General features: G+C 65.2%; 55 protein-coding genes and 1 tRNA gene (2 of these 56 running past the window's edge). 41 read left to right on the forward strand and 15 right to left on the reverse strand.

Annotation, left to right across the window (positions count from 1 at the left end; all coding sequences use genetic code 11):
- A protein-coding gene (locus tag G6N59_RS25915) for an acyl-CoA dehydrogenase family protein (RefSeq protein ID WP_138229782.1) crosses the window boundary here: on the forward strand, positions 1-557 show its 3' portion. Its footprint begins 1,645 nt before the window's first position; 557 of the gene's 2,202 nt are visible here — the last part of the coding sequence; its start codon lies off the left edge, out of view; it ends in the stop codon at positions 555-557.
- Here G6N59_RS25915 and G6N59_RS25920 read toward each other — a convergent pair.
- A complete protein-coding gene (locus G6N59_RS25920) occupies positions 554-733 on the reverse strand; it encodes a hypothetical protein (protein WP_138229783.1) in 180 nt (59 codons plus the stop codon). The genes G6N59_RS25915 and G6N59_RS25920 overlap by 4 nt on opposite strands.
- 192 nt (positions 734-925) lie before the next feature.
- Between G6N59_RS25920 and G6N59_RS25925 the strand changes: the two genes are divergently transcribed.
- From G6N59_RS25925 to G6N59_RS25975, 11 genes are all read left to right on the forward strand, one after another.
- Positions 926-2,446, forward strand: a complete 1,521-nt coding sequence (locus G6N59_RS25925) for a succinic semialdehyde dehydrogenase (protein ID WP_138229784.1) — start codon at positions 926-928, stop codon at positions 2,444-2,446.
- 667 nt (positions 2,447-3,113) lie between these two features.
- The gene (locus G6N59_RS25930) at positions 3,114-4,319 is read left to right on the forward strand and encodes a lipid-transfer protein (RefSeq protein WP_138229826.1); all 1,206 of its coding nucleotides are present in this window, start codon (positions 3,114-3,116) and stop codon (positions 4,317-4,319) included.
- 35 nt (positions 4,320-4,354) lie between these two features.
- On the forward strand, positions 4,355-4,792 hold the full coding sequence (locus G6N59_RS25935; RefSeq protein ID WP_138229785.1) for a type II toxin-antitoxin system Rv0910 family toxin: 438 nt from the start codon (positions 4,355-4,357) through the stop codon (positions 4,790-4,792).
- A 1-nt stretch (position 4,793) separates the two neighbouring features.
- On the forward strand, positions 4,794-5,669 hold the full coding sequence (locus G6N59_RS25940; RefSeq protein ID WP_138229786.1) for a MaoC/PaaZ C-terminal domain-containing protein: 876 nt from the start codon (positions 4,794-4,796) through the stop codon (positions 5,667-5,669).
- 18 nt (positions 5,670-5,687) lie between these two features.
- Positions 5,688-6,560 carry an SDR family oxidoreductase gene (locus G6N59_RS25945; RefSeq protein ID WP_163911764.1) on the forward strand — a complete coding sequence of 291 codons (873 nt, stop codon included), beginning with the start codon at positions 5,688-5,690 and terminating at the stop codon, positions 6,558-6,560.
- On the forward strand, positions 6,557-7,852 hold the full coding sequence (locus G6N59_RS25950; RefSeq protein WP_138229787.1) for an acyl-CoA dehydrogenase family protein: 1,296 nt from the start codon (positions 6,557-6,559) through the stop codon (positions 7,850-7,852). Before G6N59_RS25945 ends, G6N59_RS25950 begins: the two co-directional genes overlap by 4 nt.
- Positions 7,853-7,893: 41 nt before the next feature.
- Positions 7,894-8,709, forward strand: coding sequence for an alpha/beta fold hydrolase (locus G6N59_RS25955; RefSeq protein ID WP_235678756.1), 816 nt, complete (start codon positions 7,894-7,896; stop codon positions 8,707-8,709).
- Positions 8,703-10,259, forward strand: a complete 1,557-nt coding sequence (locus G6N59_RS25960; protein WP_138229789.1) for an acyl-CoA synthetase — start codon at positions 8,703-8,705, stop codon at positions 10,257-10,259. Before G6N59_RS25955 ends, G6N59_RS25960 begins: the two co-directional genes overlap by 7 nt.
- A gap of 6 nt (positions 10,260-10,265) precedes the next feature.
- A complete protein-coding gene (locus G6N59_RS25965) occupies positions 10,266-11,354 on the forward strand; it encodes a CaiB/BaiF CoA transferase family protein (RefSeq protein WP_138229790.1) in 1,089 nt (362 codons plus the stop codon).
- Positions 11,355-11,397: 43 nt separating this feature from the next.
- Positions 11,398-12,450 carry an AraC family transcriptional regulator gene (locus G6N59_RS25970; protein WP_138229791.1) on the forward strand — a complete coding sequence of 351 codons (1,053 nt, stop codon included), beginning with the start codon at positions 11,398-11,400 and terminating at the stop codon, positions 12,448-12,450.
- 110 nt (positions 12,451-12,560) lie between these two features.
- Positions 12,561-13,445, forward strand: a complete 885-nt coding sequence (locus G6N59_RS25975) for a metal-dependent hydrolase (RefSeq protein ID WP_138229828.1) — start codon at positions 12,561-12,563, stop codon at positions 13,443-13,445.
- Between the two features lie 1,126 nt (positions 13,446-14,571).
- Here the strand turns inward: G6N59_RS25975 and G6N59_RS25980 are convergent.
- Together G6N59_RS25980 and G6N59_RS25985 are read right to left on the reverse strand one after the other, a co-directional pair.
- Entirely contained in the window at positions 14,572-15,432 is an 861-nt protein-coding gene (locus tag G6N59_RS25980) for an SDR family oxidoreductase (RefSeq protein WP_138229792.1), read from the reverse strand.
- Between the two features lie 200 nt (positions 15,433-15,632).
- Positions 15,633-16,451, reverse strand: a complete 819-nt coding sequence (locus tag G6N59_RS25985; RefSeq protein ID WP_138229793.1) for an SDR family NAD(P)-dependent oxidoreductase — start codon at positions 16,449-16,451, stop codon at positions 15,633-15,635.
- Positions 16,452-17,127: 676 nt separating this feature from the next.
- Here G6N59_RS25985 and G6N59_RS25990 point away from each other — a divergent pair.
- The 3 genes from G6N59_RS25990 (at position 17,128) to G6N59_RS26000 (ending at position 19,667) form a co-directional block, all read left to right on the forward strand.
- Complete coding sequence (locus G6N59_RS25990; RefSeq protein ID WP_138229794.1) at positions 17,128-17,370, forward strand: hypothetical protein; 243 nt, start codon at positions 17,128-17,130, stop codon at positions 17,368-17,370.
- A complete protein-coding gene (locus G6N59_RS25995) occupies positions 17,367-18,914 on the forward strand; it encodes a flavin-containing monooxygenase (RefSeq protein ID WP_138229795.1) in 1,548 nt (515 codons plus the stop codon). Before G6N59_RS25990 ends, G6N59_RS25995 begins: the two co-directional genes overlap by 4 nt.
- A gap of 111 nt (positions 18,915-19,025) precedes the next feature.
- A complete protein-coding gene (locus G6N59_RS26000) occupies positions 19,026-19,667 on the forward strand; it encodes a TetR/AcrR family transcriptional regulator (RefSeq protein ID WP_138229796.1) in 642 nt (213 codons plus the stop codon).
- Positions 19,668-19,850: 183 nt separating this feature from the next.
- On the opposite strand, the gene G6N59_RS26005 is transcribed toward G6N59_RS26000, so the two are convergent.
- Both G6N59_RS26005 and G6N59_RS26010 read right to left on the reverse strand, forming a co-directional pair.
- Entirely contained in the window at positions 19,851-20,408 is a 558-nt protein-coding gene (locus G6N59_RS26005) for a type IV toxin-antitoxin system AbiEi family antitoxin domain-containing protein (protein WP_138229797.1), read from the reverse strand.
- A gap of 357 nt (positions 20,409-20,765) precedes the next feature.
- A tRNA-Leu gene (locus G6N59_RS26010) sits at positions 20,766-20,851 on the reverse strand.
- 75 nt (positions 20,852-20,926) lie between these two features.
- On the opposite strand from G6N59_RS26010, the gene G6N59_RS26015 reads away from it, so the two are divergent.
- The 3 genes from G6N59_RS26015 to G6N59_RS26025 all read left to right on the forward strand — a co-directional run bounded on the left by G6N59_RS26015 (position 20,927) and on the right by G6N59_RS26025 (position 24,293).
- The gene (locus G6N59_RS26015; protein WP_138229798.1) at positions 20,927-22,258 is read left to right on the forward strand and encodes a M20/M25/M40 family metallo-hydrolase; all 1,332 of its coding nucleotides are present in this window, start codon (positions 20,927-20,929) and stop codon (positions 22,256-22,258) included.
- A 28-nt stretch (positions 22,259-22,286) separates the two neighbouring features.
- The gene (locus G6N59_RS26020) at positions 22,287-22,811 is read left to right on the forward strand and encodes a YbhB/YbcL family Raf kinase inhibitor-like protein (RefSeq protein WP_138229799.1); all 525 of its coding nucleotides are present in this window, start codon (positions 22,287-22,289) and stop codon (positions 22,809-22,811) included.
- A gap of 108 nt (positions 22,812-22,919) precedes the next feature.
- Entirely contained in the window at positions 22,920-24,293 is a 1,374-nt protein-coding gene (locus tag G6N59_RS26025) for a hypothetical protein (RefSeq protein ID WP_138229800.1), read from the forward strand.
- Between the two features lie 6 nt (positions 24,294-24,299).
- On the opposite strand, the gene G6N59_RS26030 is transcribed toward G6N59_RS26025, so the two are convergent.
- From G6N59_RS26030 to G6N59_RS26040, 3 genes are read right to left on the reverse strand one after another with little or no spacing between them, the layout of a single operon-like run.
- Positions 24,300-25,358 (reverse strand): quinone-dependent dihydroorotate dehydrogenase, encoded by a 1,059-nt coding sequence (locus tag G6N59_RS26030; protein WP_179970238.1) that lies wholly within the window; start codon positions 25,356-25,358, stop codon positions 24,300-24,302.
- A 10-nt stretch (positions 25,359-25,368) separates the two neighbouring features.
- On the reverse strand, positions 25,369-25,641 hold the full coding sequence (locus G6N59_RS26035) for a DUF5703 family protein (RefSeq protein WP_138229802.1): 273 nt from the start codon (positions 25,639-25,641) through the stop codon (positions 25,369-25,371).
- Positions 25,641-26,630, reverse strand: coding sequence for a YncE family protein (locus G6N59_RS26040; protein ID WP_163911771.1), 990 nt, complete (start codon positions 26,628-26,630; stop codon positions 25,641-25,643). Before G6N59_RS26040 ends, G6N59_RS26035 begins: the two co-directional genes overlap by 1 nt.
- Positions 26,631-26,821: 191 nt before the next feature.
- Here G6N59_RS26040 and G6N59_RS26045 point away from each other — a divergent pair, with 191 nt between their 5' ends.
- The 6 genes from G6N59_RS26045 to G6N59_RS26070 all read left to right on the forward strand — a co-directional run bounded on the left by G6N59_RS26045 (position 26,822) and on the right by G6N59_RS26070 (position 30,941).
- Positions 26,822-27,133: a hypothetical protein gene (locus G6N59_RS26045; RefSeq protein WP_179970239.1), complete on the forward strand. Its 312-nt coding sequence runs from the start codon at positions 26,822-26,824 to the stop codon at positions 27,131-27,133.
- Between the two features lie 35 nt (positions 27,134-27,168).
- A complete protein-coding gene (locus tag G6N59_RS26050) occupies positions 27,169-28,047 on the forward strand; it encodes an undecaprenyl-diphosphate phosphatase (protein WP_179970240.1) in 879 nt (292 codons plus the stop codon).
- A complete protein-coding gene (locus G6N59_RS26055; protein ID WP_138229804.1) occupies positions 28,044-28,748 on the forward strand; it encodes a histidine phosphatase family protein in 705 nt (234 codons plus the stop codon). The genes G6N59_RS26050 and G6N59_RS26055 overlap by 4 nt, the downstream gene beginning before the upstream one ends.
- Before the next feature lie 29 nt (positions 28,749-28,777).
- A complete protein-coding gene (locus G6N59_RS26060; RefSeq protein ID WP_138229805.1) occupies positions 28,778-29,362 on the forward strand; it encodes an Rv2134c family protein in 585 nt (194 codons plus the stop codon).
- Positions 29,346-30,206, forward strand: coding sequence for an Rv2133c family protein (locus G6N59_RS26065; RefSeq protein WP_138229806.1), 861 nt, complete (start codon positions 29,346-29,348; stop codon positions 30,204-30,206). Before G6N59_RS26060 ends, G6N59_RS26065 begins: the two co-directional genes overlap by 17 nt.
- Positions 30,207-30,275: 69 nt before the next feature.
- On the forward strand, positions 30,276-30,941 hold the full coding sequence (locus tag G6N59_RS26070) for a GNAT family N-acetyltransferase (RefSeq protein ID WP_138229807.1): 666 nt from the start codon (positions 30,276-30,278) through the stop codon (positions 30,939-30,941).
- A gap of 64 nt (positions 30,942-31,005) precedes the next feature.
- On the opposite strand, the gene G6N59_RS26075 is transcribed toward G6N59_RS26070, so the two are convergent.
- Entirely contained in the window at positions 31,006-31,302 is a 297-nt protein-coding gene (locus G6N59_RS26075; protein WP_138229808.1) for a hypothetical protein, read from the reverse strand.
- Positions 31,303-31,443: 141 nt separating this feature from the next.
- Here G6N59_RS26075 and G6N59_RS26080 point away from each other — a divergent pair, with 141 nt between their 5' ends.
- A complete protein-coding gene (locus tag G6N59_RS26080) occupies positions 31,444-32,214 on the forward strand; it encodes a 3'(2'),5'-bisphosphate nucleotidase CysQ (RefSeq protein ID WP_138229809.1) in 771 nt (256 codons plus the stop codon).
- Here G6N59_RS26080 and G6N59_RS26085 read toward each other — a convergent pair.
- Genes G6N59_RS26085 through uraD (G6N59_RS26095) form a run of 3 tightly spaced genes read right to left on the reverse strand, consistent with a single transcriptional unit; the run spans position 32,144 to position 33,803 of the window.
- Positions 32,144-33,007: a MurR/RpiR family transcriptional regulator gene (locus G6N59_RS26085; RefSeq protein WP_138229810.1), complete on the reverse strand. Its 864-nt coding sequence runs from the start codon at positions 33,005-33,007 to the stop codon at positions 32,144-32,146. The two genes, G6N59_RS26080 and G6N59_RS26085, sit on opposite strands and share 71 nt — an antisense overlap.
- Positions 33,007-33,318 (reverse strand): hydroxyisourate hydrolase, encoded by a 312-nt coding sequence (uraH, locus tag G6N59_RS26090; protein WP_138229811.1) that lies wholly within the window; start codon positions 33,316-33,318, stop codon positions 33,007-33,009. Before uraH ends, G6N59_RS26085 begins: the two co-directional genes overlap by 1 nt.
- Positions 33,315-33,803 (reverse strand): 2-oxo-4-hydroxy-4-carboxy-5-ureidoimidazoline decarboxylase, encoded by a 489-nt coding sequence (uraD, locus tag G6N59_RS26095; RefSeq protein WP_138229812.1) that lies wholly within the window; start codon positions 33,801-33,803, stop codon positions 33,315-33,317. Before uraD (G6N59_RS26095) ends, uraH begins: the two co-directional genes overlap by 4 nt.
- Positions 33,804-34,005: 202 nt before the next feature.
- On the opposite strand from uraD (G6N59_RS26095), the gene pucL reads away from it, so the two are divergent.
- Genes pucL through G6N59_RS26125 form a run of 6 tightly spaced genes read left to right on the forward strand, consistent with a single transcriptional unit; the run spans position 34,006 to position 42,050 of the window.
- The gene (gene pucL, locus G6N59_RS26100) at positions 34,006-34,902 is read left to right on the forward strand and encodes a factor-independent urate hydroxylase (RefSeq protein WP_138229831.1); all 897 of its coding nucleotides are present in this window, start codon (positions 34,006-34,008) and stop codon (positions 34,900-34,902) included.
- A 39-nt stretch (positions 34,903-34,941) separates the two neighbouring features.
- Entirely contained in the window at positions 34,942-35,769 is an 828-nt protein-coding gene (locus G6N59_RS26105; protein WP_138229813.1) for an FAD binding domain-containing protein, read from the forward strand.
- Positions 35,759-37,684: a 2-oxo-4-hydroxy-4-carboxy-5-ureidoimidazoline decarboxylase gene (gene uraD, locus G6N59_RS26110; protein WP_138229814.1), complete on the forward strand. Its 1,926-nt coding sequence runs from the start codon at positions 35,759-35,761 to the stop codon at positions 37,682-37,684. The genes G6N59_RS26105 and uraD (G6N59_RS26110) overlap by 11 nt, the downstream gene beginning before the upstream one ends.
- Positions 37,685-37,720: 36 nt before the next feature.
- Positions 37,721-40,459: a molybdopterin-dependent oxidoreductase gene (locus G6N59_RS26115; RefSeq protein WP_138229815.1), complete on the forward strand. Its 2,739-nt coding sequence runs from the start codon at positions 37,721-37,723 to the stop codon at positions 40,457-40,459.
- A complete protein-coding gene (locus G6N59_RS26120) occupies positions 40,456-40,938 on the forward strand; it encodes a nucleoside deaminase (protein WP_138229816.1) in 483 nt (160 codons plus the stop codon). Before G6N59_RS26115 ends, G6N59_RS26120 begins: the two co-directional genes overlap by 4 nt.
- 2 nt (positions 40,939-40,940) lie before the next feature.
- Positions 40,941-42,050: an XdhC family protein gene (locus G6N59_RS26125; RefSeq protein ID WP_306789647.1), complete on the forward strand. Its 1,110-nt coding sequence runs from the start codon at positions 40,941-40,943 to the stop codon at positions 42,048-42,050.
- Here G6N59_RS26125 and G6N59_RS26130 read toward each other — a convergent pair.
- Positions 42,029-42,610, reverse strand: a complete 582-nt coding sequence (locus tag G6N59_RS26130) for a nucleotidyltransferase family protein (protein WP_163911774.1) — start codon at positions 42,608-42,610, stop codon at positions 42,029-42,031. The two genes, G6N59_RS26125 and G6N59_RS26130, sit on opposite strands and share 22 nt — an antisense overlap.
- Before the next feature lie 67 nt (positions 42,611-42,677).
- Between G6N59_RS26130 and G6N59_RS26135 the strand changes: the two genes are divergently transcribed.
- Genes G6N59_RS26135 through G6N59_RS26150 form a run of 4 tightly spaced genes read left to right on the forward strand, consistent with a single transcriptional unit; the run spans position 42,678 to position 46,905 of the window.
- Positions 42,678-43,256, forward strand: a complete 579-nt coding sequence (locus tag G6N59_RS26135) for a tRNA-specific adenosine deaminase (RefSeq protein ID WP_138229817.1) — start codon at positions 42,678-42,680, stop codon at positions 43,254-43,256.
- Between the two features lie 58 nt (positions 43,257-43,314).
- Positions 43,315-44,574, forward strand: coding sequence for a cysteine--1-D-myo-inosityl 2-amino-2-deoxy-alpha-D-glucopyranoside ligase (gene mshC / locus G6N59_RS26140; protein ID WP_138229818.1), 1,260 nt, complete (start codon positions 43,315-43,317; stop codon positions 44,572-44,574).
- A gap of 31 nt (positions 44,575-44,605) precedes the next feature.
- Entirely contained in the window at positions 44,606-45,481 is an 876-nt protein-coding gene (locus tag G6N59_RS26145) for an SDR family oxidoreductase (RefSeq protein WP_138229819.1), read from the forward strand.
- 2 nt (positions 45,482-45,483) lie between these two features.
- Entirely contained in the window at positions 45,484-46,905 is a 1,422-nt protein-coding gene (locus tag G6N59_RS26150; protein ID WP_138229820.1) for a DUF1254 domain-containing protein, read from the forward strand.
- Between the two features lie 147 nt (positions 46,906-47,052).
- Here the strand turns inward: G6N59_RS26150 and G6N59_RS26155 are convergent, their stop codons facing one another.
- Entirely contained in the window at positions 47,053-47,931 is an 879-nt protein-coding gene (locus G6N59_RS26155) for a PAC2 family protein (RefSeq protein ID WP_138229821.1), read from the reverse strand.
- A 245-nt stretch (positions 47,932-48,176) separates the two neighbouring features.
- Here G6N59_RS26155 and metH point away from each other — a divergent pair, with 245 nt between their 5' ends.
- From metH to G6N59_RS26170, 3 genes are all read left to right on the forward strand, one after another.
- A complete protein-coding gene (gene metH, locus G6N59_RS26160; RefSeq protein WP_138229822.1) occupies positions 48,177-51,986 on the forward strand; it encodes a methionine synthase in 3,810 nt (1,269 codons plus the stop codon).
- Positions 51,986-52,651, forward strand: coding sequence for an HAD family hydrolase (locus G6N59_RS26165; RefSeq protein ID WP_138229823.1), 666 nt, complete (start codon positions 51,986-51,988; stop codon positions 52,649-52,651). The genes metH and G6N59_RS26165 overlap by 1 nt, the downstream gene beginning before the upstream one ends.
- Positions 52,652-52,727: 76 nt before the next feature.
- Positions 52,728-54,182 (forward strand): sugar porter family MFS transporter, encoded by a 1,455-nt coding sequence (locus G6N59_RS26170; RefSeq protein WP_138229824.1) that lies wholly within the window; start codon positions 52,728-52,730, stop codon positions 54,180-54,182.
- 122 nt (positions 54,183-54,304) lie between these two features.
- On the opposite strand, the gene G6N59_RS26175 is transcribed toward G6N59_RS26170, so the two are convergent.
- Entirely contained in the window at positions 54,305-55,708 is a 1,404-nt protein-coding gene (locus G6N59_RS26175; protein WP_163911777.1) for an HNH endonuclease signature motif containing protein, read from the reverse strand.
- Positions 55,709-55,881: 173 nt separating this feature from the next.
- Between G6N59_RS26175 and G6N59_RS26180 the strand changes: the two genes are divergently transcribed.
- From G6N59_RS26180 to G6N59_RS26190, 3 genes are all read left to right on the forward strand, one after another.
- A complete protein-coding gene (locus G6N59_RS26180; RefSeq protein WP_029118502.1) occupies positions 55,882-56,163 on the forward strand; it encodes a phosphoribosyl-ATP diphosphatase in 282 nt (93 codons plus the stop codon).
- Between the two features lie 20 nt (positions 56,164-56,183).
- Complete coding sequence (gene hisG / locus G6N59_RS26185; RefSeq protein ID WP_138230059.1) at positions 56,184-57,029, forward strand: ATP phosphoribosyltransferase; 846 nt, start codon at positions 56,184-56,186, stop codon at positions 57,027-57,029.
- 61 nt (positions 57,030-57,090) lie between these two features.
- On the forward strand, positions 57,091-57,302 hold the start of the coding sequence (locus G6N59_RS26190; protein WP_138229834.1) for a DUF4126 family protein. It continues 289 nt past the right edge of the window; the window shows 212 of its 501 coding nt (coding positions 1-212); its start codon is at positions 57,091-57,093; the stop codon falls past the right edge of the window.

The raw sequence follows: 57,302 nt of genomic DNA on the forward strand, positions 1-57,302 counted from the left end.
GCCAGCTCAAGGAGATGAACGGCGGGTCGATGTTCTGCGAGGTATTTTTCGACAACGTCTTCATCCCCGATTCCGGTGTCGTCGGTGCCGTTAACGCTGGTTGGTCCGTCGCCCGCGACACTCTGTCCTACGAGCGGGTGGCACTGGGCAAGGGTAATCCGATCTACCCAGCGGTTGATGATCTTCTCGAGTTTGTACGGGCCAGGGAGGCCGACCCGCCGCCGCTGGCTCGGGTCGGCGAACTGGTTGCCGAGAACCAAACGCTGCAATTGCTGATGGGGCGCGCGGTGCTCAAACAACTCAGTGGAGTCGATGCCGGCGTCACCTCGGCAGTCGCAAAGTTCCTGAACATGCGGTTCGGACAACAGGTAGCCGACTTCTGCCATGCTGAACTCGGCGCGTCCGGGCTGGTAGATCCGGGTGCCGGTCCGGCCGGCATCTGGATCGACCACACGTTGACGACGCGCGCGATGACGATCTACGGCGGCACCACCGAGGTGCAACTCAACGTCATCGGCGAACGGATGCTCGGCCTACCGCGTGACGCGGCTGTCTAGTCCGAGCGCGAATTGGCAGCGGCGGGCGGCAGGCCGTCTGCCGCACTCAACTGGGAAGCCACTGGTGTCTGTGTGCGGGTTGACCAGGTGCGGTGCTGGATGCGCTTACCCAGCGCCCGCGCAAAGCCAGGGTGATGGATGTCCGAAATTGTCAATGAGTTGTCCAGTTCGATCATTATCTCCAGGAGACCTGGCCCCTACTGTTTGACCGAATCGGTGCGGCTGCGCCGTGACCAAAATGTGCGAGCCGGAAATTGATATACCTTGCACAGCAACGGAATAGGCCTGATGCAGCGAATGATCTGCGACGACGCGGCGACCGCATCAGTGGGCACGCAGATTCGGCCTGAACCTGAGGAGCTGATCCTGTGACACTGCACGACGACTTGCTGGCGACCCTGCCCGTCGGCGAGGACTCGGTCTCGATCTGTGAGCCGTTTACTGGTGACGAGTTGGCCAGGATTCCGCAGATGTCGAAGCATGAGATCGACCAGGCCTTTAGCCGTGCACGACAGGCACAGCCCGAGTGGGCCGCGCGGTCGGTAGCGGATCGTGCCCGCACGATCGGTCGACTGCTCGATCTCCTGTATCGAAGTCGCGAGCAGTTCTATGACGTTCTCCAGCGGGAAGGGGGCAAGGCTCGCATCGACGCGGTCTACGATCTGGCTGAAGCGCTACTGGCGTGTCGTCACCACGTCAACACCGCCACCAAGTTGCTTGCGCCACAACAACATTCTGGTCCGGTACCGTGCCTCTCTCAGGCGCGGCTGGTATATCAGCCGCACGGTGTCGTCGTCGTGATCGTGCCGTGGAATTTCCCCGTCGCTTTGGGTGCCGACGACGCGTTGCCCGCGCTCATTGCCGGCAACGCGGTAATCCTGAAGGCCGATAACCAGACGGCATTGTCTCTGCTGTTGATGCGCCGATTCGCACTCCAAGTGGGCATCCCGGCCGAAGTATTTCAGGTCGTGCTGGGGAACCGGGAATCGATCGGAGCCGCGCTCATCGACAATGCCGACTACATCGCGTTCACCGGATCAACCTCGGCGGGGCGTGAGATCGGCCGTCGTGCTGGTGAACGGCTGATCGGATGCTCGCTGGAACTGGGCGGCAAGAACCCGATGGTGATACTGCCCGACGCCGACCTCGTGCGTGCCGCGGCGGCTCTGCCACGGGTCAGCTTCGCCAACGCCGGCCAGTTGTGCATGACAACTGAGCGGGTGTTTGTGCATACCTCGGTGATCGACGAGTTCACTGACCTCGCCGTGAAGCACGCACGGAAGGTGCGGCTTGGTAGCGGTTACACATTCGACTACGACATGGGATCGATCACCACTCGCGCAAACTTCGACCGGCTCTGCGGCTACATTGAGCAAGCCAAGGCATCGGGGGCGACGGTGCTGACCGGCGGCCGGCCTCGTCCCGACATCGGGCCACAGTGCTATGAGCCCACTATCCTGGTCGGCGCGACACCGTCAGCGCGGCTGCACACCGAGGAGGTGTTCGGTCCGATTGCCGCGATCTACCCCTTCGGCACCGTTGACGAGGCGATCGCGCTGGCAAACGACACCGCCTATGGGCTATCCGCCAGTATCTGGACTCGAGACATCAAAGAGGGGATGAGACTCGGGCAGCGGATCCGGGCCGGCGGTGTCAATGTCAATGACGGCTACACCGCGGCGTTCGGCGCGCATTCAGCACCGGCCGGCGGGATGAAGGCTTCGGGTATCGGGCGGCGGCACGGCGCACCGGGGCTGCTGCGCTTCACCGAAGCACAGACCATCGGGGTGCAGAGACTGATCGCGATGGATTCGCGTTTCGGTATGCCGCGGCGCATCCACGGCGAACTTGTGAGCCGTTCGGTCCGAATCCTGCAGTTCTTGCGTTGATGGACCATGGCCAGGCGATGCAGTACTCGGTCCATCTCTGACGCGGGCGATGAAAAATGCACTCCCATAACATGATTCGACTACTATTCGCATAGAGACTCGCAACGCAAGTGCGGGACATCAGAGTTATCAGTCTGAGCCGCAATGCTATTGGCCGAATGCGGTAGCACGTCCGTCCGTGGGAGGCCAGGGGAGCGCCGAATCGTTGTCCTGTCTTGGGTCCCGACTACGTGTGTCGAACTGGTATCGCCATCATCGATCGGCAGACACTGCTGCATTGTCGACTAGATTTCTACATACTATTCGGTATGTAAAATAGAGCCGGTCAACGTCTTCGCAACGCGACAATGACGATCCTTCAGCAGCGCTGCGGATACGGTCTTCGCCAGACGTCTAGGCGACTAAATTGAACGCAACCGCCACTTCGGCAGCTTCCGAGTCAATACCGTGTCGTACAACATGTTCCGCTGGATCAAGTACCTCCGCGGCGTGGGCTGAACGGGCGCCCTGTCCACGCTTGGGGTTCGTGGTGGGTCGAGCTGCATTTGCAATGCTCGTCGCCAGGTATCGCGATTTTTCGGCAGTGCTCTTCCAGGGGCGGTTGTGTTATATACATTCGGGTGTGTATGTTTTATCCAGCAGATGGCAACCCGATGAAGGGAACGTGATGTCGAACAGGGTCTACGTTATCGGCGTAGGGATGACGAAGTTTGAGAAGCCGGGCCGGCGTCTCAATGAGGACGGTTCGGTGTGGGACTACCCGGACATGGCGCGGGAGTCGGGCACGAAGGCGTTGGCCGATGCGGGAATCGACTACCGCGAAGTAGGGCAGGGTTACGTCGGGTACGTGTTCGGGGAGTCCACCTCGGGTCAGCGCGCGCTGTATGGGCTTGGCATGAGCGGGATTCCGGTCATCAACGTGAACAACAACTGCTCGACCGGGTCCACTGCGCTTTTCCTTGCCGCACAGGCGATTCGGGGCGGCGCGGCGGACTGTACGATCGCGCTGGGTTTCGAGAAGATGCAACCGGGTTCGCTGGGAGCCTCATATGACGACCGCGCCCAGCCGATGGACAAGCACATCATGGCCCTGGCTGAGATCTCGGAGGTGCTGTTCCCGCCCGCGCCGTGGATGTTCGGCGCGGCCGGCCGCGAGCACATGAAGGAATATGGTTCTACCGCAGAACATTTCGCCAAGATCGGCTACAAGAATCACAAGCATTCGGTGAACAACCCGTATGCGCAGTTCCAGGACGAATACACCCTGGATGACATCCTGGCGGCCAAGATGATCTACGACCCGTTGACCAAGCTGCAGTGCTCGCCGACCTCGGATGGGTCCGGCGCGGCGATCCTGGCATCGGAGGCGTTCGTGGATTCCCATGGTTTGGCGTCGCAGGCGGTCGAGATTGTCGGGCAGGCTATGACCACCGACTTCGAGAACACCTTCGACGGCACCTGCAAGGCGTTGATTGGACATCACATGAACGCTGCTGCCGCCCAGCGGGTTTACGAGCAGTCCGGGTTGGGTCCAGAAGACATCGGGGTAATCGAGCTGCATGACTGCTTCTCGGCCAACGAGCTGCTCTTGTATGAGTCGCTAGGGCTCTGCGGTGAGGGTGAGGCGCACAAGCTGCTCGACAACGGCGACACCACTTATGGCGGACGTTGGGTGGTCAACCCCTCTGGTGGTCTGATCTCCAAAGGGCATCCGCTGGGTGCTACCGGGTTAGCGCAGTGCGCCGAGCTGACCTGGCAATTGCGTGGCACTGCCGACAAGCGTCAGGTGGACGGGGTCACCGCGGCCCTGCAACACAACATCGGACTGGGCGGTGCCGCCGTCGTGACCGCCTACCAGCGCGCCGAGCGCTGAAATCCCAACCAACACCATCAAATCAAGGAGAAATCATGGGACACATCGAAGCAACCAAGGAACTGTCGACCAGCCCGGAGGCCCTGTGGAACACAATCTCGGATTTGTCCAGCTGGGACCAGTGGTTCACCATCCACGAGAAGTGGCTGCAGGAACCGCCGGCCGTGCTGACCGAAGGCACTACGCTCACCGCCAAGATCGTAATGCTTGGGATGGCCAATAAGATCGAGTGGAAGATCGACAAACTCGACGCCCCGAACAGCTTGTCGCTGTCCGGCACGGGCATGGCGGGAGTGAAGTGCCACTTCGAGTTTTCGGTCACGCCATCAGATGGCGGCTCGAAGTTCAGCGTGGCAGGCGACTTTGAGGGAGCACTTGTCAAGGGTGCGCTCGCCAAGGCGGTCGAGAAGGATGGCGCCAAGCAGTTGGACAAGACCTTGGCTCAGCTCGGGTCAGTGGCGGCGGCGAGCTGAGATGGCCGAGCAGATTACCGAATTCGACAATTCGGGTCTGAATTCCTGGGCTGATCCAGAGGGCTTCGAGGTCACCAGAGAGCGGATCGCTGAGTATGCCGCGGCAACCAATGATCCGATCGAGGCGCACCGTGCCGGCGACGTCGCACCGCCGGTATTTGCGATCGTACCTGCCTTCGACGCGATGATGGCACCGGTGCTCGATGTGGTGCCGATCGAGATCTTTGGTCGAATTGTCCACGGGGAACAGGATTTCCACTTTCACCGTCCGATCCGGCCGGGCGACAAGCTAGCCTCGCGTGGGCGAGTGATCGGCTACGACACAGTGGACTCGGGCACTCGGGTTTCGATTCATCTCGAGACCCGAGCCGCGGATGACGAACTGGTCAATGAGCAGTACCTGATCGGGTTCTATCGCGGTGTCAACGCAGGTAAGGCGGTGGGGGATCGGGTGCCCCACCACAAGTTCGATGTCGGACTGCGTGACCGGGCGCCGATGGCCAAGCTGGTGCAGCATGTCGATGCTGATCAGACCTTCCGGTACGGGCCGGCCGCAGGTGATCCGATGCCGATTCACCTGGACGAGGAGGCCGCCAGGGATGCCGGTCTGCCGGGCATCATCGCTCACGGGCTGTGCACCATGGCGTTCACTTCGTGGGCGGTGCTCACGGAGGTCGGCGGATCGGACGTCAACCGACTCAAGCGGTTCGCGGTCCGGTTCTCCAAGATGGTGCTGCCGAGTGACGATCTGGAGACCCGGATCTGGCAGACCGGACGCACCGGCGGGGCAACGACATTCGCGTTCGAGACTGCCCGTAACGGGGACGCCGGCGAGGAATTCGCCATCACTGACGGCTTGGCCGTCATCGCCGACTAAGACAAGGGAGCAATACCAATGAGAGCTTTGGAAGGCCGCGTGGCGGTGATCACCGGCGCGGGTCGTGGTATCGGCCGCGAGCATGCGCTGCTTTTCGCCGCCGAAGGCGCCAGCGTCGTCGTCAACGACTTGGGTGGCAGCAACGCGGGCGAAGGCACGGATGCAGGTCCGGCGCACGAGGTGGTCGCCGAGATCCGCGCTGCGGGCGGCACTGCCGTTGCCCACACCGAGAACATCGCCACCTGGGACGGCGCGGAATCTTTGGTAAACCTGGCGATCGGCGAGTTCGGTCGACTCGATGTGGTCGTCAACAACGCCGGTATCCTGCGGGACGGTTTCATACCCACGCTGAGCGAGGCGGACTGGGATGCCGTGGTGGCGGTTCATCTCAAAGGCCACTTCTCGGTGCTGCGGCACGCGGCCGACTACTGGAAGTCCCAATCCAAGGCCGGTAATCAGCCAAATGCAGCGGTGATCAACACCGCGTCGGGTTCGGGAACCACCGTCCCCAACGCGGGCCAGGCCAACTATGGGGCGGTCAAGGCCGCCATCGCGGCCTTGACCTTGGTCGCCGCCGATGAGTTGGAGCGCTACGGCGTGCGAGTCAACGCCATCGCGCCGATCGCACGGACTCGGCTCACCTTGGCCACCCCGGGCATGGGCGCGATGATGGGCGAGCCCACCGATGAGGGCGAGGTCGATCTGTTCAGCCCTGCCAACATCTCTCCGCTGGTCGCCTACCTGGCAACAGAGAAGTGTCCCGTCACCGGTCAGGTGTATGCCGTTCAGGGCGGGGCGATCTCGCAACTGGGCGGCTGGCACGATGTCGACACAATCGAGACCGACGGCCTGTGGCGCATCGACGACATCGCCGGAAGGCTGCCGTCATGATCGAGTGGTCCGATACCGACGAGATCATGCGGGATACGATGCGGGAGTTCATCGACAAAGAGATCCGCCCGCACCTGGATCGACTGGAAAGCGGCGAACTGTCGCCGTACCGATTCGCGCGAAAACTGTTCAGCGAGTTCGGCTTGGACGAGATGGCGGCCGAGGCGGTTAAGAACATGCTGGACAAGCAACGCGCCAAGGCGGAGGCAACTGCCACGGGTGAAGCCCCGGTGAAGAAGGGGGAATCTGGAGGCGGACTTGGCGAAATCGGCGCGCAGGCGTCGATGGCGGCGGTCATGGTCTCCGAACTGGCCGGGGTCAGCATCGGCCTGTTGAGCAGCATCGGCGTCAGCCTCGGTCTGGGTGCGGCGACCATCATGAGCCGGGGCACCCTAGCGCAGAAGGAGCGCTGGCTGCCGGAGTTGGTGACGCTGGAGAAGATTGCGGCCTGGGCGATCACCGAGCCGGATGCCGGGTCGGATGCCTTCGGCGGCATGAAGACCTACGTCAAACGCGATGGCGAGAATTATATTCTCAACGGCCAGAAGACTTTTATCACCAACGGGCCGGATGCCGATCTGCTGGTGGTCTACGCAAAACTGGACGACAGGGATTCCTCAACAGGGTCCTCGCGCGAGCTCGTGTCTGAAGTCGAGAAGCGCAACCGCCCCGTGCTGTCTTTTGTGCTCGATGCTGGCATGCCAGGGCTCACCCAAGGCAAGCCGTTCAAGAAGATGGGCATGATGTCCTCGCCGACCGGCGAACTGTTCTTCGACAACGTCCGACTCACCCCGGATCGGCTGCTGGGCGAGACTGAGCAACATTCCGCTGGCGACGGCCGCGAAAGCGCGCGGGCGAATTTCACCGCCGAACGTGTGGGCGTTGCGTTGATGTCACTCGGCATCATCAATGAGTGCCATCGGCTATGCGTCGAATACGCCAAGACTCGCACCCTGTGGGGCAAGGAGATCGGGCAGTTCCAGTTGATCCAGCTCAAGCTGGCCAATATGGAGGTCGCCCGGATCAATGTGCAGAACATGGTGTTCGGCTCACTCGAGCGAATCAAAGCCGGCGAGTTGCCGTCATTGTCCGAGGCGTCGGCGATCAAGCTGTACTCCTCGGAGGCGGCCACCGAGGTGGCTATGGACGCGGTGCAACTCTTCGGCGGCAACGGATATATGGCCGAGTACCGAGTGGAGCAGCTTGCCCGCGATGCCAAGTCGCTGATGATCTACGCCGGAAGCAACGAGGTGCAGGTGACCCACATCGCGAAGGGTCTGCTCAGAGCGTGATCGGCGAGACCCGCGCCAGGTTCGATGGGGTGGGTACCCGGATGCTGTCCGTGTCGGGTATCGGCACCCCCGTGGTACTGCTACACGGGTATGCCGACAGCGCCGATACCTGGCGTCGGGTGCTGATGCACATGGATGCCTTGGGGCGTAACGCAATTGCAGTCGATCTGCCTGGATTCGGGCAGGCCGAACCGCGCCGGTCCGGGCCAATGGTGCCTCAGTTCGATGCGTTCGTCGACGCCGTTCTGGCCGAGATCGGGCCGGCGATCCTGGTCGGCAATTCGCTGGGTGCGGCCACCGCTGTGCGGGCGGCTGCGCGGCGCGGCGCGCCAGTGCAATCGGTGGTGGCCCTGGATTATCCATTGGCCGCGCAACATTGGCCGGCGCGGCTCGCCCGATCGTTGGATATCCCCGCCTGGTTTTGGTCAGGGCTCGGGCACGTGCCGATTCCGTCGCCGGTGGTGCGCAGCGCCACTCGGTGGCTGGCACCGCACTTGCTTTATGGCCCTGGGATGCGACCCGATCCGGAGGTGATGAAGCACTGGAGTCGGACGGTATCGCGGATATCGGATGTCGCCAATCTGGCCCGTTATGGATTCCAGTATGCGTACGAATCTGCGGAGGGGCATCGCGGGATGCGGATCGCTTGCCCGCTGGTGATCGTGCATGGAGCCAAGGACCGAATCATCCCTGTGCATTCCAGTTGCATTCTGCACCAAGAGATCCCCGGCAGCGATCTGCTGATTCTGCCGTGCTCGGGGCACTGCCCACAGCTGGATAACCCGGCCGAGGTGGTTCGGATCATCGTGCAATTGCTGGAACAGATCGAGAACCTGAGAGGACGGGCTAGATGTTGACTGACCAGCTACGCGCGGTACGGGTGTTGAGTCGACGTGGCATGGTCGAGCCGCTACGACCGCACCGCGCTGTTCACGCAGCGCTCGCTGTCCGTCGCTACGGACCATTTGGCGGGCTGATCGCGCATGCCGCCCGCCGCTACGGCAACGCCCCGGCGCTCGCCGACGACCGGGGCACCATGACTTTCGCTGACCTGGAGCACGCTTCGAATGCGTTGGCCAGAGGCCTACAGGCGCACGGCGTTTGCGCAGACTCGGTGATTGCCGTGCTGTATCGCAACCAATGCGGTGTTCTGCTGGCGCTGAGCGCGGCGAACCGTATCGGTGCGCGAGTGGTCTTGATGAACACCGGATTCGCCGCACCGCAGCTGGCGGACGTCTGCACCCGTGAGCGGGTTGGTGTGCTGCTGACCGATGATGAATTTGATGAGATGCTGGGCGCGCTGCCGGCTACCGTCGAGCGCCTCGACCTTCATGAGCTGATATACGGGATGACGACGAGCCGGGTACCAGTGCCGCCGCGTCCCGGCGGTATGGTGCTGCTGACCAGCGGAACCACCGGCACCCCAAAAGGCGCTCCGCGCAACGACATTGATCCTCTGCAGTCCGCTCAGCTGCTGGACCGGATCCCTTGGCCCAACCGCAACGTCTACTGCGTGAGCGCACCGCTATTCCACGCGACTGGACTAGCCACCTGTGCACTGGGACTGGCTCTTGGCAACCGAATGGTGCTCGCACGCCGCTTCGACCCGGAGTCCACGCTGGCCTCGATCGCCGAACACCGTGCCGGGGCCCTGATCGTGGTACCCACAATGCTGCAGCGCATCCTCGACCTCGGGCAGGATGTGTTGTCACGCTACGACACGTCCTCGCTGCGCGTGGTGTTCGCTGCAGGTTCGGCGCTCTCACCGGACCTGTGTCGGCGGACTGCAGACGCGTTTGGTGACGTGCTGTACAACCTGTACGGCTCCACCGAGGTGGCCGTTGCCGCTATCGCCACACCAGCTGAACTGCGCCAGGCACCCGGAACCGTTGGGAGACCGCCGCTGGGCTGCCGGTTGGCGTGCTACGACGAGGATCGGAATCGGATCACCGAAACAGGACGCGTCGGCACGTTGTTCGTCCGCAGCGGGCTGTCATTCAGCGGGTACACCGACGGCGGGCACAAGGAGGTGGTTGACGGGATGCTGTCGAGCGGGGACGTCGGGCATTTCGATGCCAACGGTCTGTGGTTCGTCGACGGCCGCGATGACGACATGATCGTCTCCGGAGGGGAGAACGTATTCCCGCTTGAGGTCGAGCATTTGCTCACCGATCATCCCGATATCGTCGAAGCCGCTGTGGTCGGCGTGGATGACGATGAGTTCGGAAAGCGATTGCGCGCCTTCGTCATTGTCAACACGGACGGCGAGCCCACGGTTGATGAGATCAAGGCCTACGTGAAGGCGAACCTCGCTCGGCACAAGGTTCCACGAGACATCATCTTTGTCGATGAACTGCCGAAGAACGCCACAGGCAAATTGCTGCGAAACCAGTTGACGGGGAAGTAGACAACTATGGGACCACTGCACGGAGTACGGGTGATCGAGCTCGCCGGGCTCGCGCCAGTGCCGTTCGCCGGCATGATGCTCGCCGACCTTGGCGCTGACCTGGTGCGCATTGACAGCAGTTCCCGGTATGCCCCGCCCGCGGGACCCCTGGACCGCGGAAAGTCCTGCATCGAGATCGATCTCAAAGATGCTGCCGGGCGTGAGCTCGTGCGCGAACTTGTATCCAAGGCCGACGTGTTCATGGAGGGTTTCCGGCCGGGTGTCGCCGAACGGCTCGGGGTGGGACCGTTGGATCTGTGCGCGCTCAATTCGAGGTTGATATACGGACGGCTCACGGGCTGGGGGCAGGAAGGCCCGTTGGCTCTGCGAGTGGGCCATGACATCAATTACATCGCGCTGACCGGCGTGCTCGACATCATCGGCCGTCATGGTGAACGCCCGGTGCCACCGGCCAATCTGATCGCTGATTTCGCCGGCGGTGGCATGCTGTTGGCCGCCGGAGTCATGGGTGCACTGTTCGAACGGGAACGCTCTGGCTTCGGCCAGGTGGTAGACGCGGCGATGATCGACGGGGCCAGTTTGTTGATGACATTTATCCACGGGCTGTACGACACACAAATGTGGAACGCCGAGCGTGGGTCCAACATGCTCGACGGCGCCGCCGCGTACTACGACACGTATCAGACCGCCGACGGCAAACATGTGGCACTCGGCGCCGTAGAACCAGAGTTTTTCGCCACGCTGACCGCCGTTCTCGATCTTGACGACGAGGATCTCGGTTTTCAGCTCGATCCGACTTCGTGGCCACGGTGGCGAGCAGTTCTTGCCGAGAAGTTCCGAACGAAGACCCGCGACGAGTGGGCGGACATCTTCGGCGACGTCGACGCCTGTATAACCCCGGTGCTGTCACCTTGGGAGGCGCCCGACCATCCACATCATGTGGCCCGCGGATCCTTCATCGAGGTTGACGGCGTCCGCCAGCCGGCGCCCGCACCGAGGTTCGGTCGTACTCCGTCCCAAACGCCGCAAGCCCTGAAGGTGCTATCCGTGGCGGCGGCGCGCGCCAGGTGGAGCGGTTGTGACCCGCCGGAATGACTGGAATGACCAATGCGACAACATATTTGATATATTCAGACACATGGCGGTCGCCGATAATGCTCAGCTCATCGGTGCGGATTGGGACGTTCCGAGGCCGGTAACTACGAGTCGGCACATGATTGAGGCGGCACGGTCGTGTGGCGTCGCTGCTTCTGACTGCCTGGCCGGCACCGGTTTGACATTGGCTGACATCGAGAACACCGCAACCGAGGTACAGGCCAGTCAAGAACTAGCGGTCCTCCGCAACATCCTTGCCCGCGTGCCCGATCCGCACGAATACGCCCGAGACGTTGGGCTCCAGTACAACATCGCCAACATGGGCATCTTTGGCTACGCCCTGCTGGCAAGCTCCAACTTGAGCGACGCGGTCAATGTTGGCTGCCGCTTCGCGGTGTTGTCATCGAGCTATCTTCGGGTCACCCGGCACAACACCGCCACCGGCGCCATCATCGAGTTCGACAACAGCCACATGCCCTCCGATGTCCGGGAATTCATGGTCGAACGCGATCTCCACGCGCTGTTCAACCTCGGACCGTTGTTACTCGGGCAACTCGAATCAGATAAGGCAATCAGAGTCGAGCTGCCCGGCATCGAACCACCGTGGGATCGATTCGATTTTGCCGGGCTGAACATCGAGATCGACACCTCGTCGACCCGCAGCGCCATCATCATCCCGAATGAGGTGTTGCACCAAGCTATGCCGGCCGCGGATGCCGCCACCGCAGCCATGTGCGTGCAGCAGTGCGAGGACCTGTTGCAGGCTCGCCGCCAACGCCGTGGAACGGCCGCACTGGTCCGCACCCGACTGGTGCGCGATCCCGGCCGGCAGCCATCGATGGCGGCCATTGCCGGCGAACTCTGCATCAGCGAACGCACCTTGAATCGGCGCCTGGCAGCTGAGAACACCAGCTACCGATTACTGATCGACGAAGTCCGCGCCACGTTGGCTGCAGCCCTGCTCGAATCCGGGCTCACCGTGGAGCAAACCGCGCGCCAACTTGGTTATTCAGAGACTGCCGCTTTCACACGAGCATTCATTCGATGGACCGGCACCCGGCCAAGCCGACACCGTGGAACGGCGTCGCCACTCTAACCGGTGCAGCTGGGCAACGCGTCCTACTGGACGAGGAATGTCCGAAATCATCAATTTCGTGTCCGCTTTGCTCATTCCGCGTCCACGACGCCGCGCCTAATGTCACTGGCATGGCAAATGTAACAGCGCATCCGACGGTGCGGCGCATGAACTTTGGGTTCGGAGTCCAAGCGCCGGCGAATAAGTATTTCGCCGATGGAAGCATGGTATTCAGTCACATGGTCGCTGTCCTGTCAGCGATCTTCCCGCCGGGCGAAGAACTTTTCGTCCGCTCGGTTCGTCGTTACAAAGATCAGCTCATCGACCCCGACCTGAAGCAACGGGTGGCGGCCTTCATCGGACAGGAGAAGACGCACGGCCTACAGCATCGTGAGCTTAACGAGCAGCTCGCGGCGATGGGCTATCCCACCGCGTGGTTCGAGTATCTGTTGGAGTGCACTGAGCGGATGGAGAAGTTCACCGACAAGCAGTACCCCGATCCAGACCAGCTGCCCCGGCTGCGGCGCTTCTTCCTTGGGTTCACCGTGGCCGCCGAACACTTCACGGCGGTGTGGGCGGAGAACATCCTCAAAAGCCCCGAGATCCAGACGATGATGTATGCCCCCGAGATCCGCAACCTGCTGAACTGGCATGCGCTAGAAGAATTGGAGCACAAGTCGGTGGCGTTCGACGTGTATCGGGCCGTCGGCGTCCCGGAGTCCACCCGGCTGCGCTGGATGACGTTCGCATCGCACTTCGGTATCCCGATCCTGGTGCTGTTCACTTGGATCTCGATCGCCACGACCGACCACGAGGGCCGCAGGCAGCCGGTGCGGATCATCAAAGAGACAGTTCAGATGCTTCGCAATCCGATGTGGAAGGGTTTCTACAAGTCGATGAAGCCGTTCAAGAACCCCAGTTTTCACCCTGACCAGATCGACAACACCGAGCTGCTCACTACGTGGCAAGAGGCCCTGTTCGGCGAGCGGGGAGAGCTTGCTGGCCACCTGAGGTGACAGCTGGACCGATATTCGGGATACCCGAGATTGCTTGAGCGGCAGGCTGCTTGAGTAGTCTCGGGTATTGGGTTTGTGGATCTTTTCCGAGATTGCCCCGGCGAAACCCAACACATCAGCATCGTCACTCAGACCGTCGATATTTTTCGGTATACCTCGGCGGTGGCGAATCCGGTGTCGCAGCGATGCCGGTAAAAAGTAAACATATTCTTCGTGGGACCTTCAGCTGAGATAATTCCCATCTGCATGGATTGATCCCGCATGCCGATGCCGCCGCGGCCATCGGCAGCTTGCGCTGAGCCAGGCTGATGGTGGTGTGTCCGGGGTTGGCTCGCCGCCATGCATCTACGGCCATCTTCTGCTCGTCGCGGTCAAGCAGAAAGCAGTCGGACAACGCCCCCGCCCGTGTGCAACATGGCGAACCCTCCCTATCCAAGTTCGACGGTTCGCACGCCTTGGCCTGTGCGAGGAAATCCGTTGCAGTTCAACCAAATCCACCGGGTGCGGCCCGCCCGGCCAGCCATTTGCTCAAGGATGGAGTGCTGATTCATTTGGCGTAGTGCCACCTGCAGCATAAGAACTCGGAGATGACGATGCGCGATGGTCACGTGGTTGGCGATCAGATTCTGCAGTTGCACAGTTCCATGCGGTGGCGTGTCACCAAGGGGAGGAAAGAGCACCGGCTGGTCAGGGAAAGTCCAGAGGTGAAAGCAAGATCGGGCGGCAGTATCAGGCAGTATCAGACGCAGCGTGGTGAAACGGCGCATCGTCGGATCATGGGCAAGGTCACGCACCATTGCTCGGAGTCGCCAGCGCCAGTGTCCAGTTTGCGAGCTGATCGATCATTTCCTGGTCGGCGTGATCCTGTAGAAAGTGACGCAACTGCGCCAGAAACACTTCCGACATTCCCGGTTCGGGGCTGACGGATATTCCGCGGTCGATACGTGGCCGCCGACTATGTCGCTGGCGGGCGTATGGATCGTGTCGAGGAAACGACGGCCCGGCTAGCCTAGCGCAATTCGATGGGTCGTTACCGAATTCTCAACAGCTGCAGGGCTTTCCGTAGCCAGACCGATGCATGCTCAGCATGCGGTGGGCGGCACGAGTGAGTGCACTGTTGAGTGACCTACAGATCATCCCGCTGCTCGCCAGCGCTGACGCTCGCGCGGGCTTCGTAGACGGCGCGCCGCGCGTCGCCCGCACCGTCGAGGATCTGGTGGTCCGCCCCGACCAGACGCATCATGCGTGTCCCGAGAGCGTGGGGGAGCGCACTGTAAAAGGCGTTCAGCGGCGCCAGATGTTTGGGCACATAGATGCGGTGGCGGGGGCGATCCACAGCGGCCAGTATCGCCTGGGAGATGTCCTCAGGCTGGCAGGTCTTCAGCAGCCAGTGGTCGTTCAGGCCGGCAGCGAGTTCAGTATTGGTCAGCCCCGGCATGACACAACTGAACTCGATCCCGGTGTCCCTATACTCGAGTGCCACTGCCTCGGTGAGGCCGACAACCGCGAACTTGGTGGCGCTATAGGTGGCGACACCGGGAAACCCGATCTTGCCTGCGGCCGAAGCGATGTTGACGATATGCCCGTGTCCGCGTGGTCGCATACGGCGTATTCCTTCCTGGGTGCCGTAGATGACTCCAGCGACGTTGATGGCGAGCTGACGTTGCACAGAGGCCACCGGTTCCTCGGCGAATGCCACCACCGGCATGATGCCGGCGTTGTTGATCAGCACCTCGATCGGTCCGACCTGACCCTCCACGTGGTCCAGGAATTCGCTGACTCCGACGGGATCAGTGACATCGAGGGCCAGGCCGTGCGCGGTAGGCCCCAACTTCTCAGCGGTGCTCCGAGCCTGTTCGGCGTCGATATCGCCGATCACCACCGTGGCGCCCGCATTGACGAAGGCGGCCGCGGTGGCAGCGCCGATGCCGCGAGCGCCGCCGGTGATGGCGACGATGCGGTCGGAGGCGTTCTGGTGCTGTGCCATGAGAGCTCCTGTCCAAGGGGAGAAAGTGACGAGCTGATGATTGCGGCGATTGGTGGCGGTGCGATGTGGTCTTCGAGGTAGTCCGTCAGCCGCTATCCGACGGTTACTGCCATGCGGCGCGGTTGCTGTCGATCCCCCCCGACGGTCCCCGCTGATGCAGGACATGTGCCAAGGGTTCGCGTGGGTCGTCCGTGACTCGGCTAGATGCCGACAAGGCGCGCCCCTGTCTCGACGAGACGACCGTAATGGGGGCCTAGAACCCGGGGGAGCGCTGCGATCAGATAGGCGTCATAGCCGACCAGAATGCGGGCCCGGTTCCGGGCGAGTCCGCCGATGATGGTGCGGGCGGCAGTCTGCGGGCTGGTGACGGCCGCCCGGGCGAACAGCCGTTGAACTTGATCGGCCGACTCGCCGGGGCCGACCCGGGCGTTGGTGGCGATATTGGTTTTGATCCCGCCGGGGTGGATGCAACTTACCGATACCGGTACTCGGTCGAGTCGCAGTTCCTGCTGTAGCGATTCGGTGAACCCCCGGACAGCGAACTTTGATGCGTTATAGATGGAATCCTTTGGCGTCGATATCAATCCGAAAATACTCGACACGTTCGCCAGCTGGCCGTGTCCGGTAGCGGCCAGATGCGGTAGAAAAGCCCGGCTGCCGTGCACGACGCCCCAGAAGTTGACGTTCATCAACCACTCCAGGTCGGCATCCGGTGTCTCGCCGATCCGGCCATGTACCGCTACGCCGGCATTGTTGATCAACACATCGACCGCACCAAAGTCGGCGGCTACCACGTCCGCGTGGTCGTAGATCGCGGTGCGGTCGGCGACGTCCACCTGGTAGCTACGCGCCGTAGCGCCCAGGGTCTGGCATTGTCGCATCGTGTCGCCAAGGCCAGTCTCGACTCGATCCGAGAGGGCGAGCTGAGCGCCGCGACGTGCGAACTCAAGGGCGAGAGCCTGCCCGATGCCGCTGCCGGCCCCGGTGATGACGATGGTCCGGCCGCGATAGTCGCGCATCGATCAGCTCTGACTTTCGATCGAGGTCGCGGCTGAACTGTTCTTGCACGGGTGATTTCGCGTCCGCTCGGGTTGATCTTGCACTGTCTGCCTGACATCCAGCGCAATTGTCGAACGCGCCGTCGGGCGAACCAGCGGCTGCACCACGGCCGACCGGAACGGGAAATTCATAGGACTCCTTGAAGTTTCGATGCGCGATAGTTGATCTGGATGGAAAGGCGATAGACCTGGCGGTGCGTACCGAGCGCGAATGTCGTTGTTGCTACATCTGATCACGTTACGGGTGCGCGGTGTCGGCTGCCATGACAACTACGGACGTTACTTTGATATTTTCAGACATGAGGCCAGTAGTGAGAACTTCGATGAGGCGGGTGCCTCAATTCGCTAAATATCGTGGCTGTCAACCGAGTTCGCCACCCGTATCGCTGCACAGAACCGACTGGGTGCGCGAGTGCAGGCTCCGCGAGTGCAATGATGCTCGGACCGCAGCAGTACGGGTTGGTAGTGCGGCACATAGGCCCGATACGCTCGAGTCCTCAGAGCGGTCACGATTTCCGTATTGGCCATCACAACGTCCCGCCGAAGCGATCGATCTCCGACTGCTGTCTGTTTCGATCAAAAATCTGACCGTTTCGCGCATTCCGGGGTAGGCCGGGCGACGCATACCGTTAGCTGAATGACGACGAAGCCCCAGTCCGACAAACCTGCACGCGATCACCGCACCCAGGGCATGCGGATCACCGGCGCTGCCAACAGATTCGACGACCGCTGTCGTCGGCAAAAGGCTGGCATCGGCACGCGAGGAGCGATCCTGGATAACCACGGGATCCCCTTGCCGCGCTTCGAATTCCGACTGGATGAGGCACAAGCCGGGGCAGATTCCGCATTGGTCGATGGCACCTTGGAAGTTCGATCATGATTAACGACAGGCGCATGCCTTCGGTCGCTATCATCGGGGCGGGCATGTCCGGCATGTGCATGGCGATTACGTTGCGCCACGCGGGAATCAACGACGTTACTCTTTACGAGAAAGCTTCCGAGGTCGGCGGGACGTGGCGTGACAACACGTACCCCGGCCTGAGCTGTGACATCCCATCCCGTTTCTACCAATACACGTTTGCCACGAAACCGGATTGGAGTCATTTCTTCTCGCCGGGCGCCGAAATTCAGGACTACTTCGCCAAGGTCGCCGGCGACTACGGTCTTCGCGATCAAATCCGGTTCAACAATGAAATCGTCGACGCCACCTTCATCGATCACCGATGGCGGATCCGCACCGCAGGGGGAGATGAACAGCTCGTCGACTTCCTGATCTTGGCGACCGGGGTCCTACGCGAGCCGCGGTACCCAAACATCAAGGGAATCTGTGATTTCCGAGGACCAGTGATGCACTCGGCGCGGTGGGACCACAGTGTGGACACGGCCGGCAAGCGGGTCGCGGTGATCGGTACCGGTTCGACCGGCGTGCAGATCGTGTGCGGACTCGCGCGGACCGTCGATCGTCTCGAACTGTTTCAACGCAGCGCGCAATGGGTCGCTCCGGTCCCGAATCTGCCGTACTGGGGTCTGTCAGATCGGATCCGCCGGCGAATGCCGGTATTGGGCAGATCGGCCTATCGCAGCTACCGGGATATTTTTGAGTTCCTGTCGCATGCGGTGGTGCGACCGGGCTGGCGACGGACGCTGATCAGCTCGATCTGCCGGGCCAATTTGCGTTCGGTGCGTGACCGCGAACTGCGCCGCAAACTCACACCCGACTACGAGCCGCTGTGTCGCCGGTTGGTCGTCTCATCGGGTTTCTACCGCGCCATGCAACGTGACAACGTCGATCTGGTGATTGAGGATATCGACCACATCGAGTCTCGCGGCATAGTCACTGCAGACGGCGTGTTACACGAGGTGGATGTCATCGCGCTGGCCACAGGATTTGACGCGCATGCGTTCATGCGACCGATGCGGGTAATTGGCCGTGACGACGTCACAATCGGCGACGCCTGGGCCGACGGACCCAAAGCCCACCTGGCGGTGGCGATGCCAGGATTCCCGAATCTATTCATGCTGATGGGCCCACATAGTCCAGTCGGAAACTACTCGGTGACGGCGATCGCCGAGATGCAGGCCAACCACATTAGGGACTGGATCGACCGGTGGCGTGATCAACTGTTCGATTCGGTCGCCCCAACGCGAGCCGCCACCGATGCGTTCAACGCCGAGATGCGCGATGCGATGCCGAACACCGTCTGGACGACCGGTTGCACCAGTTGGTACCTCGGCACCGACGGCTTGCCGGAATTGTGGCCGTGGACGCCAAGCCGCTATCGCGAACGACTCGAAGCGCAACCGATCTTCGACAACTACATGCTGCGTTCCGCCCAGACCGCCGACGACGAAGCCGTCGGATTCGAATCTCCAGACACCCGTGTTGGGCCGAGCCAATTGAATGAAAACCGGCATCCGGGCTAAAGCGGTACGGCGTCGGTGCCGCGGCTTCAAACGGGCTGAACCGAAACAGATTTACATACCATCCAGGCTGTTTGCTTAGGTTCGTGCAGGCCGTGTGCGTAGGATATGGAGATGGGTTCAGACGCCGGTGGGCAAGCCAAGCGCCGCACCCAAGCCGAGCGCAGCGCAGTCATGCGTGCTCGCCTGCTGGATGCCACGGTCGAGTGTCTGGTGAAGTACGGCTACAGCGGCACCACCACGTCCCGGGTCGCGGAGATGGCGGGGGTCACCCGGGGTGCGCAGGTGCACCATTTCGGTTCGAAAGAGGACCTCGTCGTCGCCGCTATCGAGCATCTGGCACAGCAGCGCACGCGAGCCGCGATGAGTGACCTGGACCGACTCCATACAAGCCCCGATCCGATTGGGGCGGCGCTGGAGTTCCTCTGGGAGGCCCACCAGGGACCCATGTTCACTGCAAGCCTGGAACTTTGGGTTGCTTCTCGTACTGACCCGATCCTGGCTCGTCATATCGAGCGCGTCGAGCCTCTGGTCAATGCCACGTTGATCACGGCGATTGCCCAACAGTTTCCCCATCACGATGCGCCGAAAGAACTCCGAAATATCGTGTACACAGCGATGGATGCGTTACGGGGAATTCTGCTCGTGAGCTTTGTCGACCAAGATGCCGAACGGGCTCGTCGCCGGTGGGACCGCGCCTGTATTAACTTGCGTGCAGCAGCGGCCGGAATTCTGCCAGCGACCGCTGGACTGTGAACCGATCCCGACCATCTGTCTCACCGATGTAACCTGCCGCCAGCTAATCGTCTGCCAATGCGCGCACGTTATGTATTGAGGTACAGCGCGTTATGTATGGTTCATCTCTCATGCCAGTGTGGTTCCCCCGAGATCGTGGAAGGCTTCTGGCCTGGAGCTGGCGGAACACCTCGTCGCCGCGACTCATGACAACATCTCTAGTGCTTGCAGGACAGGGGTTTTCGCGCGAGGCAGGCGCGAAGCGATGTCCATGAGCAGTGCCGGTTTGCCGCCTGCGCGCAGCCACTGCCGCAGCGCATCACGGGCGAGCTCGTACCCGACTGTGCCGCGCAGGCGGAACGCATCGGCGATGGATCGTTCGGGGGAGTAGATCCCGATCGTTTGATTCGAGCCGGGGATCGTCATCTGGTCGCGTCCGATCTCGAAGGTGGCCGCATCGAAGTGATGCCAGGTGATCGCGGCGCGTCCTGCTGGGGTGCGGGATCCCCGCGGGATCGCGACATCCAAAGCGGCGGGGATCTCGTCGGTGAGGTCGTAGTGGGCCAGCGCGGAGGTCAAGCAGATGGTCGCGTCCGCTCGGCGGGTTGAGGCCTCGATCAGATCGCAGTCCATTGCCGGGGCGTCAGCGGGTAGGTAGATGCCCCGTGCGATGCGGTCGAGGCGGCCTTCGCGTGCGTCCCGGTAGAAGGCGCCGCGCGACAATCCGACCTTCTGTGCGGTGCGTGGGGTTAGTGCTTCCATGGCTATCGGCACCTCCGATCACAAACAAATCGTTTACAGTTAATAGCACCTGTATACGGGTTGTATCGCTTGCGACCGGGCGTCGCGGCGGGCTTCATCGCTGGTGAGGGTGCGTTTCGATCTAGGGCCAGGTCGGCACCAGGTGTCAACGAGGCGCTCATGATGACCTCGCGCGGGCAGCGCGTCGCGGCGACCGCCGGCTTCGGCCGTGTTGGCGGACGCGTCCGAGGGCCATCTAGAAAGGCGACTTGGCCATCTGCGACACGGGCTTGAGGCCATTCGTCGCGAGCGTAATTTTGCAGCAAATGCTTAAAACGAGCTGTAGAGCGTATTTGCTGTATATCGCTAAGAAAATTGTGTCCGAGGGGGGACTTGAACCCCCACGCCCGTTAATAGGGCACTAGCACCTCAAGCTAGCGCGTCTGCCATTCCGCCACTCGGACCTGCCCAGCCGTCTGGCCGGGCAGCTTAGGCTAACGGATCGAGGTGCCCAGTCCAAAACCGAGGGTGGTACGAATGTGACTGTGACTGCGCCCGAAGACGAAGTCGTTGATCTCGTCAGCTCGCTCATCCGGTTCGACACGTCCAACACCGGCGAGCCGGAGACCACCAAAGGCGAGGAAGATTGCGCCCGCTGGGTGGCCGAGAAACTGCGGGAGGTGGGCTACACCACCGAGTACGTCGAAGCGGGGGCGCCCGGCCGCGGAAACGTCTTCTGCCGGCTCAAGGGTGCCGAAGCGAGTCGCGGCGCCCTCCTCATCCACGGCCACCTCGACGTCGTCCCCGCCGAGCCCGCCGACTGGAGCGTCCACCCGTTCTCCGGCGCGGTGAAGGACGGCTACGTGTGGGGTCGCGGCGCGGTCGACATGAAGGACATGTGCGGCATGATGATCGCCGTCGCGCGGCATCTGAAGCGCAACAACATCGTCCCGCCGCGGGACCTGGTGTTCGCGTTCGTCTCCGACGAAGAGCACGGCGGCACCTATGGCTGCCAGTGGCTCGTCGACAACCGGCCTGAGCTGTTCGACGGCATCACCGAGGCCATCGGCGAGGTCGGCGGCTTCTCACTGACCGTCCCCACCAAGGATGGCGGCGAACGCCGCCTGTACCTCATCGAGACGGCCGAGAAGGGCCTGTCCTGGATGCGGCTGACGGCCCGCGGCCGGGCCGGGCACGGCTCGATGGTGCACGACGACAACGCCGTCACCGAGATCGCCGAAGCCGTCGCCAAGTTGGGCCGGCACCAGTTCCCGTTGGTGCTGAGCGAGTCGGTCGAGCAGTTCCTGGCGGCGGTCTCCGAGGAGACCGGCTATGACCTCGACCCGGCCTCGCCGGATCTGGAGGGCAGCATCGCGAAGTTGGGTGGCATCGCGCGCATCGTCGGCGCCACCCTGCGCGACACCGCGAACCCCACCATGCTCAAGGCCGGCTACAAGGCCAACGTCATCCCGGCCACGGCCGAGGCCATGGTCGACTGCCGCGTGCTGCCGGGCCGAAAGGAGGCGTTCGAACGCGAGCTCGACGCGCTGCTCGGGCCCAACATCACGCGCACCTGGGAGCGTGACCTGCCCAGTGTGGAAACCACCTTCGATGGCGACCTGGTCGATGCGATGAACGCTGCCATCCTGGCCGTCGATCCTGACGCCCGCACTGTGCCCTACATGATGTCGGGCGGCACCGACGCGAAAGCCTTTGTCCGCCTGGGTATCCGGTGTTTCGGCTTCGCGCCGTTGCGGCTGCCGCCCGAGCTGGACTTCGCCGCGCTGTTCCACGGGGTCGACGAGCGGGTACCCGTAGACGCACTACAGTTCGGCGCCAAAGTCCTCGAACACTTCCTGACGCACTGCTGATAGCTCTGCCCGCCACCGAAAGGACATCATGACTGCTTCGCCGTATGACAACCTGCCGCAGCTGCCGACCTTCACCCTGACCTCGACGTCGTTGTCCGACGGTGGCCCCCTGGCCAACGAACAGGTCAGCGGCATCTTCGGTGCCGGGGGACAGGACGTCTCGCCGCAGCTGAGCTGGTCGGGATTCCCGGCCGAGACCCGCAGCTTCGCCGTCACGGTGTACGACCCCGACGCCCCGACCGCATCGGGCTTCTGGCACTGGGCCGTCGCCAACCTGCCCGCCGACGTCACCGAGCTCGCCGCCGACGCGGGCAACGGCGATGCACTGCCCGGCGGCGCCATCACGCTGACCAACGACGCCAGCCTCAAGCGCTACCTGGGTGCCGCTCCGCCGGCCGGCCACGGGCCGCACCGGTACTACATCGCGGTCCACGCACTGCCGGTGGAGAAGCTGGACATCCCCGAGAACGCCACCCCGGCGTTCCTGGGCTTCAACCTGTTCATGCAGGCCATCGCCCGGGCCGTCATCCACGGCACCTACGAGCAGAAGTAGGCGAGCAGCTCGGGCCGAGTCGCGGGGCGGTACCTGCCGCCCTACTATCGGTTCGAGGCCGGTGGCGCGACGCTCGCCTGCCTTCCGATATGAGGGGGCCGTTCCACGTTGTCCACGTCTGCCCAGACGAGTAAACAGTCCAGGACGCCAGAGCCAGACCGGCTCGACTACATCGACCAGGCCACCTTCCTTTCGTATCGGGCCAATGGCCGGGTTCAGGTCGGCATGGCGCTGTGGTTCTACGAAGGTCCGGTGGATCTCGATGGGCTGCGCCGGTTCCACGAGAACTTCGGCAAGGGGCTCGTGGCGCGGTACATCGAACGGTCCCCGGTACCGTTCGGCCGGCATCGTTGGGTGACCGCGTCTGGCGCCCCGCGGCCTCTCGACATCGCCGAAACCGCTCGCCCGCGTTCGGCATTGAGCGACTGGCTGGAGGAGCGCGCGCAGATCCCGATCGACCCGGAGCATGGGCCGGGCTGGACACTGGGAGTGCAGCCCTTCACCGACGGCTCGACCGGGGTGGCCATTGCGCTGTCGCACTGTCTGATCGACGGCACCGGATCAGTCGTCGCGTTCATGGACGCGATCCTGGGCACCGAACGCAACCTCGGTTACGAGCGGCCGCGGTCCCGCACCCGCTGGCAGGCGATCCGTTCCGACCTGCGCCAGACCTTCAGAGACCTGCCCGAGGTCCGGCGGACGGTCAAGGTCGCCGCCAAACTTGCCCGCGAGCGTCGCGGTGAGATGACCGCAAAGCCGTCGGCGGACGACTCGGCCCGCGGCGACGAACTCGTGCACGTGCCGTTCGCGTCCGCCATCATCGACGGCGATCACTTTGATGCGCGCGCAGCGGAACTCAGCGGCAACAACTATTCGCTGGTCTCGGCGTTCGCCACCCGCCTCGGGGTACGGATGGGACGGCAGCGGGCGCGGGACGGCGCCGTCTCGTTGATGGTCTCGATCAACGACCGCACCTCGCTCGATGACACCCGGGCCAATGCGATGACCTTCACCACCTTCACCGTCGACCCGGCCACGGCCACCACCGACCTCACCGAGCTTCGTGGCGCGATCCGGACCGCGCTGCGTGGCTCAAGGGAGCAGCCCGACGAATCCTTCCAACTGCTGCCGCTGACACCGTTCATCCCGCGGCGGGCGGTCCGCCGGACCGCGGCCATGGTGCTCGGCGAGTTGCCGGTCACGTGCTCGAATGTCGGCGACGTGCCGGAACTCGTCGGCCGCATCGACGGCGTCCACCAGGCCGATTATCTGATCTGTTGGGGCGTCGAGCAGAACGTCATGAAGCGCGACATCGAGCAGCCCGGCGGCCTGCTGGTCGTCACGGCCCTGCGCCACAACGGCAAGGTCACCATCGGCGTCGTGGGCTACCAGGTCGGCGCGGAGAACACGAAGGCGGTTCTCCGCGAACGGGTCCAGCAGACTTTGGACGAACTCGGCGTCACGCCGCTGGCGGTCTATTAGGCCGTTCTAGGCCGCCGAGCCCACCGCATCGGCCAGCGACGCGAATCCGCCGGCCTTCAGGCGTGCGGCCACGCCGTCGTGAATGTGCTTGGCCCACAAGCCGCCGCTGTAGATGAAGCCGGTGTAACCCTGCACCAGGGACGCGCCGGCGGTGATCCGCTCCCAGGCGTCGTCGGCGGTCTCGATGCCGCCGACACTGATCAGCACCAGCTGGCCGCCGACCCGCTTGTGCAGCCGCCGCAGCACTTCCAGCGACCGTGCGGCCACCGGGGGGCCCGACACGCCGCCGGGACCGAGCTCGTCGACACCCGGGGTCAACAGGCCTTCGCGGGAAATCGTCGTGTTGGTCGCGACGATGCCCGCGAGTCCCAATTCGACGGCCAGGTCGGCGATCTCGTCGACGTCGTCGTCGGACAGGTCAGGCGCGATCTTCACCAGCACCGGCTTGGTGGTCTCGGCGCGGACGGCGGCCAGGATCGGTCGCAGCGAGGCTACTGCCTGCAGGTCGCGTAGCCCGGGCGTGTTCGGCGAGCTCACATTCACCACCACGAAGTCGGCCAGCGGGCCGCACAGCCGGGCGCTCTCGGCGTAGTCGTCGACCGCGCGCTCGGGCGGGGTGACCTTGGTCTTGCCGATGTTCACGCCGATGGGCACGGTCGACTGGCTGCGGGTCAGCTTGATGGCCAGCTCGCCGGCACCGTGGTTGTTGAAGCCCATCCGGTTCAGCAGCGCGCGGTCCTCGGGCAACCGGAACAGCCGCGGCGCCGGGTTACCGGGCTGCGCCTGTGCCGTCACCGTGCCGACCTCGGCGTAGCCGAAACCCATTGGGCCCCAGGCGTTGATGCCGCTGCCGTTCTTGTCGAAGCCTGCCGCCAGGCCCACGGGGCCGGGGAAGGTCACGCCGAATACGGTCGTCTCCAACACCGGATCCGAGGGAGCCAGCCACTTGGCCAGCAGCCGGCGGCTCACGCCCAACCCGGTTGCCACGCGCAACAGCGCGAACACCCAGGTATGAATCCGTTCCGGGGACACCCGGAAGAACACCCAGCGCAGGGCGCGATACATCAACGGCTCCTCACATCGACGGCTGTTCGGGCGGCGTCAATCTATCGGGCACATTTCCCGTCGCTTCGCTCGCCCTGATCTTGCGACGACGCAGCAGCACGCGGCGCGAACCATCCGTGTAGAGGCGCACCCGGGTCAGTTCCCAACCACGATATTCGGCCTCGATCGACAGCCGGATGGACGCCGACAATCTGGTGACCTCCGGGGGCAGTCGGAGCGGAATCCATTCGTAGTCGTCGGACAAGTCCTCTGCCCACGCCGCCGGCATCCGCCCCCGATGCATCAGTGCCCGTGCGGCTCTGGTCCGGCGGCGGCATTGGCGATCACCTGCACCGCGGCGCCCGACCCCGACACCACGAACAAGGTGTCGGTGCGTTCGTCGAAGGCGAGGACGTCGGGCTGCTGCACGGTGCGATATCGGACTTTCTCGACGGGGATACCAGTCGAAAGATCGTAACCAACGACACCGTTTGTCGCGGTCTGTGAAACCCAGGCGAGTTTCGACGATCCGACGAGGCCGTAGGGCGCGCCCCGCACCGGCGCCTGCTGACGCAGCATCAGCGGCGTCGTGCCGAACACCAGCAGGCCGTCGCCGCGGGTGTCGGCCACCAGTACGCGGCCGGCGGGATCGGCAGCCAGGGTGGTGGCGCCCTCGCCGGCGCGCAGCGCCTGGGCGACATCGGTGCCGTCCGCGTTCACCTCGGTCACCGAGGTCTGGCCGCGGTCCAGCACCACGACGGTATTGCCTTGGGCGGCAAGGCCGTCCACCCGGGCGAAAGCCTTCATCCGGGACTGCACCGCGGTGCCGTCGACGATCAGCACCGCGCCGTCGGCGGTGCCCAGGGCCAGTTTCCCGTCGGCCCTCCGGGCGATCGAGGTGAAGTCGGTGCCCGACTGGCCGTCCACCGTGACGGATTGCACCGCGCGCTTGCCGATGTCGAACCGCAGGTAGCCACCCCGGGTGGCCAGAAATGCCGTGCCCGCGCCGTCGCCCGTGACGCCCGTCGCCGCGGCCGGCAGCACCACCGGTGGGGTACCCGGGACGGTCACCACCGGACGTCCAGTGCCATCAGTGCCCAGCACCACCAGAGACGACGTCGCCGGGTCGAAGGTCGCGCCGGTGCCGGGGCCGGGGAGGGCGCGGACGACACCGTCGGGCGCGCCGCTGACCACGGGTGACACCGCGGCGCGTGCGGGGGAGATGGTGGGTGGCGGCGTATCGGCCGGATGGGACGAGCAGGCGGTCAGGGCGCCGACGGCCAGGCCGGCCATCGCGAATCGCGTTACGCTGGCCAGATATTCACGCCGCCGACAATTAATGCGGTGGTGATCCAATGACACGGGCTGTCTTTCGGTCGGGTGAGCGGCGGGCGATCGCGAATTGCCAGTCTAGGCAAATATTCCGGCGTCAAATTTCATTCTCCGGTGGGTACGCTCCGTACCGGAGCGGTATGGTCGGAAGTATGAGCATTGCCACCGACGGCGATCTTGCCAACGGTAATTTTGCTATCGAAGACCTTTCCACAGGTCTTCGGGCCAGCGGGTTTGGCCAAGTCGGCGACGGCCGGAGTTTTTCCTTTCGCCTGGACGACAAACGCGTGCTGATTGTCGAGATCTACCGGCCGCGGTTGTCGGGTCCGGTGCCCCAGGAAGAGGACATCGTCGCGGTGTCCTCGCGAAGCCTCGCGCACGTCGACGTGCACGACGAGCGCAGCCTGGCCGCGGCCGTGCGGGACGCCGTCGCCGCCGCACAACCGGTGCCGCGCAACCACTAAAGCCCGCGCGCGCCGCTCACGGTACGGTCGTCGGCGTGACTGACGTGGCAGCCATGAGCTGGTGGCAGACGATCGTGCTGGCCGTCCTGCAGGGGCTCACCGAATTTCTGCCGGTGTCGTCGTCGGGTCATCTGGCCATCGCCTCCCGGCTGTTCTTCGCCGGCGACGCCGGTGCGTCGTTCACCGCCGTGACGCAGCTGGGGACCGAAGCCGCGGTCCTGATCTATTTCGCCAAGGACATCTGGCGCATCCTCACCGCCTGGTTCGGTGGCCTGGCCGACGCCGCCCGCCGGACCGCCGGGGCGAGCGAAGCGACGGGGAAGAGCGCCGACTATTGGCTGGGCTGGTGGGTGATCATCGGCACCATCCCGATCTGTGTCATGGGCCTGCTGTTCAAGGACCAGATCCGGTCCGGCGCCCGGAATCTGTGGGTCGTCGCCACCGCGATGGTCGTGTTCTCGGCCGTCATCGCCCTCGCCGAATACCTCGGCAAGCAGACGCGCGACGTCGAGCAGCTGACCTGGAAGGACAGCGTCATCGTCGGCCTCGCACAGTGCCTGGCACTGGTTCCGGGCGTGTCGCGGTCCGGTGCGACCATCAGCGCCGGCCTGTTCCTGGGCATGAATCGCGAGCTGGCGGCGCGCTTCGGCTTCCTGCTCGCCATCCCGGCGGTGCTCGCCTCCGGATTGTTCTCGCTGCCCGATGCCTTCGAGCCCGTCACCGAAGGCATGAGCGCCACCGGCCCCCAACTGGCCGTCGCCATCGCCATCGCCTTCGTGGTCGGCTACGCCGCGGTGTCCTGGTTCCTGAAATTCCTGGTGCGGCACAGCATGTACTGGTTCGTGGGCTACCGCGTGGTGCTCGGCGTGACGGTGCTGGCGCTGCTCGGCACCGGGGTGGTGGAGGCGCAGTGACCGTCATTCTCCTGCGGCACGGACGTTCGACGTCCAACACCGCGCACACGCTGGCCGGCAGGTCCGAGGGTGTCGACCTCGACGACAAGGGGCGCGCGCAGGCGCAGGGCGTCGTCGACAGAATTGGTGAGCTGCCGGTCAAGGCCATCGTCCGGTCGCCGCTGCTGCGCTGCCAGAACACCGTCGCCCCGCTGGCCGCGGCGCTCGGCCTCGAGCCGCGCGTCGACGACCGGCTGACCGAAGTCGACTACGGCGGCTGGACCGGCCGCAAGATCGCCGATCTGGTCAAAGAGCCGCTGTGGCCTGTCATCCAGCAGCAGCCCAGCGCCGCCGTGTTTCCCGAAGGTGAGGGGCTGGCCCAGGTGCAGTCGCGTGCGGTCGCGGCGGTCCGTGAGATCGACCGGGCCCTGGCGCACGAGCACGACGGCGACGCTCTGTGGATCGCCTGCACCCACGGCGACGTCATCAAGGCGGTGCTGGCCGACGCCCTCGGTGTGCACCTCGACGCCTTCCAGCGGATCGTCGCCGACCCCGCCTCCATGAGCGTCATCCGCTATACGCCGCATCGGCCGTTCGTGTTGCACGTCAACCACACGGGCACGGATCTCAGCTCCGCGCTGCGGCCCAAACCCGAAGAGCCCGGCAAGGCCGAGGAGGCCGCGCCGACACCCGACGCCACCGTCGGCGGCTCGACCGATTAGACCGGTAACCCGGTATTTTGAAAGGTGCCATGGCCCGCGAAATCCACGTCTTCCGCTCTCCCGACCGCTTCGTGGCCGGGACCGTTGGGCAGCCTGGTAACCGGACGTTTTACCTGCAAGCCGTGCACGAGCAGCGGGTCGTCTCGGTCATGTTGGAGAAGCAACAGGTTGCGGTCCTGGCCGAACGCATCTCCGCGCTGCTGGTAGAGATCAACCGCCGGTTCGGCACCCCGATCCCGCCCGACACCGGCGAGGTCACCGACCTGAATCCGCTCGTCATGCCGGTGGACGCCGAGTTCCGGGTGGGCACCATGGGCCTCGGTTGGGACTCCGAAGCCCAGACCGTGGTGGTGGAGCTGCTGGCGGTCAGCGACTCGGAATTCGACGCCTCGGTGGTGCTCGACGACGCCGAGGAAGGTCCCGACGCCGTGCGGGTATTCCTGAGCCCACAGTCGGCCCGGGATTTCGCGAACCGCTCGAATCGGGTGATTTCCGCCGGCCGGCCGCCGTGCCCGCTGTGCGATGAACCGCTGGACCCCGAGGGTCATATCTGCGTGCGCACCAACGGGTATCGACGCGGTGTGCTGGATGCCGGCGATGAACCCGCTGAATGAGGCAGGGCGTGATTCCGAACGCGTTTTGCAGCAGGGGGAGCTGACCGCGCTCGGTCGCATCAGGTCGGCCAGCAACGCGACGTTCCTGTGTGAGGCCGAGCTGGACGGCGCGCTGCTGCACTGCGTGTACAAGCCGATCTCCGGCGAGGCCCCGCTGTGGGATTTTCCCGACGGTACCTTGGCCGGCCGTGAGCTGGCCGCCTATCTGGTATCGGCCGCGCTGGGCTGGAACCTGGTGCCGCACACGATCATTCGTGACGGACCGGCGGGCCCGGGCATGGTGCAGCGCTGGGTGGACCAACCCGGCGATGCCTTTCCCGTCGCTACGCTCGCCCAGAACGCGCTCAGCGAGACCGAACCAGCGCCCGGCCTGGACCTCGTCGACCTCGTGCCGGCGGGCCACGTGCCGGCGGGTTACCTGCCGATCCTGCGGGCCTACGACCACAAAGGCGACGAAGTGGTGCTGGTGCACGCCGACGACGCCCGGTTGCACCGGTTGGCGGTGTTCGACGTGCTGATCAACAACGCCGACCGCAAGGGCGGTCACGTTCTCGCGGGCGTCGACGGCCAGGTGTACGGCGTCGACCATGGCGTCAGCCTGCATGCCGAGGACAAGCTGCGCACGGTGTTGTGGGGCTGGGCCGGAAAACCCATCGACGAGGAGGTGCTCGGTGCCGTTGCCGTGTTGCGGGACACCCTGCACGACAGCCTCGCCGCGGAGCTGGCCCCGCACCTGACCCGGCATGAGATCGCCGCGTTGCGGGCGAGAGTTGTTGAACTGCTTGATAATCCGATCATGCCGAGCCCGGATCGGCACCGGCCGATCCCGTGGCCCGCGTTTTGATCGCAGTTTGCACACAGGTAACCGATTTACGCAGCCCTACCGCTCGGTAGTGCTCTAGGCTTTTGCGATATGACCGACCACGATAAGGCCGCAGCCCGCCGCGAGATCACCGATGCCCTCCAGAAGGCGCTGGACCGCCGGCATGAGGTACTCGACGTCATCGTCGAAGCCGACGACAAAGCCGCCGCCGTTGATGCGATCGCCACGTTGCTCGGCACCTCCCATGTCGGCGGCGAGCAGGTGATGGCGATGTCCTTCGATCTGCTGACCAAGGACGCCCGCAAGCGCATTGCCGACGAACTCGAAGACCTGAACAGCCAACTGTCCTTCACGGTGAAAGACCGCCCCGCCAGCTTCGGGGACAACCTGGTGCTGCGCCCGTTCTCCGGCGCCGTCGACCGCGACATCTTCGCTACCCGCACCGCCGATGTCGGCGCTTCCGGAGACGGTTCGGGCCGCGCCGCGGGCGACCTGGACGAGGAGATCAAGGCCGCTCTGGCCCGCGTCAACGCCGAGGAAGCGGTGTGGTTCGTCGCCGAGGAAGACGGTGCCAAGGTCGGCATGGTGTTCGGTGAACTGGTCGGCGGCGAGGTCAACGTCCGGATCTGGGTCCACCCCGAGCACCGGCACCGCGGCTACGGCACCGCGGCGCTACGCCGGTCTCGATCGGAGATGGCGTCGTACTTCCCGGCCGTGCCCATGGTGGTCCGCGCTCCGGGTGTGACGCCGAAGTAGGCTGTGCCACAACGTAAAAGGGCTCCGGGAACCCCCGGAGCCCTTTTACGTGCCTGGCGTCGGATCAGCCGTGGTACGGCGCGGCCTTGACCGGCGGGGAAGCGACGGGGACGGCCTCGACGCTGCTGGGCGTCGTCATGGTGGCGGTGGCGCCGAAGTTCATGCCGCCGACGGACGGCTGGGCGTACTCGCCCGACGTCGCGCCGTGGCCCGACGAAGCGACAGGAGTGGTGGCCGGTGCGGGCGCGTGGATCGTGCCGTAGGCGCCGAGTGCCACGGCCGCGGCGACGCCCGCGAACCCGAACGTCTTCACGAGCATGGACCGACGGCGCTTGACCGGGCCGATGGATGCGGCGCCCATGGCGTCCTCCTTAATGACCAGTGGGTAAATAGTTTCCAGAATGTTATGGGCCGTATTTCGGCAGGACCTGCCAGCAGCCTGCGATCTGGCTGTGAATAGGCGGTTTCGGCTGTGACGTGGGCCTCGGCGATACTCATTGGCGTGGAGCGAAGCGATGTTGCGCTGGCCGCCGAGGTCGCGCAGGAGGCAGGGGAGTTCCTGCTGTCCGTGCGCGACCGGCTCGGCTCCCACGATCCGTACACCCTCGGCGCGGCCGGCGACCGGCACGCCAACACGCTGATTCTCGATCGGCTGCGCACGGCCCGTCCCGACGACGCCATCCTGTCCGAGGAGGCCGCCGACGACCTGGTTCGGCTGCGCTCGGACCGGGTGTGGATCGTCGATCCGGTCGACGGGACTCGCGAGTTCGGCCGGGGCCGGCCGGACTGGGCCGTCCACATTGCACTGTGGCAGCGCGACGGCAGCCCACACGGGTCCATCACCGACGCGGCCGTCGCATTGCCCGCGCATGGTGAGGTGCATCGGACCGATACCGTGACGGGCCCGCCGCCGCGTCGTCCAGGGCCCATTCGCGTCGCCACCAGTACATACCGGCCCCCGGCTGTGGTGTGGTGGCTGCGCGATGTGCTCGACATGGAGCTGGTCGGCATCGGCTCCGCGGGCGCCAAGGCCATGGCGGTGGTGCGCGGCGACGTCGACGCCTACGTGCACGCCGGCGGTCAGTGGGAATGGGACTCGGCCGCGCCGGCCGGCGTGGTGCAGGCGGCGGGGTTGTTCGCGTCGCGCCTGGACGGCTCGCCGCTGCGATACAACCGGCCCGATCCGTACCTGCCGGACTTCGTCATGTGCCGCCCCGAGTTCGCCGATACGTTGCTGGGCGCGGTGCGCCAAGTGTCTGGTGGACCGAGTTGACGTGGTCGATGCGTTGCGCGCCCTCGGGTATGAGGGCAAGAACCCGATCTGAGACGACCGAGACCAGGCTCATGACGGCGGCGTGACTGTCGAAGGCGCCGGGGGAGGCGTTCGGGCATTCGAGCCACCAGGTGGCGCGGCCGGCGATCGAACGAAGTTGGTCGTCGGCGAAGAGCGCCAACGGAATTCCGGACTCGGCGGCCCATTCGACGAGTTCGCCGGCCCACCGGCCGTGGCGCCGGAACGACATCACGATGAGCAGGTCGTGCTCGTCGAAGTCCGCGACGTCTTCGGCGACGGACTGACCTGAATTGGGGGCCAGCCAGGTGTCGGGCCGCATCTGGGCGAGGTTCAGCCTCAGCACTGTTGCCGCGGCCAGGCTGCTCCGATAGCCGCAGACGGCGACGCGACGTGCGGCAGCGATCTTCTCCGCAACGGCCTCGACCACTGCCTCATCCAGTTGGGCGTGCATGGCATGCAGGTTCGCGATGTCCTGCGAGATGATCGCGCTGACGTCGGGCGTGCCCTCGGCCGTGACGGGCACGCCTGATCGCCGCAACGCGCGCAGGTGTTCTCGCATGGCATCGAAGCTGCTGAACTCCAGGGTGCGCACCAGCCGGGAGAACGTCGCCTTTGACACGTCGGCCATGGTGGCGAGTTCGCTTGCGTGATAGGTACAGGCATCGCCGGCGTGCTCGAGCAGCACGTCGGCGGCGCGGCGTTCCTGTGGGCTCATCGACGCGTAGCGGCTCGTGATTCTCGCCTCCAGCGAGTCCGGCTGGTCCTGGCGCATCAGCTTCCCCGGTAGGTGGTGTACGCGAACGGGCTCAGCAGCAGTGCGACGTGCGTGTGGCCAGCTCCGATCGTGACGTGCAATTCGACCGTGGGGTAGAACGACTCCCGACCGGTACTGGCGAACCAGGCGCCCGTCGCGAAATGCAGCCGGTAGTCGCCGGGACTGAGCGTGACATTCCAGCGAATTCGGCCGTCGCTGTCGGTGTGGGCGGCCGCTACCTGCTCATTGCTCCGGCTTACGACGACAGCGAGATCCGCGGCGGGTTCGCCCCGCGCCGCGTCGAGCACATGGGTGGACAGTGACGTCATGGCGTCACCCGTTCCGACAGTCGCAGGAGTGCGATCTCACGAAGCTGGCCGACGGCGATGACGGCTTCCTCATCGCGGCTGAGTGACAGCCGGTGTTGCAGGGCGGCGTAGATGTCGGCTGGGCTGCGGCCCTTCGCACGGATCAAGAAGATGCGCCCGAACTTCGCCTCATAGTCCGCGTTGGCCTTGGCCAGTGTCGCGGCAAGCTCGTCCGGTATGGCCGGCTGTTCGCCGCGCGACAGGCCGGACTCGACTGACGTTCCGCGGGCCCGTTCGCCGATGCGGGGGTGCTGGGCCAGCGCCTGATCCAGGCTGTCGGCGTTCCAGCCGTCAGCGGCGCGCGCGGCGGTCGACTCGAGTTCGCCGACATTGGCAAATGGTCGCCCCGCGACAACCGCGCTGAGCCAGGGCGGAATATCGGCGCAGGGGCGTAGCACCTCTACGGCTTCCTCAGGCGACGCAGAGTTGAACGTCTGAAGATCCATGACCTGAATCTAGCGTTGCAGCAACGCTTCTTCCCGATGAAACTGTTACAACCCGTTAACGCCCAGGTCGATGCCGAGGCGGACGTCCCGAATCGGGTACTTCGTCACACGGTTGAAACGAATTGGTGATGCCACAACAAAATCTGAAACGTACGTTGCAGGGGTTGAGCCGTTTATCGCGCGTCAAGGGGGAATCGTGGCTGTGGGTGACATCGTCCTCGGATCGAATCAGTACGGCAAGGCGGAGAACCGCCTCGTCCGCATCGTTCGGGATACACCCGTCCATCGCATCATCGATCTGAACGTCACTTCCCAGTTGCGGGGCGATTTCACCGCCTGCCATTACGAGGGCGACAACTCGCACGTGGTCGCGACCGACACACAGAAGAACACCGTGTACGCCTACGCGAAAGAAGTGGGCGTGAAGTCACCCGAGGATTTCCTGATTGCGGTGGGCAGGCACTTCGTCGGTGATTTCGAGTGGGTCACCGGAGGCCGTTGGGAGGCGCAGGAGTACGCGTGGGAACGGATCGTCGTCGACGGAAAGCCGCACGACCACTCGTTTGTCCGAGCCGGCAAGTTTGTCCGCACGACTGTTGTCCAGATGGCCGGGGACATGACGTGGGTGGTGTCCGGCATCAAGGACTGCGTCGTGCTCAAGTCGACCGGCTCGGAGTTCCACGGCTTCCCCCGGGACAAATACACCACGCTCGCCGAGACCGACGACCGCATCATGGCCACGTCCATCACCGCGTGGTGGCGCTACCTGAGCACTGACCTCGACTTCAACGCCCTGCACGACGCCATCACCGACGTCGTGCTCAGCACCTTCGCCAGTGTCCATTCGCTCGCATTGCAGCAGACGCTGTTCGAGATCGGTAAGGCGATCCTCGAAACGTTCGATGTGGTCGCGGAAGTCAAGTTGTCGTGTCCCAACAAACACCACTTCGTGGTCGACCTCAGCCCGTTCGGGCTGGAGAACCCGAACGAGGTCTTCTACGCCGCCGACCGGCCGTACGGCCTGATCCAGGCCACCATCACCCGCGAGGGCGCGGACGAGGCGCCGCAGGCGTGGGCCACGATTCCGGACTTCTGCTGAGCGACACAGCACGCCGCGCGACCGCAGGAGGGGAGCCCAATGGACCTGAACACCGTCAGCCGATACCGATTCGCGCGCTCGCGCGCCGACCTACGCCTTGCCGACGGCGAATCCGTCGTCGCCGGCGGAACGTGGCTGTTCTCTGAACCGCAGGTCGAACTCACCGGCGTCGTCGACCTCACGACAATGGGCTGGCGCGCCATCGAGCCCACCGACGGCGGACTGCGCATCGCGGCGACGTGCACCATCGCTGAACTCGTGAGCCACCCCCGCCGACCCGACTGGCCCGCTCAGCACCTCTTCGGTGAGTGCGCCAACGCGTTGCTCGCCTCGTTCAAGATCTGGAACGTCGCCACCGTCGGCGGCAATATCTGCCGGTCGTTCGCGGCCGCGTCGATGGTGTCGCTGGCCGTTGCCCTCGACGGGGTGGCCGAGATCTGGACTCCTGATGGCCAGACCCGATGGGAACCGGTCGCCGATCTGGTCACGGGGAACGGCACCAATTCGCTGGGCCACGGCGAGGTGATGCGTGCGTTGCATCTGCCCGACGGGGCATTGCGTGCCACCGCCGCACTGCGCACCATCGCGCTGGCCGAGCACGGCCGCTCCGGCGCCGTCGTCAGCGGCCGCCGTGACGATGACGGGTCGACGGTCTTCGCCGTCACGGCCGCGACGGCCGCGCCCACGGTCTTTCGCTATTCGGGACTGCCCAGCGCCGACACTCTCCGATCCGACGTTGAGGCCGCACCCGGCTACTACACAGACCCACTCGGATCTGCGGACTGGCGCCGGGGCGTCAGTGGCGTGCTGGCCATGGAGGTTCGCGCAGAAATTCGTTCTCACCTGGAGGTGTGCAATGCCGACTGAGACCACCACGCCTGAGGTCGCCCGCAAGGCGGTGCATCCGGTCGACGAGGTGTTGCCGATTCCCAAGCTCGCCGTGTATGGAATGCAGCACGTCCTGGCCTTCTATGCCGGAGCCGTGCTGGTTCCGATCATCGTCGCCGGAGCCCTGAAGCTCTCGCCTGAGCAGATGATCCATCTGATCAATGCCGACCTGTTCACCTGCGGCATCGCCACGATCATCCAGTCGGTCGGGTTCTGGAAAGTGGGCGTCAAACTCCCGCTGATTCAGGGGGTCACCTTCGCGGCGGTCAGCCCGATGATCGCGATCGGCACAGCCGGCGGATTGTCGGGGGTACCCGGCCTGCTCTCGGTGTACGGGTCGGTGATCGTCGCCGGACTGTTCACCTTCATCATGGCGCCGTATTTCTCGAAGCTGCTGCGATTCTTCCCACCGGTGGTCACGGGATCGGTCATCACGATCATCGGCATCGCGCTCCTACCCGTCGCGGCGAACGACATCGTCGGCGGCACGACGACCGAGGCGATGAAAAACGATGTGGCCTTGAAGAACCTCGCGTACGCCGCGGGCACCCTGCTGATCATCATCGTCATGCAGCGTCTCTTTCGCGGATTCCTGGCCACGATCGCGGTCCTTGTCGGGCTGGTCATCGGAACTGCCGTCGCCGCGCTGCTCGGGGAGGTCGATTTCAGCGCAGTCGGTACCGCCCACTGGCTCGGCGTGACCACTCCGTTCTATTTCGGCTGGCCCGCTTTCAGCGCGACCGCGATCATCTCGATGATCGTCGTCATGATCATCACGGCGGTGGAAACCACAGGTGACGTGTTCGCGACGGCCGAGATCGTCGGTAAGCGGGTGGGCGCCAACGACATCGCCAAAGCACTGCGCGCCGACGGTATGGCGACCACGATCGGCGGTGTCCTCAACTCGTTCCCCTACACCTGCTTCGCGGAGAACGTCGGGCTCGTCCGGTTGACTCAGGTCAAGAGCCGCTGGGTCGTCGCCGCGGCGGGCGTCATCATGATCGTGCTGGGCTATCTGCCCAAAGCTGCGGCCATCGTGGCCGCGATCCCGCACTCGGTGCTCGGCGGGGCATCGTTGGCGTTGTTCGCCACGGTGGCTGTCGTGGGCATCCAGACCCTTTCGAAGGTCGATTTCAACGATCACCGCAACGCGGTGATCGTCGGTACCGCAATCGGCCTCGGCATGCTGGTCACGGCGCAACCCCTGCTGAAGTACAGCTTTCCCGCCTGGGCGCAGATCATCTGCGGCTCGGGCATCACGCTCGGTGCCCTTGCGGCGATCATCCTGAACGTTGTGTTCTTCCACATCGGTCCGAACCGTGGGCCGATGGTTGCGGGCACGCCACGGACCGGCGAAGTCGGACTCGACGCTGTCAACAAGATGACCAAGGATGAGTTCGTCGCGACCTTCTCCCGCCTGTACCAAGGCCTCGCCTGGCCGGTCGAACGCGCCTTCGCGCAACGTCCGTTCGCCGACACCCTCGCCCTGCGGGCTGCCGTCCAGACCGCTCTGCTCGCGGCCTCTCCCGCCGAGCAGATGGAGTTGATGCAGGCGTACCCGGGACTGGCCGAGACACAGGAACACAACGTGTCGAAAGTCGATTTGGCCTACCTGGGTCTCGACGGTCTCACGGCGGAAGAGGCCGAGGAATTCGGCGAGTTGTCGGCTGCCTACGAAGCCAAATTCGGCTTCCCCCTCATCATCTGCCTACGGGATCTGGAAAGTCGCGAACACATTCTGACCCTCGGCTGGCGGCGGCTCGAGAACTCCCCGCAGGTCGAGCACATGGCGGCGCTCAGCGAGATTTCGCGAATCGCGGCGTGGCGATTCGACGACCTGGTCGCCGATGCGAATCCCATTGCCTCTGCCCGACGTCTGAGACTGGAGCGATGACGCTTGGCACCCGCCGTGGCGCGCAATGGCGGGCGAATGAGATTTGACGTCAACGGCAGGACCGTCGAGGCCGACGCTCGCCCGGGGCAGTGCTTGCGAACCTTGCTCCGGGAAACCGGGCACCTCGACGTCAAGAAGGGATGCGACGCCGGCGACTGCGGGGCCTGCGCGGTCCTCCTCGACGGTGTGCCGGTGCATTCCTGTATCTACCCCGCCGCCCGGGTGGGTGGCCGCGCTGTCACCACGGTTGCCGGGCTCGGTGCGGGGGATGAGTTGCATCCGATGCAACGTGCGTTCTGTGACAATTTCGCCTTTCAGTGCGGCTTCTGCACCGCGGGGATGATCGTCACCGCCGCGACCCTGAAGCAGGACGACCTCGGCGATCTCGACCGGCTGATGAAGGGCAACCTGTGTCGGTGTACCGGGTACCGGCCGATTCGGCAGGCCATCCGTGCCGCCGTCACGGGCAGCGGCGAAACCGTTGCCGTGGACGCCCCGGCCATCGGGGAGTCATTGCGGCCGCCCGCGGGGCGCCGCGTCGTCACCGGCCGCGAGCCGTACACCTTCGACATCGACGTGCCTGGGCTGCTGCACATCTCCGTGCTGCGTTCGCCTCACGCCCACGCCCGAATTCTGGCGATCGATACCGAGGCCGCCCAGCAGGTACCGGGAGTCGAACTGATCCTGACGCACTTCAACGTTGCGACGCAACGCTTTTCGACCGCGCGTCACGAGTTGCGGACCGACGACCCCGACGACACCCTGGTGTTCGACCCGGTCGTCCGCTTCATCGGACAGCGGGTCGCGGCCGTTGTCGCCGACACGCTCGCCGCGGCGGAGGACGCGGCACGCCGCATCGTCGTCGACTACGAGTTGCTGCCGTGCGTCTTCGATCCGCAGGAGGCGAGGTCGGCGGGCGCACCGCTGCTGCATCCGGACCGCACGCCGGACGACGGCGTCGCCGACGCGTCGCGCAACGTGATCGCGGCGATGCATGAAGGCTTCGGCGGCGACATCGACGAGGCACTGGCAGACGCCGACGTCACCGTCGGCGGTACCTGGCAGACCGCGCGGGTGACACATGCTCAGCTGGAAACGCACGGAACCATCGGCTGGCTGGACGACGACGGCCGGCTCACCCTGCGCACCAGCTCACAGGTTCCGTTCCTGGTGCGCAAGGAACTGTGCCTACTGCTGAACATGCCCGAAGACCGGCTGCGGGTGTATACCGCGCGGGTCGGGGGCGGTTTCGGCGGCAAACAGGAGATGTTCACCGAAGACCTCGTCGCGCTCGCGGTGTTGCGCACCGGGCGGCCGGTCGCCTACGAGATGTCGCGGACCGACGAGCTCACGGCCACCGCGTATCGCCATCCCATGCGGATCGACGTCACGCTCGGCGCCCGCTCCGATGGAGCGTTGACCGCGATGAAGATCGCCGTGCTCAGCGACGGCGGCGCCTACGGAAACCATTCGCCGGGCGTCATGTTCCATGGCTGCGCGGAGTCGGTGTCCGTCTACCGATGCCCCGTCAAACGCGTCGATGCCGAGGCCGTCTACACCAATAATCCGCCGTCGGGCGCGTTCCGCGGATATGGACTCGGTCAGGTGATATTCGCGATCGAGAGCGCGCTCGACGAGCTCGCGCTGCAGCTGGACATCTCTCCGTTCACGATTCGGCGCACGAACATGGTTCGCGACGGCGACGACCTGTTGATCGCCCATCCAGAACCCGAACCAGACCTGATCTATGGCAGTTACGGGCTCGACCAATGCCTCGACCTCGTCGAACATGCGTTGTCGGGTGCCGATGGCGACGAGGTTCCGCCGGGGCCACAGTGGCGCACCGGGGAGGGCATCGCATTGTCGGCAATCGCGACGCTGGCGCCGCGCGGACATTTCTCCTCGGTCAGCGTTCGGCTCACTCCGAGCGGGGACTACGAGGTGGGAATCGGGACCGTGGAGTTCGGCAACGGAACCACGACGGTGCACACGCAGATCGCCGCCACCGCGCTGGCCACCACGCCGGACCGGATCACGCTGCGCAATGGCGACACCGACGCGGCTGACTATGACACAGGAGCCTTCGCCTCGGCGGGGACCACGGTCGCCGGCAAGGCGCTGTACGTCGCGGCGTCGAAGATGCGCGAGGTGATCCTGGCCACGGTCTTCGAGTTGACCGGCGAAATCGGCGACTTGGGCGAATGTGGGGTGCGGACCTCCGGGGGTCTGGTGCGATTCGGCGACGTCATCGCGGCCGCGCCACCGCAGTACCGGACGGGTGACGGTCTGCAGACGACCGGCGTCGAGACGGGGGAACTGCGTTCGATCGCGTTCAACGTGCAGGGTTTTCGGGTCGCGGTCAACACCGAGACCGGGGCGGTCGAGATACTGCAGTCGGTGCACGCGGCCGACGCAGGCACCGTCGTGAATCCGGCCCAGTGCCGGGGCCAGGTCGAAGGCGGCGTTGCCCAGGGGATCGGGTCTGCGCTCTACGAAGAGATCATGATCGATGAAGCGGGCCGGGTATCGACGCCCACGTTCCGCACCTACCGCGTGCCCCAGATGGCCGACATTCCGCCGACCACTGTCCTGTTCGCCGACACCGCCGACGACCTCGGTCCCTACGGCGCGAAATCGATGAGCGAATCCCCGTACAACCCCGTGGCGCCCGCTCTTGCCAACGCGATTCGTCGCGCCATCGGCGTGCGTCCATACGAACTCCCGATGTCGCGGGACCGAATCTGGCGGCAGGTTCAGGAAGGAACATCACGATGAACGCTTCAATCGAGGCCGACGCGAAGTGGCTCGCCGTCGCGATCGACCTGGCGACGGCCAACGTCGAAGCCGGCGGTGGGCCGTTCGGTGCGGTGATCGTCGGCGCGGGTGAGCTGGTTTCGACCGGGCAGAACCGCGTTACGCACGACATCGACCCGACCGCGCACGCTGAGGTGATGGCGATCCGGGCCGCGTGCCGGCAGGTCGGGAACCACAGCCTGGCGGGCTACACGCTGTACTCGTCGTGCGAGCCCTGCCCGCTGTGCCTGTCCGCCACGTTGTGGGCCAGGATCGATCGGATCGTCTTCGCGGCCGACCGCCATGACGCGGCAGTCGGCGGATTCGACGACAGGGCGTTCTACGAGCTGTTCGACAAGCCGCGGCACGAGTGGGACGTCCCGGTCCAGCAGCACCGCCTGGACCAGGCTTTCCTGCCGTTCCTGACGTGGCTGGGTAACAGCGACAGGGTGCAGTATTGATCGTGGACGTCATCGAGGAAGTGTTGGCCCGAACCCGGCTCGGCGAGTCGGTGGCGTTGTGCACGGTGGTCGCCGCCGGCGGATCAGCGCCTCGCGACCCCGGCGCCTCGATGGTGGTGGCCGGCGACGGCAGCGTCGTCGGCTCCATCAGTGGCGGTTGCGTGGAATCCGCGGTGTACGAACTGGCGCTGGAGGTGCTGTCCTCAGGCGAGTCGCGGCTGGTCAGCTATGGCGCGGGCGATGAGTCGGTGTTCTCGGTCGGCCTGCTGTGCGGCGGATCCATCGACGTCTTCGTGGAACGTGTCGGCCCCTCGAACGTCGACGAGTTCGAACTCGCCGGGAAAGTCGTCGACCGGGGCCAGACCGCCATCCTCGCCACACTCGTCAGCCCTGCCGAGCCGGCCCCGCCCGACAGCCGGCCCGGCGGTCGCCTGGTGATCGCCGACCGATCGGTAAAGGGCAGCCTCGGCGACGGCGCGCTGGACGACGCCGTGGTGCGCGCCGCCGACTCGGTGACCACCAGCGGGACGCTGACCTGTCCGGACGGTGATGTGGTCTTCGTACGCGTGCTGGCGCCCAAACCGCGGATGATCGTCATCGGGGCCACCGACTTCGTCGCCGCTGTTGCGCACGCGGCAGCATTCGTCGGCTACCGCGTGACGGTATGCGATGCGCGAGGAGTATTCGCGACGAAAGACCGGTTCCCGATGGCCGACGAGGTCGTCGTGGACTGGCCCGATCGATATCTCAGACAGCAGGCCGGTGCCGGACTGATCGATGCGCGCACCGCGATCTGCGTGCTGACGCACGACAACCGCTTCGACATTGCGGTCCTCGAGGTGGCTCTGGCATTGCCCGACATCGGTTTCGTCGGTGCGATGGGTTCGCGGAGAACCCATGACGAGAGGGTGGCCCGGCTGCGCGAGCGGGGGATCGATGACAGTCAGTTGGCCCGGCTGTCATCTCCGGTCGGGTTGGATCTGGGCGGTCGAACTCCGGAGGAGACCGCCATCGCGGTCATCGCGGAGATCATTCGCACGCGTGCCGGGGGAACGGGCGTGCCGCTGCGTGACCGCACCGGCGATATCCATCACCGGGCTGCACCCCGGTGAGTCGGCCATTCACCGTGGGGAGTGTCGGTGTCAATTCCTGTTGCCAGATCCTCGCACGGAACATCAAGCGCGCCAACGCTGTTCAGGTAGTCACGCGCGCCGTGGTCGCCGCGGGCGCCGGCGATGACCCGGGTCCAGTGATTGCGGCCGATCACGACCGGGTGTCCGGGCGTGCCGGAGTAGGTCGCCCTGGCGAGCTGTTCTCGATTCGCCAGCGCCCGCAGACGCGCGACCACGCCCGGGCCGACATCCGGCAGATCCACGAAATGGATCAGGGCGGCATCTGCATCGATCGCCGAGAGTCCGGCGCGCAGCGACGCAGCGATGCCTTCCTCCCATCCCGCCACCTCGATGATCGACGCCGTGTCGGGGACAAGTGCGGCGGCACGCTCATATCCGGCGCCCAGAGCGACGGCAACGGAGGTGCAGCCGCCCGACCACAGTGCGTCGACAGCGCGCTCTATTGCGCCGGGCACCAAGGCTTTCGGCATCCCGAACCGACGGCCCGCGCCTGCGGCCAACAACAGTCCGGCGACCCGGGGATCATCAGGTGGCCCCATCAGGCGGACGATACCCGCCTCTGGCGAAAACCCGTCCCGAAGGAAACCATCAGTGAGGAGCTTCCAGATGGACCTCGTCTCGCGACTGCTCGACGTGATCGAGTGCGACATTCTTCCGCTGACCGCCCAGGGGGTCGTTGCCGGTAACAAGGTCTTCGGCGCCGCCCTGCTGCACAAAGCGGACCTGTCATTGGTGCTGGCAGGGACCAACGCGGAAACGGACAACCCGCTTTTTCACGGCGAGATCAACACGCTCAATCAGTTCTACGAGATCGCAGACCGCCCTGCGACGGGTGACCTGCTATTCCTGAGCACCCACGAGCCGTGCACTTTGTGCATGTCGGCGATTACGTGGGCCGGATTCGACAATTACTACTACCTGTTCAGCCACGAGGATTCGCGCGACAGCTTCGCGATTCCGCATGATCTGCGAATCCTCAAAGAACTGTTCGGCCTGGCGCCGGGCGGCTATCGCCGAACCAACGCGTTCTGGACGGCGTACGGAATTGGTGAGCTCGCCGGTGCCGAGCCCGAACCGCGCCGCGGCGACCTGCACGAGCGCATCGCGCGCATTCGTCGGCGGTATCAAGAACTCTCGCAGCAGTACCAGGAGTCGAAACCGGGCAACGACATTCCGCTGGGCTGATCGAACTACTGGTTGCTCGAATCGATGGGCGGAAATGGCGACGGCTAAAGTCGATGCCATGCGATCGTGGCTGGCGCCCAGTGTCCCGAACCTGCCGGGCCGACCGAGACAGGCCGGCCCCGAACTCCGGCTCTATGACACCGCCGACCGTCAGGTCCGGCCGGTCTCGGCGGGCCCGAAGGCCACCATGTACGTGTGCGGCATCACCCCGTACGACGCCACGCACCTTGGTCATGCCGCCACCTACCTGACGTTCGATCTGGTGCACCGCTACTGGCTCGACGCCGGGCACGACGTCCAGTACGTGCAGAACGTCACCGACGTCGACGATCCGCTGTTCGAGCGCGCGGAGCGCGACGGCATCGACTGGCGCGCCCTCGGGGACCGCGAGACCGAACTGTTCCGGCAGGACATGGCCGCGCTGCGGGTGCTGCCGCCGCACGACTACGTCGGCGCCATCGAGTCCATCGCCGAGGTCGTCGAGCTCGTCGAGAAGCTGCTGGCCTCCGGTGCCGCGTACGTCGTCGACGACCCCAATGAACCTGGGTACCCCGACATTTATTACCGGGCCGACGCCACCACCCAGTTCGGCTACGAATCCGGCTACGACCGGGACACCATGCTGGCGCTTTTCGGTGAGCGTGGCGGCGATCCCGACCGGCCCGGCAAGGCCAGCCAGCTCGACGCCCTGCTGTGGCGCGTGCAGCGGCCGGGCGAGCCGAGTTGGCCGTCGCCGTTCGGTGCGGGCCGGCCGGGCTGGCACATCGAGTGCGCCGCAATCGCGCTGAACCGCGTCGGCGCGGGCTTCGACATCCAGGGCGGCGGCAGCGACCTGATCTTCCCGCACCATGAGTTCTCCGCCGCGCACGCCGAATCGGTAACGGGGGAGCGGCGTTTCGCCCGTCATTACGTGCATGGCGGGATGATCGGCTGGGACGGCCACAAGATGAGCAAGAGCCGCGGCAACCTGGTGCTGGTGTCGCAATTGCGGGCCGACGGCGTCGACCCGGGCGCCATCCGGCTGGGTCTGATGGCCGGGCACTACCGCACCGACCGCTTCTGGAGCCCCGAGGTCCTCAGCACGGCCCAGATGCGCCTGCAGCGCTGGCGCGCCGCCACCGCACTGCCCGCCGGCCCGGACGCCACCGATCTGCTCGATCGCGTCCGCCGGTACCTCGCCGACGACCTGGATACCCCGAAAGTACTTGCCGCCCTTGATGGTTGGTCGACGGACGCGCTCGAGTACGGCGGGCATGACGCGGCCTCGCCGCGGTTGGTCGCGGACACGGTCGACGCACTGCTCGGGGTGACCCTCTAGTCACTTCGCCGTGAGAGTACTTTTTGCCAATATGGGTTCTGTGTACGGAAAAGTCGTCTTCATCACCGGTGGTGCTGCGGGGGTCGGGGCCGAGGTGGCCCGCCGGTTGCACCGTAAGGGCGCCAAACTGGTGCTGATCGACGTCGACGCGGCGGCGCTGGACGCCACGGCTGCCACGCTCGGTGACGATGTCCTGCCGGTGGTCGCCGACGTCCGTGACCTGTCGTCGATGCAGGCCGCCGCCGACGCGGCCGTCGAGCGTTTCGGCGGCATCGACGTGGTGGTGGCGAACGCCGGCATCGCGACCTACGGTTCGGTGCTGCAGGTCGATCCCGAGGCTTTCAAGCGGCTGCTCGACATCAACGTGCTCGGGGTCTTCCACACTGTGCGCGCCACCCTGCCGTCGGTCCTCGACCGCCGCGGATATGTGCTCATCGTGTCGTCGCTGGCCGCGTACACCGCTGCTCCGGGTCTGGCACCGTACAACGCCTCCAAAGCCGCCGTCGAGCACTTTGCCAACGCGCTGCGCCTCGAGGTCGGCTACCGCGGCGTCGACGTCGGCTCGGCGCACATGTCCTGGATCGACACCGCGATGGTCCGCGACTCGAAGTCCGATCTGTCGACGTTCGCCGAGATGCTGACGAAGCTGCCGTGGCCCATCAGCAAGACGACGTCGGTCGACAAGTGCGGCGAGGCCTTCGTCGCCGGCATCGAGGGACGGAAGACCCGGGTCAACTGCCCCGGCTGGGTCGGCGCGCTGCGCTGGCTGCGACCGCTGCTGGCGACGCGTATCGGTGAGGTGCCGGTGGCCAAGTTCGTGCCCGATCTGCTGCCCCGGATGGATGCTGAGGTGGCCGCGCTCGGCCGCTCATCCAGCACGCACACCGAGCAGCTCGACAAGCACTGACCATGCGGGTTGGATTCTTCTGCCTCGGCCTCATCGCGATGCTGTTGGCGGCCACCGGGTGCGCGGACCACGAGTCGTCGAGCCCGGCGCCGTCGTCCCCGCCGACTCCGGACCAGGTGCGGGCCATCGCGAAATCCGCCTACACCTACGGCTTTCCGATGGTCGACAACTACCGGATTCAGTACTCGTACTTCGCCGACAAGGGCGGACCCGAGTACAAGGGCGGATGGAACGAGATCCACAACGTCGCTCGCGTCTTCACTCCGGAGGACAAGGCGATCCAGACGCCCAACTCGGACACGCCGTACTCGTTCCTCGGCGCCGATCTGCGCGCCGAGCCGTTGGTGCTCAGTGTCCCGCCGGTCGAGGCGGGCCGCTACTACTCGCTGCAGTTCGTCGACGGCTACACCTACAACATCGCCTACGTCGGCAGCCGCACCACCGGCAACGGCCCCGGCAATTACCTTCTGGCCGGACCGAATTGGCGAGGCGAGACGCCGCCGGGCGTCGAGCGTGTGATTCGCAGCTCCACCGATCTGGCCTTCGTGCTGTACCGAACTCAGCTGTTCGGGCCGACGGACCTCGAGAACGTCAAGAAGATTCAGGCGGGTTACCACGTGACGCCGCTCTCGGCGTTCCTCAAGCAGCCACCGCCGCCACCCGCCCCGCCCATCGACTTCGTGAAACCGCTGTCGGCGCAGGACGAGCGGACGTCGCCGAAGTTCTTCGAAATCCTCAATTTCGTGATGAAGTTCGCGCCGGCGCAGGCTGCCGAGGAAGTGAAGCGTGAGCGGTTCGCCGCCATCGGCGTCGGCCCCGACGGGAGCTTCCGCGCCGACCAGCTCACCCCCGAGAACCGCAAGGCTGTCGAGGACGGCATGGCCGACGCCTGGGCGGCGTTCAACGACTTCAAGAAGGACAAGTTCGATACCGGCGAGGTGACGGCGGCCCAATTGTTCGGCACCGCAAGTGATCTCAAGGGCAACTACCTGTATCGCATGGCCGGTGCGGTGCTCGGGATTTATGGCAACACCGCGGCCGAGGCGATCTATCCCAGCTTCGCGAACGACAGCACGGGTGCGCCGCTCACCGGTGCCAACAATTACACGCTGCGCTTCGCCCCGGGGCAGCTGCCGCCGGTCAACGCCTTCTGGTCGGTGACGATGTACGAGATGCCGCAGAGCCTGCTGGTGGCCAACCCCATCAATCGCTATCTGATCAACTCGGCGATGCTGCCCGCCCTGATCAAAGACCCCGACGGCGGCATCACGCTGAACCTGCAGAACACGTCGCCCGGACCGGCCCGCGAAGCCAATTGGCTGCCGGCCCCGGCCGGGCCGTTCGCCATTGCGATGCGCCTGTACTGGCCCAAACCCGAGGCGCTCGACGGCACCTGGAAGGCCCCCAAGCCCGTCCGGGTCTAACCAAAACACCCGCGAGCGTGCGTGTTTGCTTGCGACACACCGCGTGATTGCGGACAAATGGGGTCGCTCGGCGGCCGCGAACGTGCGCAAATTGCACACCAGAACCCGCGTGTTGCGTGCAAACGCGCACGCTCGCGGAGAGGGGCGCTACCGTCCGCGGCGCTTCAGGTACCGCTCGAACTCCGCGGCCAGCGCGTCGCCGTCGATCTTGCCGAGCGCCTCAGTCATGTCGACCTCGGCGTCGCCACGCTCCTCCAGCGACTGCACGTATTCGGCGATCTCTTCGTCGTCGGCCGTCATTTCGGTGACCGACTCTTCCCATTCCTCGGCCTGTGCCGGCAGGTCGCCGAGGGGCACCTCGACGTCCAGGGCGTCCTCGACCCGGCGGAGCAGCGCGACGGTGGCCTTGGGGCACGGCGGCTGGGACACGTAGTGCGGCACCGCCGCCCAGAACGTCACTGCGGGGATGCCGGCCTGCACACAGGCGTCCTGGAACACCCCGGCGATGCCGGTCGGTCCCTCGTAGCGGGTCTCCTCGAGCCCGAAGAACTTGGCCGAGTCAGCGGAGTACGCGGCGCCCGACACCGGCACGGGCCGAGTGTGCGGCGTGTCGGCGAGCAGCGCGCCCAAGATGACGACGGTCTGCACGTTGAGCTTGTCCAGGATTGCCAGCAGCTCGGCGCAGAAGGTGCGCCACCGCATGTTCGGCTCGACGCCGTGCATGAGCACCACGTCACGGTCCGAACCCGGCGGGCGGCAGTGGGAGATGCTCATCGACGGCCACACCAGCTCGCGCGTGACACCGTCGACCTGGCGAATCACCGGACGATTCACCTGGTAGTCGTAATAGCTCTCATCATCGATCTCGACGATGGTCCGCGCCTCCCACATGGCATCCAGGTGCTCGAGGGCGTCGCTGGCGGCGTCACCGGCGTCATTCCACCCCTCGAATGCTGCGACGACGACGGCATCGTGCAGTTCGGGCAGGTCAAGGCCCTGGGGTAGGGGCCGGTCGGACGGGCTCACACCGCCAGCGTAAGCCCTTATCGGCACCCGTGAGTGCTACCCCTGGGCGGGTCGGGCCGGCAAACCGGTTTGATAGCGCGCCTACCATGTTTGTGTGACTGCACTGGACAAACAACTGTCCAACGTGGGCGTCCGAACGCCTGTCAGGTGACGACGTAGACTCTTTGAGGTCGAGAGGCGTTGCAACGGATCCGGATCGGTGCCGGAATCCGCCACGCTCGGCAGAGTTAAGGACGCCTTCCGCAATGGAAGGAATGCACGTGAACGCCCCCGTGAACGCCTCGGTGTCGAAAACCTTCACGCCGAACATTCGCCCCGACTGCACCGCCGAACTGACGGCTGCGCTCGGCAAGCGGATCATGGTCATCGACGGCGCGATGGGCACGGCGATCCAGCGGGACCGGCCCGACGAGGCCGGCTACCGCGGCGAGCGGTTCAAGGACTGGCCGAGCGATCTGGTCGGCAACAACGACCTGCTCACCCTGACGCAGCCGCAGATCATCGAGGGCATCCACCGCGAGTACCTCGAGGCGGGCGCCGACATCCTCGAGACCAACACGTTCAACGCGAACGCGGTCTCGCTCTCCGACTACGGCATGGAAGAGTTCAGCTACGAGCTCAACTACGCCGGCGCCGCCCTGGCCCGTCAGGCCGCCGACGAGTTCAGCACCCCGGAGAAACCGCGCTATGTCGCCGGTGCCCTGGGGCCGACGACGCGGACCGCGTCGATCTCGCCGGACGTCAACGACCCCGGCGCCCGCAACGTCTCCTACGACCAGCTGGTCGCCGCGTACCTCGAGGCGGCGGGCGGCCTCGTCGACGGTGGCGCGGACATCCTCATCATCGAGACGATCTTCGATTCGCTGAACGCCAAAGCGGCGGTGTTCGCCGTCGAGACGCTGTTCGAGCAGCGGGGACGCCGCTGGCCGCTGATCATCTCGGGCACCATCACCGACGCCTCCGGGCGGACGCTGTCCGGTCAGGTCACCGAGGCGTTCTGGAATGCGATCCGGCATGCCAAGCCGCTCGCGGTGGGCCTCAACTGCGCCCTGGGTGCGCCGGAGATGCGCCCCTACATCGCCGAGGTGGCGCGCATTGCCGACACCTTTGTGTCCTGCTACCCGAATGCGGGCCTCCCCAACGCCTTTGGTGAGTACGACGAGTCCCCGGAGCGTCAGGCCGGCTACATCGAGGAGTTCGCCGAGGCCGGTCTGGTCAACCTGGTCGGCGGGTGCTGTGGCACGGCGCCGCCCCACATCGCCGAGATCGCCAAGGCCGTCGAGGGCAAGGCTCCCCGCGAGCTGCCGGAGATCCCGGTGGCCACCCGGCTTTCAGGCCTGGAGCCGCTCAACATCACCGAAGACTCGCTCTTCGTGAACATCGGCGAGCGCACCAACATCACGGGCTCGGCGCGGTTCCGCAACCTCATCAAGGCCGAGGACTACGACACCGCCCTGTCGGTGGCCCTCCAACAGGTCGAGGTCGGTGCGCAGGTCATCGACATCAACATGGACGAGGGCATGATCGACGGCGTCGCCGCGATGGACCGCTTCACCAAGTTGATCGCGGCCGAGCCCGACATCAGCCGCGTCCCGGTGATGATCGACTCCTCGAAGTTCGAGGTCATCGAGGCTGGCTTGAAGAACGTGCAGGGCAAGCCGATCGTCAACTCGATCTCCATGAAGGAGGGCGAGGAGAAGTTCATCCGCGAGGCCCGGCTGTGCCGCAAGTACGGCGCCGCCGTCGTCGTGATGGCCTTCGACGAGCAGGGGCAGGCCGACAACCTGGAGCGCCGCAAGGAGATCTGCGGGCGCGCCTACCGGATCCTGACCGAAGAGGTCGGCTTCCCGGCCGAGGACATCATCTTCGACCCCAACTGCTTCGCGCTGGCGACCGGTATCGAGGAGCACGCGACCTACGGCATCGACTTCATCGAGGCCTGCGCCTGGATCAAGGAGAACCTGCCCGGGGTACACATCTCGGGCGGTATCTCCAACGTGTCGTTCTCGTTCCGCGGCAACAACCCGGTGCGCGAGGCCATCCACGCGGTGTTCCTGTTCCATGCCATCAAGGCCGGGCTGGACATGGGCATCGTCAACGCCGGTGCCCTGGTGCCCTACGACTCGATCGACCCCGAACTGCGGGACCGCATCGAGGACGTCGTGCTGAATCGGCGCGAGGACGCGGCCGAGCGGCTGCTGGAGATCGCCGAACGGTTCAACACCAAGGGGGAAGGACCCAGCGACGCGGCTGCTGCGGAGTGGCGATCTCTGCCGGTCCGCGAGCGCATCACGCACGCTCTCGTCAAGGGCATCGACGCCCACGTCAACGACGACACCGAGGAACTGCGCGCCGAGATCGCCGCCGCGGGTGGTCGGCCGATCGAGGTGATCGAGGGCCCGCTGATGGACGGCATGAACGTCGTCGGCGACCTCTTCGGTGCGGGCAAGATGTTCCTGCCCCAGGTCGTGAAGTCGGCCCGCGTCATGAAGAAGGCCGTCGCGTACCTGTTGCCGTTCATCGAGGCGGAGAAGGCCGGGGCGAGCGAAGCGACGGGCGATGATCCAGCGTCCGGCTCCTCTTCGTCCAAGGACACCAACGGCACCATCATCATGGCGACCGTGAAGGGTGACGTCCACGACATCGGCAAGAACATCGTCGGGGTTGTCTTGCAGTGCAACAACTTTGAAGTGATCGACCTCGGTGTCATGGTGCCTGCCCAGAAGATCCTGGACGCGGCCAAGGAGCACAACGCCGACATCATCGGGTTGTCCGGCCTGATCACGCCATCCCTCGACGAGATGGTGAACTTCGCCGTCGAGATGGAACGCGAAGGCCTCGAGATCCCGCTGCTGATCGGTGGCGCGACGACCTCGCGTGCGCACACGGCCGTGAAGATTTCGCCGCGCCGCAGCGGTCCGGTGGTCTGGGTCAAGGACGCGTCCCGCTCGGTGCCGGTCGCGGCCGCGCTGCTCGACGACAAGCAGCGTCCCGCGCTGATGGAGGCCACCGAGAAGGACTACGCCGCCCTGCGCGAACGGCACGCCCAGAAGCACGAGCGGCCGATGCTGACGCTGGAGAAGGCCCGCGCCAACCGAACCCCGATCGAGTGGGACGGCTACACGCCGCCGGTACCCGCCCAGGGTGTCGGCGTTCGGGAGTTTCTCGACTACGACCTCGCCGAGCTGCGCGAGTACATCGACTGGCAGCCGTTCTTCAACGCCTGGGAGATGAAGGGCAAGTTCCCCGACATTCTCAACAACCCGGCGTCGGGCGAAGCCGCCCGCAAGTTGTATGACGACGCCCAGGAGATGCTGGACACGCTGATCAAAGAGAAGTGGTTGCGCGCCAACGGCGTGATCGGCTTCTTCCCGGCGAACGCCGTCGGCGACGACATCGAGGTCTACACCGATGAGGCCCGTACCGACGTGCTGACCACGTTGCACAACCTTCGGCAGCAGGGCGAGCACCGTGACGGCATCCCGAACCGGTCGCTGGGCGACTTCATCGCGCCGAAGGACACCGGTCTGGCCGACCACGTCGGCGCGTTCGCAGTCACCGCAGGCCTCGGCAGCCAGGACAAGATCGCCGAGTTCAAGGCCGCCCTCGACGACTACAGCGCCATCCTGCTGGAGTCCCTCGCCGACCGGCTGGCCGAGGCGTTCGCCGAACGGATGCACCAACGGGTCCGCGAGGAGTTCTGGGGTTACCAGCCCGACGAGCAGCTGGACAACGAGGCGCTCATCGGGGAGAAGTACGTCGGCATCCGGCCGGCACCCGGCTACCCGGCGTGCCCTGAGCACACCGAGAAGGCGACGCTGTTCGATCTGCTGGACGTTACGAAGCGAACCGGCATCGAGCTGACCGAGTCGATGGCGATGTGGCCCGGCGCCGCCGTCAGCGGCTGGTACTTCTCGCATCCGCAGTCGCAGTACTTCGTCGTCGGCCGGTTGGCCCAGGACCAGGTGGCCGACTACGCACGACGCAAGGGCTGGACCATGCAGGAAGCCGAACGCTGGCTCGCCCCCAACCTCGGCTACAACCCGGAGGATTGATGTTCAAGGCCGTGTTGTTCGACATGGACGGCACGCTCGTCGACTCCGAAAAGCTGTGGGACGTCGCGATGCACGCCTTCTACGCCCGAAAGGGCGGGGTGCTGACCAATGCCGTGCGGGAGACGACGGTCGGCGGCTCGGCAGAGAACGTCATGCGCATCGTCTACGACGACCTCGGCCTGGACCCGACCCCGGAATCCATGGCCGAGTCGGCGGACTGGCTGCACGACTACACCGGTGAGCTGTTCGAGCAGGGGCTGCCCTGGCGGCCCGGTGCGCAGGAGTTGTTGGAAACGTTGGCCGCCAGCGGGATTCCGCTGGCGCTGGTGACCAACACCCGGCGCACGCTGACCGAACAGGCACTGAAAACCATTGGTAGTCACTACTTCACGGTCACCGTCTGCGGCGACGAGGTGCCCGACGGGAAGCCCCATCCGGCTCCATACCTGCGGGCCGCGGAACTGCTGGGTGTTTCGGCGGAGGACTGCCTGGCGATCGAGGATTCGGTGACCGGTGCGCAGTCGGCGGACGCCGCGGGTTGCGTCGTGCTCGTCGTCCCGAACGACGTCGCGGTGCCGGACGGACCACGCCGCCGGCACATCGAATCGCTGGCCGGGCTGGGGGTCGCCGACCTCCGGAACATCTACCACGAAATGTGTTCGTAGCTGCCAGTTCTGGTCCCGTAGCGCGGTCTGCTGTGCGATTGTTGAACGCACACGCAGCGCTGCGAAAGGACGTCCGATGTCCCATGGTCCGGTCGGTGACGACACATCGGCGATCTTTGACGACGAGGAGTTCGACTCCGGCCGCAGCGCTGTGCGCATCGCGTCGGTAGCGGCGCTCGGCGGTCTGCTCTTCGGCTATGACAGCGCCGTCATCAATGGCGCGGTGAAGTCGATTCAGCTGTACTTCGAGGTGGACGACAAGTCGTTGGGGATTGCCGTGGCCTCGGCGCTGCTCGGGGCGGCGGTCGGTGCCATGACGGCTGGGCGGCTGGCCGACCGCGTCGGCCGCTTGGCAGTGATGAAACTGGCCGCACTGCTGTTCCTGATCAGCGCACTCGGGGCGGGCGTGGCATGGAACATCTGGGTGCTCGTGGCGTTCCGGATCATCGGTGGCCTCGGCGTGGGTATCGCGTCGGTGATCGCTCCCGCCTACATCGCGGAGACCTCACCGGCGAGCATCCGGGGTCGGCTCGGGTCCCTGCAGCAGTTGGCGATCGTCAGCGGCATCTTCTTGTCGTTGGGTGTCGACGCGATGCTGGCACACCTGGCCGGTGGCGCGGGCAACGTGCTGTGGCTGGGCCTGGAGGCGTGGCGCTGGATGTTCATCCTGATGGTCGTCCCTGCCGTGGTGTATGGCCTGCTTGCCTTCACCATTCCTGAGTCGCCGCGTTATCTCGTTGCCACGCACCGGATTCCGGAAGCCCGCAAGGTGCTCACCACATTGCTCGGGGAGAAGAATCTGGAGATCACGATCGGTCGCATCCAGCAGACGCTCGAGAGCGAACAGAAGCCCTCCTGGCGCGATATGTGTAAGCCAGGCGGCGGACCCTTCAGCCTCTACGGCATCGTCTGGGTCGGTCTGGCGCTGTCGGTGTTCCAACAGTTCGTCGGCATCAATGTGATCTTCTACTACTCGAATGTGCTGTGGGAGGCCGTTGGTTTCGACGAAAGCTCATCTTTCCTCATCACCGTCATCACCTCGGTGGTGAACATCCTGACGACCGTGGTGGCGATCCTGCTGATCGACAAGATCGGCCGCAAGCCGCTGCTGCTCATCGGCTCGGCCGGGATGACGCTGACGCTGGCCACCATGGCGGTCATCTTCGGCACCGCCCCGCAGGTGAATGGGGTACCGCAATTGAGCGGTGCCGAGGGGCCCATCGCGCTGATCGCCGCCAACTTGTTCGTGGTGGCCTTCGGCATGTCCTGGGGGCCGGTCGTGTGGGTGCTGCTGGGGGAGATGTTCCCCAACCGCATCCGTGCCGCGGCGCTGGGTCTGGCCGCGGCCGGTCAATGGGTCGCCAACTGGCTGATCACCGTCAGCTTCCCCGAACTGCGCAGCATGCTGGGCGTCGCGTACGGCTTCTACGCGCTGTGTGCCTTCCTGTCGCTGGTGTTCGTCGCCAAGTGGGTGCGGGAGACCAAGGGCGTTGCGCTGGAGGATATGCACGCCGAGCTGATGGCGACGTAGGGACAGAATCCGGCCGCCACTTTGGTGGAATCTCCACCAGGCGGCTGATGCGGTCTCTGGCCGCCGCTCGTCATAGGGCGCGCGTTGATCCCACGGCGCAACCCGTCAGGCAGTTGTACCGGTTAGGTTGTGGGACTGTCGGTTTCGCTATCGTCGTCGCCGCCTTCTTCCTCTGCCGGGTACAGGGTGGGGTGGTGGTAGTGGTTGGTGCGGGGTTGGCCGGTGTCGAGTAGTGGTGGTGGGGTCCAGTGGGCGCGGCCGTTGTTCATGGTGGTGGTCCAGCCGCCGGTGTGGGCGGCGCGGTTGTCGCAGCCGCACGCGAGGGCGAGGTTGGTGATGTCGGTGGGGCCACCGTCGGACCAGTCGGTGTCGACGTGGTGGGCTTGGCAGCGGGAGGCGGGGGCGGTGCAGCCCGGGCGGGTGCAGCCCCGATCACGCGCGAACAGCATGATGCGTTGCCCCGCGGAGGCGGTGCGCCGGGCCCGGCCCAAATAGAGCGGGATGTTGGTGTGTTGGTCGAAGACCGCGAGGTAGTGGTGGGCGCCGTGGCTGGCCATCCGGATCAGGTCCGGGATGGGGAGTTTGGTGCCGGTGTGGGTGAGGGCGGTCCCCGTTCCCTGTTGGAGTTCGGTCAGGGTGGTGGTGACCACGATGGTGACGGGTAGGCCGTTGTGGTTGCCGAGGTCGGTGCCGAGGGTGATACGGCCCGTGGCGGCGAGGGCGTCGTGGTTGCGTTGTTCGGTGCTGCGGGTGTCATTGTCGATCTGGGCTTGGCTGGGTGTGCCGGACTGGCACGGGGTGGGGTCGGCGGGGTTGCACATGCCGGGGGCGCCGAGTTTGGCGTGGACGGCTTCGAGGGTGGCGCGGGCTTGGGGGTCGAGCCAGCCGTCGACTTTGGACATGCCGTCGGGTTGCTGTTTGCCGATGCGGACGCTGCGTTTGCGGGCGCGTTCGGCGTCATCGGGTAGTGGCCCGTCTTGGTCGAGCAGGTAGCGCAATTGGTGGGCTGCGGCCCGGAGTTCTTCGGGGGTTTGGTGTCGGGCTCCGGCGGTCAGTGTCTGTTCGCACTGGGTTTGGGTGGTGAGGTCGACCCGGGTGGGCAGATTCGCGATGAAGTTGCCGATCACCGCGATGTGCTCGGTGTTGATCGCTCCGGCGGCCTGCGCGGCTGCGGCGGACTCCCATCGTGGTGGCAACGCTTCCCCGGTGAGCCCTGACCGTGGGCCCAGGTTCTCCATGTCGCGGACCCGGCGCCGGGCTTCCGTGGCGGAGATGCGCAAGCGAATCCGCAGCACGTCGGCCCAGTTCTTCGCCCCGATCTCTTTCGGGGTGGTTTGGGTGGTCAGGGCGGCCAGGATGCGGTGATCGACCGCTTCGGCGGCACACCGCAATCGTTCGCGGTGGGACTGTAATTCCAGCAGTTCCGGCACCCCGAGTTCGGTGTAATCGAGGGCAGCGACCCGGGCCACCGCGGCGTCGAGGTCGGTGTAGACCTCTTCGACGAGGTCCGGATCGGTCAATCCCATACTTCGAACACTAGTTCGATGCACCGACAAGTGGGCGTGCCAGATGGGGCGCTAGTCACCTACTGTGACCAGCGTAAACAAAGTGACCAAAGTTTTTCAGAGGCTTGGAGGGCGGGGTCAAGAACGGCCGCCGAGGGCTCGACCGGCACTCATTCGCAGCCGAGGTCGGCAGCGTGAAACAATTGCAGCCCGTGAAGACCTTCGATGCGCTATTCGCCGAGCTCAGTGAGCGAGCGCAGACCCGGCCGGCCGGCAGCGGCACCGTCGCGGCGTTGGACGCCGGGGTGCATCATCTGGGCAAGAAGATCATCGAAGAGGCCGGCGAGGTATGGATCGCCGCTGAACACGAGAGCGACGACGAGCTGGCGGGCGAGATCAGCCAGCTCCTGTACTGGACGCAGGTGTTGATGATCAAGCGTGGCCTCACCCTCGACGACGTGTACGGCAAGCTGTGACCGGCGCATCGTCCAACGGCCTGCTCCGCGTCGCCGTCCCGAACAAGGGCGCGCTCAGTGAGTCGGCCGCCCACATCCTGTCCGAGGCCGGATACCGCCGACGCACCGATCCCAAGGATCTGACGGTTGTCGATCCGGTGAACAAGGTCGAGTTCTTCTTCCTGCGGCCCAAGGACATTGCCATCTACGTGGGGTCCGGGCAGTTGGACTTCGGCATCACCGGCCGCGACCTGGCCGCTGAATCGATGGCTCCGGTCAGTGAGCGGCTGGCCCTGGGCTTCGGGTCGTCGACGTTCCGTTACGCCGCGCCCGCCGGCCGGGACTGGACGGTTGCCGACCTGGCGGGTAAGCGCGTCGCCAGCGCCTACCCGAACTTGGTGCGGAAAGACCTGGCCGACAAGGGAATTGAGGCGACCGTGATCCGCCTCGACGGCGCGGTGGAGATCTCGATCCAGCTCGGGGTGGCCGATGCCATCGCCGACGTCGTCGGTTCCGGCCGGACGTTGGCGCTGCACAACCTGGTGGCCTTCGGCGAATCGCTGTGTGATTCGGAGGCCGTGTTGATCGAGCGCGCTGATGTCGCGCCCGACGCCGCCCGCGACCAGCTTGCCGCCCGCATCCAGGGTGTCGTGTTCGGGCAGCAGTACCTGATGCTCGATTACGACTGCCCCCGCACCGTTTTGGAGCAGGCGACGGCCATCACGCCGGGCCTCGAATCGCCGACCATCGCACCGCTGGCGGACGCCGACTGGGTCGCTGTTCGCGCTCTGGTCCCACGCCGCCAGGTCAACGCCATCATGGACGAGCTGACCGTCATCGGGGCCAAGGCAATCCTGGCGTCCGACATTCGGTTCTGTCGCTTCTGACCCGTACCGGTGTTAGCGTCCCCGTAGGTTCGCCAACCTGCACTTCCGACTGGAGGGTCACGTGACGCAAGCGCTGATACTGCTGTTCGCCTTACTCATCGGTGTGGTTGCCGGGCTACGGGCGCTCACTCCACCCGCGGTGGTGGCGTGGGGCGCCAAGCTCGGCTGGTTGCCGCTCGCGGGCACCTGGGCTGGCTGGGTCGGCCACTGGATCACCGTCACGGTGCTGACCATTCTGCTGGTGGTCGAGTTGATCACCGACCAGTTGCCTTC

Source organism: Mycolicibacterium aubagnense (assembly GCF_010730955.1).
Lineage (GTDB): Bacteria > Actinomycetota > Actinomycetes > Mycobacteriales > Mycobacteriaceae > Mycobacterium > Mycobacterium aubagnense.

Coding starts and splice junctions, on each gene's coding strand:
- G6N59_RS25920 (WP_138229783.1), bottom strand. CDS start 733: ATGATCGAACTGGACAACTCATTGACAATTTCGGACATCCATCACCCT.
- G6N59_RS25930 (WP_138229826.1), top strand. CDS start 3,114: ATGTCGAACAGGGTCTACGTTATCGGCGTAGGGATGACGAAGTTTGAG.
- G6N59_RS25935 (WP_138229785.1), top strand. CDS start 4,355: ATGGGACACATCGAAGCAACCAAGGAACTGTCGACCAGCCCGGAGGCC.
- G6N59_RS25940 (WP_138229786.1), top strand. CDS start 4,794: ATGGCCGAGCAGATTACCGAATTCGACAATTCGGGTCTGAATTCCTGG.
- G6N59_RS25945 (WP_163911764.1), top strand. CDS start 5,688: ATGAGAGCTTTGGAAGGCCGCGTGGCGGTGATCACCGGCGCGGGTCGT.
- G6N59_RS25950 (WP_138229787.1), top strand. CDS start 6,557: ATGATCGAGTGGTCCGATACCGACGAGATCATGCGGGATACGATGCGG.
- G6N59_RS25955 (WP_235678756.1), top strand. CDS start 7,894: ATGCTGTCCGTGTCGGGTATCGGCACCCCCGTGGTACTGCTACACGGG.
- G6N59_RS25960 (WP_138229789.1), top strand. CDS start 8,703: ATGTTGACTGACCAGCTACGCGCGGTACGGGTGTTGAGTCGACGTGGC.
- G6N59_RS25965 (WP_138229790.1), top strand. CDS start 10,266: ATGGGACCACTGCACGGAGTACGGGTGATCGAGCTCGCCGGGCTCGCG.
- G6N59_RS25970 (WP_138229791.1), top strand. CDS start 11,398: ATGGCGGTCGCCGATAATGCTCAGCTCATCGGTGCGGATTGGGACGTT.
- G6N59_RS25975 (WP_138229828.1), top strand. CDS start 12,561: ATGGCAAATGTAACAGCGCATCCGACGGTGCGGCGCATGAACTTTGGG.
- G6N59_RS25980 (WP_138229792.1), bottom strand. CDS start 15,432: ATGGCACAGCACCAGAACGCCTCCGACCGCATCGTCGCCATCACCGGC.
- G6N59_RS25985 (WP_138229793.1), bottom strand. CDS start 16,451: ATGCGCGACTATCGCGGCCGGACCATCGTCATCACCGGGGCCGGCAGC.
- G6N59_RS25990 (WP_138229794.1), top strand. CDS start 17,128: ATGACGACGAAGCCCCAGTCCGACAAACCTGCACGCGATCACCGCACC.
- G6N59_RS25995 (WP_138229795.1), top strand. CDS start 17,367: ATGATTAACGACAGGCGCATGCCTTCGGTCGCTATCATCGGGGCGGGC.
- G6N59_RS26000 (WP_138229796.1), top strand. CDS start 19,026: ATGGGTTCAGACGCCGGTGGGCAAGCCAAGCGCCGCACCCAAGCCGAG.
- G6N59_RS26005 (WP_138229797.1), bottom strand. CDS start 20,408: ATGGAAGCACTAACCCCACGCACCGCACAGAAGGTCGGATTGTCGCGC.
- G6N59_RS26020 (WP_138229799.1), top strand. CDS start 22,287: ATGACTGCTTCGCCGTATGACAACCTGCCGCAGCTGCCGACCTTCACC.
- G6N59_RS26030 (WP_179970238.1), bottom strand. CDS start 25,358: ATGTATCGCGCCCTGCGCTGGGTGTTCTTCCGGGTGTCCCCGGAACGG.
- G6N59_RS26035 (WP_138229802.1), bottom strand. CDS start 25,641: ATGCATCGGGGGCGGATGCCGGCGGCGTGGGCAGAGGACTTGTCCGAC.
- G6N59_RS26040 (WP_163911771.1), bottom strand. CDS start 26,630: ATGGCCGGCCTGGCCGTCGGCGCCCTGACCGCCTGCTCGTCCCATCCG.
- G6N59_RS26045 (WP_179970239.1), top strand. CDS start 26,822: ATGAGCATTGCCACCGACGGCGATCTTGCCAACGGTAATTTTGCTATC.
- G6N59_RS26060 (WP_138229805.1), top strand. CDS start 28,778: ATGGCCCGCGAAATCCACGTCTTCCGCTCTCCCGACCGCTTCGTGGCC.
- G6N59_RS26065 (WP_138229806.1), top strand. CDS start 29,346: ATGAACCCGCTGAATGAGGCAGGGCGTGATTCCGAACGCGTTTTGCAG.
- G6N59_RS26070 (WP_138229807.1), top strand. CDS start 30,276: ATGACCGACCACGATAAGGCCGCAGCCCGCCGCGAGATCACCGATGCC.
- G6N59_RS26075 (WP_138229808.1), bottom strand. CDS start 31,302: ATGGGCGCCGCATCCATCGGCCCGGTCAAGCGCCGTCGGTCCATGCTC.
- G6N59_RS26085 (WP_138229810.1), bottom strand. CDS start 33,007: ATGCGCCAGGACCAGCCGGACTCGCTGGAGGCGAGAATCACGAGCCGC.
- uraH (WP_138229811.1), bottom strand. CDS start 33,318: ATGACGTCACTGTCCACCCATGTGCTCGACGCGGCGCGGGGCGAACCC.
- uraD (WP_138229812.1), bottom strand. CDS start 33,803: ATGGATCTTCAGACGTTCAACTCTGCGTCGCCTGAGGAAGCCGTAGAG.
- G6N59_RS26105 (WP_138229813.1), top strand. CDS start 34,942: ATGGACCTGAACACCGTCAGCCGATACCGATTCGCGCGCTCGCGCGCC.
- uraD (WP_138229814.1), top strand. CDS start 35,759: ATGCCGACTGAGACCACCACGCCTGAGGTCGCCCGCAAGGCGGTGCAT.
- G6N59_RS26115 (WP_138229815.1), top strand. CDS start 37,721: ATGAGATTTGACGTCAACGGCAGGACCGTCGAGGCCGACGCTCGCCCG.
- G6N59_RS26120 (WP_138229816.1), top strand. CDS start 40,456: ATGAACGCTTCAATCGAGGCCGACGCGAAGTGGCTCGCCGTCGCGATC.
- G6N59_RS26130 (WP_163911774.1), bottom strand. CDS start 42,610: ATGGGGCCACCTGATGATCCCCGGGTCGCCGGACTGTTGTTGGCCGCA.
- G6N59_RS26135 (WP_138229817.1), top strand. CDS start 42,678: ATGGACCTCGTCTCGCGACTGCTCGACGTGATCGAGTGCGACATTCTT.
- mshC (WP_138229818.1), top strand. CDS start 43,315: ATGCGATCGTGGCTGGCGCCCAGTGTCCCGAACCTGCCGGGCCGACCG.
- G6N59_RS26145 (WP_138229819.1), top strand. CDS start 44,606: ATGGGTTCTGTGTACGGAAAAGTCGTCTTCATCACCGGTGGTGCTGCG.
- G6N59_RS26150 (WP_138229820.1), top strand. CDS start 45,484: ATGCGGGTTGGATTCTTCTGCCTCGGCCTCATCGCGATGCTGTTGGCG.
- metH (WP_138229822.1), top strand. CDS start 48,177: ATGGAAGGAATGCACGTGAACGCCCCCGTGAACGCCTCGGTGTCGAAA.
- G6N59_RS26165 (WP_138229823.1), top strand. CDS start 51,986: ATGTTCAAGGCCGTGTTGTTCGACATGGACGGCACGCTCGTCGACTCC.
- G6N59_RS26170 (WP_138229824.1), top strand. CDS start 52,728: ATGTCCCATGGTCCGGTCGGTGACGACACATCGGCGATCTTTGACGAC.
- G6N59_RS26175 (WP_163911777.1), bottom strand. CDS start 55,708: ATGGGATTGACCGATCCGGACCTCGTCGAAGAGGTCTACACCGACCTC.